The organism is Pseudomonas sp. MWU12-2037 (genome assembly GCF_023242345.1).
GTDB lineage: Bacteria > Pseudomonadota > Gammaproteobacteria > Pseudomonadales > Pseudomonadaceae > Aquipseudomonas > Aquipseudomonas gingeri_D.
On the sequence record NZ_JALLIZ010000031.1, the window covers coordinates 1 to 49,596 of the forward strand.

Below are 49,596 nucleotides of genomic sequence, written 5' to 3' on the forward strand. Positions count from 1 at the left end.
CGACCTGACCGCCGACATTTTTGTCGTTTGGTAAACCGCTATCGCCGGCAAGCCGGCTCCTACAATGACCGTGTGTTACTTGCCGCCCAGGGCGCCACCGGCTGCACCACCCAGGCCGGCACCGATGGCCGCTCCGGTCTTGCCGCCCAACTGGTTGCCCAGCAGCGAGCCACCGGCTGCACCGAGGCCGCCGCCAATGGCTGCCTTGGTTTTCTTGCCTTTCTTGGCTGCTACGGCACCACCGGCCGCGCCGCCCAGGCCCGCGCCGACTGCTGCGCCGGTGCTGCCGCCCATCTTCTGGCCCAATACGTTGCCCAGGGCGCCGCCCAGACCACCGCCGACCGCGGCCTGTGTGCCGCCCGCCGCCATGGCGCCTTGGGCAAACAGGGCGCTGAGGGCCAGGACGGTAAGTGCTTTACGCATGTTGCAAACCTCGAAAGAAAATGGAACGGCAATTGTCACCGCCTCCGGTTGGCGAAGCAAATACTGTTGTTGGTGATATCAAAGCATCCAACCGCTTCTTTCAGGAATAAAAAACCACTGTTTGTGCTCCATTATGGTTCATCTCAAGCCATGAAAAACATGTGGTTATTGAAGGGGTTATGTCAATAGGAAGCTGAAAAACATCTTGTTACAGATTGTCGCAGTGGGTTAATATTGCCCTGCGTTCACCTACCACGGTTTATGCATTTTTAAGCCCCAAGCGTCCATCAGCCGCTTGGGCTTTTTTTTGCCTGGAGTTTGTCTGTCGGTGTCGGCGGATATCAGTGAATTGTGGGGGCGTGAGTGCTCAGGGAGGGGGTTGGCCCGAATGGGCGCAGCTTGGTCGCGGCATGACCAAACCCGGCAGAATTTGATTTATCCATGACAAGGAGAGCAGGGTGCGGGTTATTGGCTGGTTGAAATTCATATTGATGGCTATCGGATTCATTGCGGTCTTGAAGTACGGTTTCATGGCCTTGATACCCTTTGGCGGCGACTCTGGCGATGATACGTCCATCCAGGTTTATCCTTCTCCTAACGGGCGGTACAGCGTTGCCCATGTCTGGCATACGGGAGGGGGGGCTCTGGCGCCATTTTGTTGGGACAGTCTCTTTGTTTTCGATAATTTGCTGGATGTTGCCGAGGTTGTTAAAAAACCTGACTACGAAGTTTACTCCTCCGAATGCGATACGTTTTCTGATCATGAGATATCGCCCAAAGTGCAATGGGCGTCCAATCATGATCTTCAGATCGATTTCGCGATTGTTACGACGCGCATGTACAGCCGCCAGGTGAGCCTGCGAGGCCTTGACGCGTCGGGAGCCATACAGATCAAGTTTTCTGCTTATCGCTGACAGTGGATCTGGCAGCGCCTTCTTGTCGGCCTGTGCCCGTGGCTGGGGATGACCCCGGCCATGGCGTGTGTTCGTCCATGATCGGGGCCATGACTAAACCTCATGCCCCCATGACTTTTAATGGTTACAGCCCCCTCCAGCCCCAGTGATAAAAAAGCGCAAACACCAGCTCACTCATAAAAACAAAGAGCGTTTGCACCATGACCCAGCCCCACTGCCGCGTCCTCGCCAGCTTTCTGCTGCGCTCTGCGTTTCCCGACTTTGACCGTTCGTGCCCCAGGGCGCGTGCGCGTTTCTGATCACCCTCAATTCCCTGCGTCCGCGAGATAAAACCCATGAAAGAACAAGACCTGTACATCGGCGAAGGCTTCGAAGGCCCCGGCGTGAACGCCGCCCATATCAATATTCTGATCGGTCCGCGCAACGGCCCTGCCGGCCAGGCCTTTGCCAACAGCCTGGCGTCGCCAAGCCAGGGTCATTGCCCATTTATGGTGATCGCCCAGCCGAATATCCCGGTCAAGCCGATGACCCTCTACGTCAACAAGGCCGCCATCGGCAGCGACTTCCACGGCAATGCCACCTGGGGCGCGTCCCAGGCCGGGATCGCCAAGGCCGTGCTCGAAGCCTTGCTCGACGGCACCCTGCCGGCCGAGGCCGAGGACGAGTGGGCCATCGTCACCGCCAACTGGGTCAATCCTTCCTGCGATGACCTCGACGCCGTCTACCTGAACAACTACAACGCCTGCCGCACCGCGATCCGCGCCGCCCTGACCGGCCTGCCGGTACGTGCCCAGCTCGCCGATGTGGTCAACCACATCGCCAACCCTTTCTACACCCCGAAAGCCTGAGGTCCGCGCCATGCAATACATTCGTCTGGGCAATTCCGGCCTGCAGGTTTCCAAGCTGTGCCTCGGTACCATGAACATGGGTACGCCGGATTGGAAGCCGTGGATCTTCGATGAGAAGAAAAGCGAACCGATCGTCAAGCACGCGCTGGACAACGGGGTGAACTTCATCGACCTGGCGGACTTCTATTCCGCCGGCGTCGGCGAGGAAGTGGTGGGGCGCATTCTCAAGCGCCTGACCCGTCGCGAAGACATTGTGGTGACCACCAAGGTCGGCTACGGCACCCGCAGCGGGATCAACGCCAGCGGCCATTCGCGCAAGCACATCATGGACAGCATCGACGCGTCCCTGAAACGCCTGGATATGGACTACGTCGATGTCTTCATGCTGCATTACTTCGACGTGAACACGCCGGTCGAGGAAACCATGAGCGCCATGAACGACATCGTGCGTTCCGGCAAGGCTCGTTATATCGGGGTCTCGACCATGCTCACCGGGCAGTTGGCGAAGATCCTCATGGCCTGCGAGCGCAATGGCTGGGTCAAGCCGATCAATATGCAGCTGCAACTGAACTGCGCCTACCGCGAAGAAGAGCGTGAGATGCTGCCGTTCTGCCGTGATCAGGGCCTCGGGGTCTCGGTGTTCAGCCCGCTGGCGCGCGGCCTGCTGACCGGCGACGTGCAGTCGACCCGCAACCAGACCGACTTCTTCACCCAACAGATGTACAGCGATGAAGCGTCTTTCGAAATCGCCCATTCGGTGCAGCGTGTCGCCCGCCGTCGCGGTGTCTCCAATGCGCAGATCGCCCAGGCCTGGGTGGTCAATCACCCGGGCGTGGATTGCATGCTGGTGGGCGCCGACACCACCGAACAGTTCGACAGTGCCCTGGCGGCCCTGGAGACCCGCCTCGACGCCGACGAGCTGTACGAGCTGGAACGCAACTACACCCCGTGCGATGTGATCAACGATTACACCGCCGGCAAACGTATCCTGCGCTCGGCCCGTCCGGCCGAGGCAGCTTTCACCTTGACCGAGGCCGTGGCATGAGCGAGTTGATCCGTACCGGTAACTACATCGATGGCCAATGGTCCAGCGGCGGGCCGACTTACCCGGTGCTGAACCCGGCCAATGGTGAGTTGATCGTTGATGTCCAACGCGCCGGCGCTGAAGAAACCGTCCTGGCCATTGCCGCCGCCGAGCGCGCCTTGCCGGCCTGGCGCAAGCTGACCGCCAAGGATCGCAGCGTGCGCCTCAAACGTTGGAGCGAACTGATGCTGAGCAACCAGCGTGAGCTCGCCACCTTGCTCAGCCGCGAGCAGGGCAAACCGTTGGCCGAAGCCATGGGCGAGGTGGTCTATGCCGCCAGTTTCCTGGAATGGTTTGGTGAAGAGGCCAAACGCGCCTATGGCGATGTGATCCCGAGCCACAAGGCCGACGCACGGATCATCGTTACCAAGGAAGCCATCGGCGTGGTCGCGGCGATCACTCCGTGGAACTTCCCGCTGGCCATGGTCACCCGCAAAGTCGGCCCGGCCCTGGCCGCCGGTTGCACGATGATCCTCAAGCCTTCGGAAGAGACACCACTGTCGGCCTTTGCCCTGGCGGTACTGGCGGAGCAGGCGGGGATTCCGGCCGGTGTGTTCAACATCGTCTCCGGCGATGCGGTGGCCATCGGCGGCGCGCTGCAAGCGTCATCGGTGGTGCGCAAGCTGTCCTTCACCGGTTCGACCCGCACCGGCAAGCTGCTGATGCGCCAGGCTGCCGACACCTTGAAAAAGGTCTCGCTGGAGTTGGGTGGTAACGCTCCGTTTATCGTGTTCGATGACGCCGACCTGGACGCGGCCGTGAAGGGCGCGATGGCTTCGAAGTTCCGCAACACCGGGCAGACCTGTGTCTGCGTGAACCGCTTCTTCATCCAGGATGGTGTGTACGAGGCCTTTACCACCAAGCTGGCGGAGGCGGTCAAGGCGCTGCGGGTCGGCAATGCGCTGGACGGCGAAACCGAGCAGGGGCCGTTGATCAACAGCGCCGCCTTGAGCAAGGTCGAGCAGCATGTCGGCGATGCGCTGGAAAAGGGCGCCAAGATCTTGTGCGGCGGTCGTCGTCATGCCCTCGGCGGGACCTTTTTCGAACCGACCATCCTCACCGATGTGGGCGATGGCATGCTGATCGCCCAGGAAGAGACCTTCGGCCCGGTGGCGGCGTGCTTCCGCTTCAAGGACGAGGCCGAGGTGTTGCGTCGGGCCAATGACACGCCATTCGGTCTCTCGGCGTATTTCTACAGCCGCGATATCGGCCGTGTCTGGCGCATGGCCGAAGGCCTGGAAGCCGGGATGGTGGGGATCAACGAAGGGATCATCTCCACCGAAGTGGCGCCCTTTGGCGGCATCAAGGAATCGGGCCTGGGACGTGAAGGCTCGCATTACGGTCTGGACGACTACCTGGAAATCAAATACCTGTTGATGGGCGGCCTCTAAGGCACCGTCGCCCCCTCACACCCTGTAGGAGCGAGCTTGCTCGCGATGGACGCAAGGGCGCCGCTGGGTATCAGGCGCCCCGAGTTATCGTTCACGACCATCGCGAGCAAGCTCGCTCCTACAGGGGGGCGTGGGAAGGGCGCGGTAGCGGGTTTCAGTTCTTCTTTTTTGTGTTGCCTCGGAAAACGGCCGGGGATTGCATCGGGCCTTGAGTCAGGGATTGCTCACCAGGCTCAACCACTCGGTAAACAGCCGCACTTTCGACAACCCCTGCTTGTCGTTCGCCACATCCAGCCAATAGCCATACGGCCCGACCACCTCCACCGGGGTGATGGGCAACAGGCTGCCGTTGGCCAGTTCCTTGACGATCATCTGCCGGTCGATCACCGCCAGCCCACCACCGGCCAATGCGGTGTTGATCACCTGGTCCAGGGTGCTGAATTCCAGCCCTTGCCGGGCATCCACGTCTTCACGGCCCATGGCCGCCAGCCAGTTCTCCCAGACCTTGAGGCGCTTGCCGTCGTGCAGGATATGCAGCAGGGGAGAGTGGCGCAGGTCCGGCGCCTCGCCCTGTTCGAACAGCTCCGGGCTCGCCACGGCAATATGCCGCTCCATCACCAGCAACTGGCTGCTGCAATGCGGGTCCGCCTCCAGGCCGAAACGGATCTGGCAGTCGACCTCGGCCAGGCTGTCATGACTGGCCTGGTTGGTCACGCTGAGGCTGATATCCGGGTAGCGCTGGCAGAACGCTCGCAGATGCGCCGACAACCAGCGGGTGGCCCAGGTCGGTGGCGCGAGGATGCGCAGGCGCTGACGCAGGTTAGGCACCCGCACGGCTTGCAGGGCACGTTCGATATGGTCGAAGGCATCGCCCAGTTGCGGTGACAATGCCGTTCCTGATTCGGTCAGTGACAAGCCCCGCGGCGTGCGCACGAACAGCGCGACGCCAAGGTAATCTTCAAGCTGCTTGATCTGTCGGCTGACCGCGCCCTGGGTCACGTTCAGGGACGCGGCGGCCTGGCTGAAGCTGCGATGCCGGGCGACTTCCTCGAACACGCGGAGCATGTTCAGCGAGGGCAGTTGACGCATGAAATGGATACTCCGGACCGGCTGGCGCACACCTGCCGAATACCGCGTTGAAGCGCGGGGCAGACCCGTGTGGAGTCGGTTTATTGTTGTTCTTTTAAGTGTTTTTTCTGTAGGACGTATCTGACTATCACCGGCGGGCCGATGCAAGCGTTGCTTGGCGGGAGTGAGTAAAAAAAGCGGCGGGTATAAAAAAGGTGGGAGAGCCCAGGTGCTCTCCCACAAAAATGCGCAATGAAATGAGGAGCTGGTATGCAGGAGTCGGCAAACCGGCTCCTGCAGGCAGGTCAATCAGAAGTAGTAGCCGATGTTCACGTACAACTGGTTTTTCCAGAGATCGGTCCCGCCGGCCGCAAGACTCTGGGTATAGCTGCTGCCGCCGATGTAAGGATCGTTCTTGCCGATCAGCCATTCGGTGGCGACCCAGAATTTGCTCACCGAGAACGAGGTGCCGAGGATCAGGCGCTGGGAAGTCTTGAAGTCATCCGCCGATTTGTCGAAGGCGCTGTAGTTGGCGTACAGCTTGATCCCGCTGATCTGGTCAAGCAGGTACTTGCCGTCGACGTCGTAGCTCAGGTCGGCGACGTAGAGGTTGCCGCGGCTGGCGACGTTGAAGGTGCCGTCATAGCCGCCGAAGGTCACCACCTCGTTGCTGCCGGGATTGCGTGGCGACATCTGCTGGCGCGCCGCCTGCAATTGCAGGCCCCACGGACCGTCCTTGCCCAGGTAGTGGATGGCCACGGCATTGCGTCGACCGTCTTCGCGGGTGTCGCGGTTTTCCAGGGTCGAGGTCAGGCCCGAGATCCCCACCTCGGATTTCCAGTTACCCAGTTGCATGGCCTTGGCCAGGCGCACCACGGCGGTGTTGTGTTCCTGGTTGTTGCTGCCATCGGTCACATAGCTGTCGGCCCGGGAGACCACGGTGGAGTAGGTGTCGCCGTTGCTGGTGCCGCGCCCTTGCAGGGCCGGGCGCAGGTAGAAGCCGGCTTGCAGGTTCCAGTCGCCGCTCTGCTGGATGTATTTGGCGCCGACCTGTTCCACGTCTTCCAGGCCGACCACGTTGCCCAGGGTTTCATAGAAGGTGCTGCCGAAGTAGGGTTGCAGGCCGAACGGAATCTGGTTCAGGCCGACCTGCACCTGCTGGTCCGGGTTGAATTTGTAGCCGACCCAGGCGGTCTCGGCGAACTGCACCGCGCCGATGCGATCGGTGTACTGGTACGGATAGGAGCGCCCGTAGAAGCGGTACTTGGCGGCGGCGATCCAGGTGTCGGAGTTGTACTTGGCGGTGAGGAACGCGGTGTCGAAGTCGAACTTCTGGATATCGCGATCCGGGGCGTAGTCCCAGCGATAGCGGACAGCGCCGCCGATATCCAGGTTGTCGGTGACCTGGATCGCCATTGCGGGCGTGGAAAGGGCGCCCAACAGCGCCAGCGGGGTTAATGAGCGCAAGGCCCGGGTGGTGTTCAAGTTCATGGTCGCTCCGTCTCTTCTCTAGGTTTATTGTTGGCAACAGCCATCCCGGCCACGGCAAAAGCGTGGTCTGGATGAAAGGGGTAGGGCCCGCTACGACGGAGGCTGCGAACAACGTCCAGGTGGTAGCGGGCCGGGAGGATCAGCCGCCGGCGGCACTCAGGCCCGGTGCCGGTCCCGCCTGGGTTGGCGGTCGCACCGACGCCCCGGGCGCGGCGGCCAGCAGGGTCTGGGTATAGCCATGTCGAGGGTGCAGCAGTACCTGCTCGGCGGTGCCGTACTCGACCACTTCGCCCTGGCGCATCACCGCGATGTGATCGCTGATCTGCGCCGCCACGCGCAGGTCGTGGGTGATGAACAGGATGCTCAGGTTCAGCCGTTGCTGGAGTTCGGCCAGCAATTCCAGCACCTGTTTCTGCACCGAGACATCCAGGGCCGAGACGCTTTCATCGGCAATCAGGACCTGCGGGCGCATGGCCAGGGCGCGGGCAATGCCGATGCGCTGGCGCTGGCCGCCGGAGAACTGCCGGGGCTTGCGTTTCAGGGCGTCGCGCTTGAGGCCGACCTGTTCCAGCAGGTCGCCGGCTTCGATCCAGGCGTCCTTGGCCGACAGTCCCCGCAATTGCGCGGCGCGGGCGATGATGTCGCCGACCCGATGGCGCGGATTGAGCGAGCCGTAGGGGTCCTGGAAAATCATCTGGATCTGCCGCCGGCCCCGGGTCAGTGCCTCGCCCTTGAGGGCGAGGAAGTCGCTGTCGCCGAGCCAGACATGCCCGCTGTCGCTGTCCACCAGGCGGATCGCCGCCTTGACCAGGGTGCTCTTGCCCGAGCCGGACTCGCCGACAATCGCCAGGGTCTTGCCCCTCGGCAGTTGCAGCGAGACATCCTTGAGCGCACAGACTTGACGCCCTTCGACGTGGTAGGTCTTGTTCAGGTGTTCGATCCGCAGGGCGATCTCACCGTCGGCGCAGGGCGCGTGCAGCTCCGGATTCAACGCCGGGACCGCGGCGATCAGCTTGCGTGTGTAGGCGTGGCGTGGCGCCTGCAAGACCTGGTCGCGCTCGCCGATTTCCACCAGCCGACCGCCTTCCATCACCGCGATGCGGTCGGCGATTTCCGCTACCACGCCGAAGTCATGGGTGATGAACAGGATGCCGTGCTGGCCGCGCCCACGCAGTTCGCGGATCAGCTTGAGGACCTGGGCCTGGGTGGTGACATCCAGGGCGGTGGTCGGTTCGTCGGCGATCAGCAGGTCCGGGTTCATTGCCAGGGCCATGGCGATCACCACCCGCTGGCATTGGCCGCCGGAGAGTTGATGGGGAAAGCTGTTGGCGATCCGTGGCGGCTCCGGCAACTGGGTCGACTCCAGCAACGCGAGCATGCGTTCGCGCCGCTCGGCCACGCCCATCTGCGGGGCGTGGATCTCGAAGATCTCCTCCACCTGCCGGCCGATACGGATCGCCGGATTGAGGGCCGCCATGGGCTCCTGGAAGATCATCGCGATGCGGTTGCCGCGCAGGCCGCGTAACTGTGCTTCGGGCATGCTGCAGATGTCCTCGCCGAGGAAATCGATACGCCCTTCGCTGTGACGCAGGCCCTTGGCGTAGTCGCCCATAATGGCCCCGGAGAGCACCGATTTGCCCGAGCCGGACTCGCCGATCACACAGAGGATTTCGCCCTTGCGCACATCCAGGTCGATCTTCTGTACCGCATGGCTGCGGTCCGCGCCCGGCGGCAGTTCGATGGACAACCCCTCGACGCGCAATACTTGTTGGCTGCTCATACTCAACTCCTTGTGCCTTTCTGGGCGTGTTCGTCCAGGCCGTCCGCCAGCAGGCTGAGGCCAAGCATCAGGGTGGAAATGGCAATGCACGGGAAGATCACCAGGTGGGGAAACGCGATGGCCATGCTGCGGCCTTCGTTGATCATGCCGCCCCAGTCCGGGGTCGGCGGTGGCAGGCCGAGGCCGAGGAAGCCGAGGGCACCGATCATGATCGCGGTGTAGCCGATGCGCAGGCAGAAATCGACGATCAGCGGGCCACCGCAGTTGGGCAGGATTTCCACGGTCATGATCCGCAGGGCGCCTTCGCCCTGGGTGATGGCGCTGAGCACATAGTCCCGCGAACGCAGGTCCATGGTCAGGGCGCGCATGATCCGGAAGATCGCCGGGGCGCTGGTGAAGGTCACCGCGATCAGGATGTTCAACGCCGAGGCGCCGAGGGCGATGATGATCACGATGTACAGCACCAGCACCGGGAACGACAGCACGGTATCGGCGATATAGGACAATACCGAGTCGACCCAGCCATTGAAGTAGCCGGCGCACAGGCCCATGGCAATGCCGAAGGCAAACGCGGTGAGGGTCGCCAGGGTCGACCAGAGCAGCACCGTGCGGGTGCCCCAGATCAGTCGCGAGAGAATATCGCGGCCCAGCACATCGGTGCCCAGCAGGAAGGTCTGGCCGCTGCCGTCGTCGCTGAACGGCGTCAACAGCGGGGTGAAGCTTTCCAGCGGGTCATGGGGTGCGAGCCAGGGGGCGAAGATCCCGAGGATCACCCAACCGCCCACCAGGCACAGGCCCAGGGCCGCCAACGGGTTCTTGAATGCATGCAGAAGATTCATCGGGCGCTCCCGCCAAGGCTGCGCAAGGTGATGCGCGGATTGAGCCAGGTATAGGCCAGGTCGGAGAAGATCTTGGTCGCGCCCACCACCAGCGCACTGATCATGGCGCAGGCCTCGATCAGGTAGACGTCATGGTTCAGCGAGGCGGTGTAGAGCAGCGAGCCGAAGCCCTTGTAGGCGAAGAACACCTCGACCACGATGACGTTGGACAGCAGCCACGGGATGTACAGCATGATCACCGTGATCGGTGCGATCAGCACATTGCGCAGCGCATGGCGCAGCACGATGCGTGAGGTCGAGGCCCCCTTGAGACGGGCGGTACGGATGTACGGCGCCTGCATCACTTCGACCATCGAAGCCCGGGTGATCCGCGCCAGGTAGCCGACGCCGAACAGGCACAGCACCATCAGCGGCATCGCCAGTTGCAGCGCACTGAAACCGTCGCTCATGCTGCTGACGCCCGGCAGCCAGTTGAGCCAGAAGACGAAGATTGCCGAGACGAACACCGCGCTGGCGAAGTCCGGGATAGAGGTGGTGACGATGGACAGGAACGACACCAGGCGGTCCAGCAGCGAACCCTGGCGAATCCCGGCCAGTACGCCGAGGGTCAGGGCCACGGGGACCATGATCAACAGCGCCAGACCCGCCAGCATCAGGGTCTGTCCCAGGTTGGGCAGCAGCAGGTCCATCACCGGTTCGCGAAAGTGCACCGAGGTGCCCCAGTGGCCGCTGACGAAGTCCTTCAGCCAGATCAGGTAACGCCACAGGAAGGGTTGGTCGTAGCCGTGCTCGGTGAGCCAGGCGGCGCGTTGGTCGGCGGCGGAGTAGGGACCCAGGACGTTGATCGCGACGTCCTCGATATTCAGCTCCAGGGCGAAAAAAACGATCAGTGACACCGACAATAACGTCGCTGCCAGGGCCAGTAGCTTGCGCCACAGAAAATCAGCCATGTTTGCATGCTCCGGCTATACAGTTGCCGGCTCGCCGCACCGGGGTGGGCGAGCTCATTGTTTCAAAGGTCGGATCAGGCGCTGAGCCAGGTTTCGTTCATCGGGTAGAAGTCCGATGGGTGGACCTGGAAGCCCTGGACCTTCTGCGACGTGGCGGTGAACTTGTCGGCCCAGAACGGTTGGATGATGACGCAGGCGTCCTGGAGGATCTGCTCCACGCTTTGCATCGCCAGGGAGCGCTGTTTCGGATCGACGATGCCCATGGCCTTGTCCAGGGCGGCGTCGAAGGCCGGGTCCTTGTAGTGGCTTTCGTTCCAGGCACCGCCGCCGCGATAGGCCAGTTCCAGGGACATCACCCCGAGCGGGCGATGGGCCCAGTAGGTGAGGCTGAAGGCGGCCTTGTCCCAGATCGGCCAGTACTGGGTGGCGGGGATCACCTTGAGGTTGATGCGGATGCCGGCTTCCAGGCAGTTCTGCTGGAGGATCTGCGCGGTGTCCTGCTCATAGCGACCCTGGGTGTTGCCGACGATCAGGTCGATATCGATGCCCTTGGGATGTCCGGCTTCGGCCAGCAATGCCTTGGCCTGGGCCACGTCACGAGCGCGCTTGGGCAGCGGGAAGTATTCCGGGTGCGACGGCGCCACATGGTGGTCCTCGCCCAGGGTGCCCATGCCGCGATAGGCGATCTTGAGCATTTGCGCGTTGTCGGCGCAGAGCGCCACGGCCTTGCGGATGCGCAGGTCGTCGAACGGCTTCTGGTCCACGGCCATGCGCATTACCACGGTCTGCGCCGATTTGCAGGTCAGCAGCTTGGCGTTGGGCAGGCGCTTGGCCAGGTCCAGTTCGGCCACGGTGACGCGGTACAGCACGTCGACCTGCCCGGCTTGCAGGGCGGCCAGTTGGGTGGACACATCGGTACCCATGTCGACATACCGTAGCTCGTCCAGATAGGCTGGCTTGCCCCAGTAATCGGCACGCTTGGCGAAGGTGGCTTCCTTGTTCACGGCGAACGAGGTGAGCTTGAAAGGACCGGTGCCGAGCGGGTTTTTCGACCAGTCATCACCGGCTTTGAAGCTGCGATGGACGATGGCGCAGGTGAAGGCGTTGAGCATTTCCGGAATCGCCAGGATCGGCCGCTTGAGCACCAGCTTGAACTGGTAAGGCCCAAGTTTTTCGAAGGAGGCGATGTCCTGGAAGGCAGTGCGGTTGACCGACTTGGACTCGGCGCCGGTCCAGCGTTGGAAGTTGTGCTCGACGTCGTCGGCGGTGAAGGCGTCGCCGTTGCTCCACTTGACATCCTGGCGCAGGTTGAAGACCCACTCCTTGAGGTCATCCGAGGGCTTCCAGCTTTCGGCGAGGTACGGGTGGGTGATGTTCTGGGCATCGACCCAGGTCAGGTATTCCAGGCTGTTGCGCATCAGGTTCGAGGCTTCGATCCAGGTGATGAGCATCGGGTCCTGGATTTCCTGGATGGCACAGGCAAAGCGCAGGCTGCCGCCATTGCGTGGGGTGCCGGTCTCAGCCGCCTGGACCGAATCGCTGAACAGCGCCGGGCCGAGGAAACTCCCGGCGCTGGCGGCGGTGATACCGAGCAGGGTGGCGGTGTGGAGGAATTGCCGGCGGCTGATCTGGCCGCGCTTGGCTTGGGTGCACAGGTCATCCACGGCTGGATGCGGCGCGGAGCCGTCCAGGGTAGTCAGGTCTTTCATGAGCCTCTCCGATACTGGGGCGTAAATGCGTCTTTTGGGTGCCACTGCGAACAGAGGGTTGGCAGCTAGCGCTGGCGATCCAGGGCGGACCCGTGATCGGTCAGGAAAAACGTCAACGGCAGATCAAAGCGCGGAGCATTCAGGAGGCGGGACGTGGGATAGGACATGGTGCGGCTCTCGTGTTGTTTTTATTTGAGATGCTCGCAGTTTTGTCATCTGGCTCCGGATGAACAAACGATAAATTCAGCGTAGGAAAATTCCTAAAACGCACATTACTGATTGCCCTCCCGCGCCAGACACGCTCCTGATGGCCCTACCTCGCGGGCTGAGTGCCGGCGCGGGGTAGGGCGGCAAGACTTAAACGGGCAGCAGGCGCGGGTCGAACGGATAGTCCGAGAGCAGCTCGATACCATTTTCGTGGATGTAGATCTGCTCTTCGAGCTTGACCCCTTCGCCGCCTTCGTCGTGGCCGATGTAGCTTTCCACGCAGATGGTCATGCCCGCCTCGAACACTCCGTCATAGCCCAGTGCATCGATGTCCTCGCGGTGCACCACGTAGGGGTATTCACCGGTCATGCCAACCCCGTGGGCCAGGGCGAAATAACGGTTGGCCTTGTAGTGGTCGGGGATCTTCCAGGCCAGCTCCGCATACTCCTTGAAGCTGCGCCCGGCCTTGAGCATTTCCATATTGGTCTGCACCTGTTCATAGGCCAGCTTGTACAGCTCCTGCTGCTTGCGGGTGGCGGCCTGTTCGCCGCAGAGAAAGGTCCGCGAGAAGTCCGCGTAGTAGCCGAAACGACCGACCACATCGGTGTCCAGCGCCACCAGGTCGCCGGCTTCGATGGGCCGGGTGCTGCACTCCTGGAACCAGGGGTTGGTGCGCGGTCCGGAGGACAGCAGGCGGGTTTCCACATAGTCGCCGTCGGTGGCGATCACGTGCTGGTGCAGGTGCGACCAGAGTTCGTTTTCGCTGATGCCGGGCTTGAGCTTGCTTTCCATCAGTTTCACGCCGGCCTCGGTGGCGCGCAGGCTGGCGCGGATCATCTTCAGCTCGTTCGGCACCTTGATGCAGCGCGCGCGTTCCAGTGGTTCCTGGGCATCGAAGACCTGGTAGCCGAGCTTCTGCAATTCGAAGGCCGCCGCCGAGGTGGCGCTCTCGATGGCGATGCGCTTGCCGCCCCCGCATTTGCGTACCAGGTCGTCGATTTCAGCGGCCCAGTCGGCGGTGACATTGCTCAGGAAGCTATCGCAGAAGTAATAGGAGATCGCCTTGGCCGGGCGAACTTCGTCGACGGTATTCAGCGATTCGGCCAGGTGCAGGCAGCCGCCGAATTCGAAGACCACCACCGGGCCTTCGGCGGGAATAAAGGCGTAACGCGCCGGGTTACGGGCCGAGTACACCTGCATGTTGCGCGAGCCGGTGGCGTAGCGCATATGGGTCGGGTCGAACAGCACGCAGGCGGCGTAGTCGCGCTTTTTCAGTTCGTTGCGCACCCGTTGCAGGCGGTCCAGCTGGATCTGCTGGATCTCGGCGTGGGTGGGTTCGCAGTCGGCGGGGTTGCGGTTGGGGCCGGAAAGACTCATGGGGTGTTCCTCGCTAATACCGGTCGGTGATGGAAATACGTTCTTATAAAGTCCGCGCTCCTACAGGAGAGGTCAGTCGAGCAGTTGGTCGCTGCGCACCCGGCTGCGCTCGGCTTGCAGATGGGCTTCGGAGAGGCGCCCGTAGAGCTGCTTGGTGCGCTCGGCGCGGCCAATGATTCCGGGCTTTTCCGAGTAGGCGAAGATCGCGGTATTGCGCTCGACCGCGCCTTCGACACGGGTCACCCGATGCACCGAAAAACGCCCCTTGAAGATCTGCAGGTCGCCGGGGTTGAGCTCCAGGTACTTCACCCGACTGCGATCCTCGCCCCGCACCACCTGGCCCACCGCGCCGAGGTTTTCCGCCGTGCGCGAGCGGATCATCGGCGCGTATTCGAACAGGCCGCCGGCCTCGGGCTTCTGGGTCATCATGCTGACGATGAATTCGTTGGTGTCGAAGTGCCAAGGCTGTTGGGTGCCCTCTGGCATCACGTTGATTACCAGGCCGGCAAAGGGATCGGCATATTCGAAAATCTCAGGTTCCCCCAGGCAGGCACTGATGAAACGTTTCATCATCGGCGAGACGTAGAGCCGGTGAATGATCGCGTCCGGGGCGATCATGTCGCGGGTCACAAAGCCGCTGGTGCGCTCCATGAAGGTGCGGCGCGGGTCTTCGGCCGGCAGCGAGGGATCGTCTTCGGTGAAGTAGGCGTTGACCTTGCGCACCGAATAAAACGTCTTGTCCGAGAGTGCCTGACCTTCGAGACGAGCCTGCTCCAGCACTTCGGGGCGCAGGAAGTTCTTCAGCAGGCAGCAACCGTCGGCGGCCAGTTCGGCACGGGCGTGATCGATCAGCGCCTGTAATTGAACATGGCCCGAATCATGAATGGGATAACGTTCGGTGTTGACGATATCGCTGATATCACCCACTTCGGCATCGGCAAGTTGAAGGCTCATTTCGGGCTCCTGAAGTTAACGATCATTAGTCGCCAGTGCAAGGTTCGAAGTTGTCTCGGCGTTGAATCGATAGTTGCTTAAAAACAGGAATAATAGAAATGATGAGTTACGATCGAATCCATCGGCAGGAGCGATAGTTATGTCAGGTCATCTGGACGGAACATTGCTCAAGGTGTTTGTGGCGATTATTGAATGCCAGGGTTTTTCGGCGGCCGCCGAGCGCCTGCATAAAACCCAGTCGACCGTCAGCCAGAGTCTGCAACGGCTGGAGGAGGTGGTTGGCACGCCGCTGATCCATCGCACCAGCCGCAGCATCAGCCTGACCCCCAGCGGCGAGACCTTTCTGATCTATGCGCGGCGCATCCTCAAGCTGCATAACGAGGCGATCAACGCTGCCCATCTGCCCAATGACCTCGCCTGCATCCATGTCGGGATGCCCGAGGACTATGCGCAATACTGCCTGGCCGGAGTCCTGCGGGATTTTCGCGAACACTTTCCCAAGGTCCGCCCGGACGTCTGCTGTGAAGCCTCGGTGGCCCTGGTCGGGCGCCTGCAGCGTGGCGAGCTGGACCTGGTGCTCGGCGTGCAGCATGCCAACCTGCAGCAGGGCGAGTTTCTCTGCGACGAGCCGTTGGTCTGGGTGACCGCCGACGAGCGTGCCTGGGCGGATGACCAGTCGGTGCCGCTGGCGGTCTATGCCGAGGGTTGTGCCTTTCGCGCCAATGCCATCGACGCCCTTGCCGAGGCCGGTCGGGCCTGGCACGTGGTTTACACCAGCCAGAGCCCGCGGGGGATCGGCGTGGCCATCGAGGGCGGCGACACGGTGGGGGTGACTGCCCGCCGGCTGGTGCCGGAGGGCTGGCGGATTCTCGATGAACGAGACGGTTTCCCGGCTATCGAGCCGGCCCGGCTGATGCTCTGGCGTTCGTCGGCCTGCCAGGAACCGGGGCTCGAGGCGATGGTGGAGATGCTCGGGCGCCAGCTACTGCGTTCAGACCGGCTCCTGGAGCAGCGGCCGACGGCGCTGGTGGCGGGCCATGACTTGCAGTAAAAGCAGACTGGCAAGGACCCAGCCGGCGATCCAGGCATGGATGATGGCGAACGAGCCACTGGCTTGCAGCAACAGACCGTTGACCCAGTTCGCGCTGGCGCTGCCCAGGCCGTAGCCGACCATGCTCAGGCTCACCACTTGCAGGCTTTGCACGGGTGTCAGGCGAGCGCTGAGGTAGGCGGCCATCAGGCCCCAGACCGGAAAGTAGAACAGCGCGAACAACCCGGCGGCCAGCCAGGTCAGCAGCAATCCGGGGTGCAGCAGCAGGCCGAGCATGGCCAGGCCGAAGGCGCCGATGCTGATGGCCATCACCCGCAGCGCCCCCCAGCGGTCAGCCAGTGACCCCAGTGACATTCCACCCAGCGCGCCACAGGCGCCGATCAAGGTCCAGAGCGAGCCGGTGACCTGCAGGCCGGCGCCCAGGCGTTCGGTGACGAAGGCCGAGAGGAAGTTGAGGAACGGCCCGCTGATACTGCCGATAAAGCCGCTGAGCAGCAGGATATGCACGGCGATGGGCTGTTCCAGGCACAGGCGCAGCCAGCGCCGGAGTACCTGGCCCAGGGAGGCGGCCGTCGTCGGGCGAGTGTCCGGCTGGCGGCCGAGGGGCGCCAGGGCCCAGAGGGTCAGCAGGGTGACGATCAATGTGAGCCCGGCGCAGATCAGCCAGAAAGCGCTGAGGGAAATACCCTGGAGCAGGGCGATCAGGATGCCGTTCAGGCAGATGGCAAAGGCCGCCCCGGAAGACGCCAGGCCCAGCACCCGGCTGCGGTGGGACGCGGGAATCACTTCGCCGGCCAGGGCGGCAATCGCGTTCCAGTTGGACACCGCACAGGCCGAGACCAGCGCCAGGCACAAGGCAAAGGGCAGGACCCAGGGCGTGGCGACCGCCAGCGCCAGCAGCACCGGACTGAGCAGCATGGTCAGGCGCACCATGTTCAGGGGGCTGATCCAGGTGGCGGCGATCCCGCTGGCAATCGAAGCCCCCATATAGAAGAGTTGCAGCAAAGCGGCAATGGAGGCGGCCTGGCTATAACTCAGGGAGAAGTGCTGGCGGATCTCGGGTAACAGGGCGGAATAAAGAAAAATACTGAAGCCATGGGTGCTGGCATTGCAGCAGGTGAATATAAAAGCGAGCAGGCCGATAGTTCTGGTTGGGGTGTTTTTTTTGATTGCCATTGTGCGGCCCGAGAAGATAAGTTGTTGGGGGAGGTGCAACACAATGGGGCGAGAGTGGGGGTGGCGCCCAATGTAAGTGCGTGGAAACTTTCCGTTTAAAGTTATAGGGCAGGGTAGCGTTTATAAGTTGAAAAGAACCAGTGCTGAATACTCATGAGGGCTGTGCGAAATACTCGTGCTATTTATCTCGGGGCGACGGTTTTCTTGCAAAAGCGACCTTTGATCGCAACCTCCTTTATCGTTGATCTGGAACACGACACACATCCTGTAGGAGCAGGGCTTGCCCGCGAAGCTTTTAGCGATCTTGAGGACCTCTTCGCGGGCAAGCCCTGCTCCTACAGGTTCCGTTGTGTTCTCAAGATCTGAGTCGGCCTCACATTTTGAGGCGGCGGACAGGATTCTGATTTTTTGTAGGACGATAGACAAAAAGGAATGTTACCCACCCCCGGCCCCATGCGATGCTTGTGGCCGTCCGCCCCTTGGTGAGTGTCTTTTCTTGAAACGCAAAATGCCCGCGCTCAATGCGCTCAAAGCCTTCGAAGTGGCTGGCAGCACCGGCAGCTTTACCCGCGCCGCCGAGCTGCTGAACGTGACCCAGAGCGCCGTCAGCCGCCAGGTCCGTCAGCTTGAGGAGCAACTGGGCGAAAGCCTGCTGGAGCGCCGTCATCACCACCTCGAATTGACCAGTGCCGGGCGGGTGTTGCTGCGCGCGCTGCATCAGTCCTTCGACAAGATCGAGATGACCGTGCGCGGCATCCAGGAGAAGAACCACGCCAACCGCTTGCGCATCAATGCGCCGCCGACTTTTACCAGCCGCTGGCTGTTGCCGCGCCTGGGGCGCCTGCGCCAGCAGCATCCGGGGCTGGAACTGAGCATCACTACACGCCTGCAGGACAGCCTGGCCGAGACCAGTACCCTGGACTGCGCGATCCGTTTCGGCGATGGCGAATGGGATGGCCTGGACAGCTCGTTGCTGATGCACGAGCGGCATATCGCTGTCTGCTCGCCAAGCCTCTATGCCCGCGAGTTGAGCGGGCAGGAAGAGATCGACCTGAACCGCCTGACCCTGCTGCATGTACTGGCCAAGGAAGATCAGCGCTACCTGACCTGGAAACACTGGCTGGACGCGGCGCGGATCAGTGGCGTCGATACCTTGAGCGGTTATGAGTTCGACCTGCTGGACCTGGCGATTCGCGCGGCCATCGACGGCTTGGGCATCACCATCGCCGACTGGCATATGGTGGCCAGCGAACTGGCCTGCGGACAGTTGACCCAGGTGCTCAACGTGCATGTCGACGGTCACCAGTCCTACTGGCTGGTGACCCGCCAGGAACAGACGCAGATCCCCCAGTTGCAGATTTTCAGCCAGTGGTTGCAGGAAGAACTGGAGCTGGCACGGCGGCAGTTGGAGCCGTCGATGGCCGCGCCGATGCCGGTTATCTGAAGGTTGGGCGGTAACCTGCATTTTTTGAATGTTTACCGCCTGAATTAATCGTTTGTTCATCCCGCGTCGGATGACAAGACTGCTGGCTTCTCAGATAAGAAAAGTACGAGAACCAGTACATGTCCACCCAGCGCAACTTTGTTAACGGTCAGTTCGTCGAGCCCGCCGGTACTGCCCGGATCGCGGTCTACAACCCTGCCACCGAAGCCTTGATCGACCACGTACCGGCTGCCACCTCCGTCGAGGCGGTCGAAGCCGTCGAGGCCGCCGCCGCCGCCCAGAAGCTCTGGGGCAAGCTCACCAGCATCGAACGCGCCGAGCATCTGCGCAGCTTTGCCGGCGCCCTTGAAGCCTGCGCCGAAGACATCGGCCAGGCCCTGGCGGCGGAGTCCGGCAAGAGCGTCGCCGACGCCAGCAACGAAGCCCGTTATGCCGCGCAGATCACCCGCTACCACGCCGAATGGGCGCGGCGCATCGAAGGCGAGATCATTCCCAGCGATACCCCGGACGAAAACCTGTTCCTGCAGCGCGAGCCCATCGGCGTCGTCGCTTGCCTGATTCCGTTCAACTACCCGGTCTACACCCTGCTGCGCAAGATCGCCCCCGCGCTGATCGCCGGCAATACCGTGGTAGTGCGCCCGAGCAACAACACGCCGATCTCGGCCTTTGAAATCGCCCGGGCCGTGCAGCAATCCAGCCTGCCTGCCGGGGTGGTGAATATCCTCACCATGGACCATGACACCGCCGCCAGTGTCTGCACCCACAAGGCCGTCGGCCTGATCACCCTGACCGGCAGCGTCAACGCCGGGCGCATCGTGCTCGACTACTGCAAGGCCAATATCGCCAAGCCGTCCCTGGAGCTGGGCGGCAAGACCCCGGCGATCATCGAGGCCGATGCCGACCTGGAACAGGCCGCCAGCGCCATCGTCGCCTCCAAGACCACCCATTGCGGCCAGTTGTGCACGGCGGTGGAGCGGGTCTATGTCCACGAAAGCGTGCACGACCGTTTCCTCGCGCTGCTGAAAGAGAAAATCAGCGCGGTGCAGTTTGGTGACCGCGCCGTGGATGCCAGCCTGATGGGACCGTTGGTCAATGCCAGCTCGCGGCGCAATATCCACGCCATGGTCGAGCGTGCCGTGGCCGACGGCGCGGTGCTGGAAACCGGTGGCGCGATCCCCGAAGGCGCCGGGCATTTCTACCCGCCGACCCTGCTCAGCGGTTGCCGCCAGGACATGGAAATCGTCCAGGAAGAAATCTTCGGCCCGGTCCTGCCGGTGCTCAAGTACCGTGATATCGACGAGGCGCTGGCCCTGGCCAACGATCACCAGTTCGGCCTGTCGTCGGTGCTCTATACCGAGAACTACCGCACGGCGATGAAAGTGGCGAATGCCATCGAGTCCGGCGAGCTCTACGTCAACCGCACCCCGGCCGATCCTTACCAGGGGTTCCACGCCGGCTGGAAGCGCTCCGGCCTGGGGGGCGATGACGGCAAGCACGGCATGCTCGAGTTCACCCAGACCCGACTGGTGGTCATGAAGTACTGAGACAAGCTTTACGCGACACGCTATTCCAATAACAACAATCGATAGAGAAGGGCGACCGTGCACTGCCGGATCGCCCGAGGTTCCAGTCCATGTCCAAGCCTGCTGCTGTTCAGGTTCACGCTGCCGCCACGTCCGCCCAGAGCGACAAGGGCAGCCGTTATTTCCAACTGATGTTGCTGGTGCTGGCCGCCGGGGCGATCTACCCGATCCTCTACCTGCGCCAGGTCTACCAGACCACCATGCTCGAAGTGTTCCATATCAATCACAGCGAGCTGGGTTACCTGTACTCGATGCTCGGCACCCTCTTCCTGCTCAGCTACCTGCCCAGCGGCTGGCTGGCGGATCGCCTGGCACCGCGCTTCCTGATCTTCTTCTCGCTGGTCGCCACCGGCCTGCTGGGGATCTGGTATTCCACCGCACCGTCGATGACCGGCCTGATGATCATCTTCGGTTGCTGGGGTTTGACCACCGGCCTGACCTTCTGGGCCTCGGTGCTCAAGCGGGTCAAGATGATCGCCGAGGCCTCCGAGCAGGGGCGCTTCTTCGGCATCCTCGACGGCGGTCGCGGCCTGGTGGAAGCGATGCTCGCCACCGTGGCCCTGGGGCTGTTCGCCTACGCCACCGAGACCCGTAGCGAGTCGGCGGCCGAAGGCTTCAAGCATGTGGTCTACCTCTACTCCTTTACCTGTATCGCCATCGGTTGCGTGCTGGTCTCGCTCAAGGACCCCAAGTCCGTGGCGGCCGTTGAAACCCAGGAAGAAAAGGCCTCGCACACTCTGCTCAGCGACCTGGCCTTCCTGGTAAAGATCCCCGAGTTGTGGCTGGTGACCGCCATCGTGTTCTGCGGTTACCACATCTTCTGGGCCACCTACAGTTTCTCCGACTACCTGCAAGGCAGCGGCATGACCGCGGTCATGGCCGGCACCATCACCACTATCAAGTTGTGGATGCGCCCCATCGGTGGTCTCGGCGGCGGCTACCTGGGTGACAAATTCTCGAATATCTCGGTGTTGATCCTTGCGCTGCTGCTGGCAACCCTCGGCATTCTCGGGCTGATCGTCTTCCCGGCGCTGGGCAGCATCGGCGTACTGGTGGCCACGGTGATCTTTATCGGCCTGATGACCTACGCCATTCGCGGGCTGTACTGGGCGATCCTCGACACCTGCAAGATCCCGCTGCGGATCACCGGCCTGGCCATCGGCATTGTCTCGGTGGTCGGCTACCTGCCGGACACCTTTATCCCGTTGATCAACGGCTATCTCACGGAAAACTTCCCTGGCGCCCTCGGTTACAAGCTCTATTTCGGCTACATCGCCTTTATCGGCGGGCTTGGAACCCTGGCGGCCCTGGCGCTGCGTGCGCTGGTCAATAAAAAGGCAGGTGCCTGATATGAAAATCGTCTCCCTGGAAACCCATATCGTCGCCGTACCTCCGCCGCACATCGGTGGCATGTACTGGCTGTTCGTCAAGCTCAAGACCGACTGCGGTATTGAAGGCGTCGGCGAGATCTACGCCGCCACCTTCGGCCCCAAGGCCATGGTGCCGATCATCGAGGACGTGTTCGAGCGTTACCTGCAGGACCAGGACCCGCACCATATCGAGCGCTTCTTCCGCCAGGCCTATTCCAGCGGTTTCACCCAGCGTCCGGACCTGACCATGATGGGCGTGGTCAGCGGCCTGGAGATGGCCTGCTGGGACATCATCGGCAAGGCGGCGAACAAGCCGGTCTATGAGCTGCTGGGCGGCAAGGTCAACGAGCGCCTGCGCTCCTACACCTACCTGTACCCGGTCAACAGCCGTGGCGAGTACGACTACGACGACCCGGACCTGGCCGCCGAATGCGCGATAGAGAATATGAAGCTGGGCTTCACCGCCGTGAAGTTCGACCCGGCCGGGCCTTACACCGCCTATTCCGGCCACCAGATTTCCCTGGAAGTGCTGGAGCGCTGCGAAACCTTCTGCCGCAAGATCCGTGAAGCGGTGGGCGACAAGTGCGACCTGCTGTTCGGCACCCACGGGCAGATGGTGCCGTCGTCGGCGATTCGCCTGGCCAAGCGCCTGGAGAAGTACGACCCACTTTGGTTTGAAGAGCCGGTACCGCCCGGCCAGGAAGACGCCATGGCGCAAGTGGCGGCCAAGACCACCATCCCGATTGCCACCGGCGAGCGGCTGACCACCAAGTATGAGTTCTTCAAGCTGCTGCAGGCCGGCGGCGCGTCGATCCTGCAGATGAACGTGGCGCGCTGCGGCGGCCTGCTGGAAGCCAAGAAGATCGCCAGCATGGCCGAGGCCTATTACGCGCAGATCGCCCCGCACCTCTACAACGGTCCGATCGGTGCCGCGGCCAGCTTCCAGCTGGCGACCTGCACGCCAAACTTCCTGATCCAGGAAAGCATCATGACCTGGGGCGGTTTCCACGCCGAAGTGCTGACCAAGCCGCTGCAATGGGAAGACGGCTACATCATCCCGTCGACCGAACCGGGTCTTGGCGTCGAGTTGAACATGGACGTGGTGCGCAAGCACACGCCCTACACCGGCCAGCGGCTGCACCTGCAAATGGCGCCGACGCCCGCCGATGTGAAAGACACCTCGCCGGCCAGGGGCTGAGCCATCATGCCGCCCTGGGACAGGGCGGCGTTTTCAACGAATCAGCGGTAACCTGCATGACATACGACTACATCATCGCCGGCGCGGGCGCCGCCGGTTGCATCCTCGCCAACCGCTTGTCGGCTTCGGGGAAATACTCGGTCCTGTTGCTGGAAGCGGGCGGCAAGGACGCTTCGTTCTGGTTCAAGATCCCGGTCGGTTTCGCCAAGATGTATTACAACCCGACCTTCAACTGGATGTACTACAGCCAGCCGCAGAAGCAACTGCACAACCGGGAAATCTATGCGCCCCGGGGCAAGGTCCAGGGCGGTTCGGGTTCGATCAACGCCATGGTCTACGTGCGTGGCCAGGCCCATGACTTCGATGATTGGGCGGCCAACGGCAATGACGGCTGGGCGTTCAAGGACGTGCTGCCGTACTTCCGCAAACTGGAAAATCACCCGTTGGGCGATACCGAATATCACGGCGGCAGCGGGCCGATCAGCATCACGCCGATGCAGGGGCATACGCACCCGATCTGCGATGTATTTCTCGAAGGCTGCCAGCAGTTGGGTTATCAGCGCAGCGACGACTTCAATGGACCGAAGTTCGAAGGGGCGGGGGTCTATGACGTCAACACCCGCAATGGCCAGCGCAGCTCCAGCAGCTTCGCCCACCTGCACCCGGCCCTGAGCCGGCCGAACCTCACGGTCGAACACCATGCCTTGGTGGACCGGGTGTTGTTCGACAACGACCTGCGGGCCATCGGCATTTCCATCAGCCAGCACGGCGTGGCGCGCTCGTTCAAGGCCAACAAGGAAGTGATCCTGTGTGCCGGGGCGGTGGATACGCCGAAGATCCTGCAACTGTCCGGGGTCGGCGACCAGACACTGTTGAGCGAACATCGGGTGCCGGTGGTCAAGCATCTGCCGGCGGTGGGGCAGAACCTGCAGGATCACCTGTGCGTGAGCTACTACTACAAGGCCAATATCCCGACCTTGAACGATGAGCTGAGCTCGTTGTTCGGCCAGCTCAAGCTGGGCCTGCAATACCTGCTGACCCGCAAGGGCGCGCTTGCCATGAGCGTCAACCAGGCCGGCGGGTTCTTCCGCGGCAATGAAGAGCAGGCGCATCCGAACCTGCAGATGTACTTCAACCCCTTGTCGTACCAGATTCCGAAGAACAACAAGGCCAGCCTCAAGCCGGAGCCGTATTCGGGCTTCCTGCTGTGCTTCAACCCGTGCCGGCCGACCAGTCGCGGCAGCGTGCGGATCGCCTCGAAGAACCCGGCGGATGCGGCGCTGATCGACCCGAACTACCTGAGTACCGAGAAGGATATCGACGAGGTGTTGCAGGGCAGCCGGCTGATTCGCAAGATCATGCAGGCGCCGGCCTTGCGGGCGATTACCGTCGATGAAGTGTTGCCGGGCAAGGCGGTGAATGACGACGCGGCGATGCTGGAGTATTTCCGCGAGAACAGCGGGTCGATCTATCACCTGTGCGGTTCGTGTGCGATGGGTTCGGATCCGCAGGTGTCGGTGGTCGACAAGCGCCTGAAGGTGCATGGGATGAAGGGGCTGCGGATTGTCGATGCGTCGATTTTCCCCAACGTGACGTCGGGCAATACCCACGCGGCGGTGCTGATGGTGGCGGAGAAGGGCGCGGACCTGATTCTCGAGGATGCCTGAACGGGCGAGTGAGGCGTTCTTGGGGAGGGTGTAAGGCTCTGGGGCCTCTTCGCGGGCAAGCCCTGCTCCTACAGTGATGTGTCGTACACAATATGGGGGGGCGGCACGACACTGTAGGAGCAGGGCTTGCCCGCGAAGGCGTCGATTCAGGCGACGCAAGGCTCAAGGATTCAGGCTCCGGAACGGGTTACTTCTGCGGATGCTCCAGTAGGAAATTCCCCAATGCCTCGAACGCCGGCAAGGTCACCGGGTCGTTCGCCGAATTGCTTGCCACCGGGTGGGAGGCATAACGCACGATCACCATCTCGGCCTTGGGATCGATATAGATCCGCTGGCCATGGACGCCCCGGGCCATATAGGCCCCGTGGTTGTTATGGGTCACCCACCACATGTCGCGATAGCTCCAGCCCTTGAGCAGCGAGTATCCGGCTTTGGCGAATGCGGCCTTGTCAGCCCCACGTCGAATATCCTCGACCACCTTAGCCGGTACGATCTGCTGGCCGTTGGCGCGGCCGTCGTTACGGAGCATTTCGCCGAAGCGTGCCAGGTCCCGCAGGCCGGTGTTCAGACCACCGCCAGCGAACGGCGTCCCAATCGAATCAACGGTGAAATAGGCATCCTGCTCGGCGCCCATCCGGCTCCATATCCGCTCCGACAGCACCTGCGCCACGTTATGTCCGGTGGCCCGGGCGATCACCCAGCCGAGCACGTCGGTGTTGACGGTCTTGTAGGAGAAGGCATTGCCGTTCTCACCTTGCGGTTGCACGGTCTGGAGAAATTCGTAGTAGGTGCGCGGACCCTGGTAGTCGGCGGGCTTGGGCAAGGGGTTGCCGGCCTGGGCGTGGGCCCAGACACCGGCATTCGGGTCGCTGTAGTCTTCGCTGTAGTCCAGCGCCGTGGTCATGTCCAGTACCTGGCGCACGCTGGCACTGCCGAAGGCCGACTTCGCCAGCTCCGGCACATAGTCCTTGATCTCCTTGTTCACATCGATCAGCCCTTCGGCCACCAGCGTCGCGCCCAGGGTACCGATCACCGACTTGGTCACCGACATCGCGGCGTGCTGGCCCTGGGGAGTGAGCGAGCCGAAGTAGCGCTCGTACACCACCTTGCCACGGTGCAATACCACGATGCCGTCGGTGTAGGTCGCCGCCAGGGATTGTTCCCAGGTCATCGGCGTTTTCGTGTCGAGGGTGGTGAAGCTCAGGCGATCAATGTCATTGCGCAAGGCCGATGGCAACGCAACCGGCCCTTCAAGGCCCCGGGACACATTGGTGGTGGGCATCAACTGGCGAAAGTGCGAGACGCTCCAGCGCAGGGCCGGGAAACGGAAATAGCTGCCGTCCTCGAAGCGCAGGATGCGATCGGCCGGCGGCGGGGCGCCGATCATCCAGCCGAGTTTCGTCGGGTCGCTGGCGGTGGCATCCGGGAAGGGGGCCGGCGCTGTTTCGGCGAGGGCCGTGGAGCAAGCCAGTGCGCTGAACAGCAGGCACAGGCCCGGTCGTGCCCTGTTGAAATACGTCTTGAACATATGAGCCATCCTTGAATCAGTGGACAGAGCTTGGACAACCGGGCACGTTTGTGCAACCCGCTGCGACGTCGCAGGCGAGCGGACCGGGGGCGGGGAGAGTGGCTTTTGACAGCGTGAGGCCTTTTGCGCGGTAGTGATTCGTATTGAGTCGCCACAATGCTAAAGTCGCTTCTTTTTTTCGGCAGGGAATGGTCATGCGGATGTTAATCGGGGCGTTGGCGGCAGTGGCGTTGGCGGGCTGCATGGGGCCTGCGATGAACCAGACCCGTACCACCGGGCCGACCAAGAGCTTCACGTCGAGCAAGGCCGAGGATGTCGTGGCCCAGTGCATTCAGTTTGCCTGGCAGGAAGAGGCGGTGTTCGGTGTCGATGCGGCGGCTTATCTGCAACCCGGCTACAAGAGCGGCTCGACCGTTTATACCCGGGGCTCGGAGTTTTTTGCCGACGTGCGCCGCGAAGGCGCGGACACGCGGGTCGACTACTACGCGACCGCCAGCAAGCCGATTGGTGTGAGAAGGCTGGCCGCGCTAGCAACCTGCCTGTAACCCCTGGCTCCTACAAGGGCGGTTTGCTCAGCGCGCCCTTGACCGCCCCCAGCGCGATATTGTGCATCAACGCCCGATAGGTCGCCGCATCCAGTCCGGCTTCCTCGGTCCAGGCCGGCAGGTTGTTCAGCAGGCAGAGAAAGGTCCGCACGGTGGTCAGGGCCAGGGTGGCGTCGGTCGACAAGCCCAACGGCCCGAGCAACTTGATCAAATGAGTCTCATAGCGCCTGCGCAAGACCAGGATCGCCGCCTGGTGCGCCGCTTCCAGGCAATGGAACTCATGCTCGGCGACCCGGAAGAAATCACCCTTGGCGCGATGCAGGTCCAGGTGCGCGGCAATCAGCTCGTTCAGACGCTTTTCCGCCGAGCGCGCGCTGCGCACCGGTTGTGTGACAATCCCCAACAGCTCCAGGTGCAGACTCTCGATCAGTTCGAAGAGCAAGGCCTGCTTGCTCTCGATATGGTTGTAGATCGAGCCCGCCTGGATGCCCAGGTGCCCGGCCAGTTCACGCAAGCCCACCTGGGCGAACCCGCGCCGGGCAAACAGCGCCACGGCTTTTTCGCGGGTTTGCAGATGGCGCGAGGCCCGTGCCTGAAGCTCGGCTTCCGGCACGGCGGCGAGGGCTGCACGGGGCATGACGATCAGCGCTCGTAGCTATAGAAGCCGCGACCGCTTTTACGGCCCAGATAACCGGCGGCCACCATTTCCTTGAGCAACTGCGCCGGACGGTACTTGGGTTCGTCGAAGCCCGAGTGCAGGCTTTCCATGATCGCCAGCAGGGTGTCCAGGCCGATCAGGTCCGCCAGGGCCAGCGGGCCGATCGGCTGGTTGCAGCCCAACTGCATGCCGGCGTCGATATCTTCGGCGCTGGCCAGGTCTTCCTGGAGCACGAAGATGGCTTCGTTGATCATCGGGCAAAGGATGCGGTTGACCACGAAACCCGGACGGTTGCGGGCGGTGACCGCGGTCTTGCCGATCTGGCTGGCCAGGGCCATGGCCTGGGCATGGGTGGCGTCGCTGGTCTGTAGGCCACGGATGACTTCCAGCAGGCCCATCATCGGTACCGGATTGAAGAAGTGCAGGCCGATAAAACGCCCGGGCTGGTCGATGGCGGCCGCCAGTTCGGTGATCGACAGCGACGAGGTGTTGGTGGCGATAATGCATTCGGCGCTGGCCACTTCGGCCACCTGCCGCAGAATGCGTTTTTTCAGCTCGAGGTTTTCCGTGGCCGCCTCGATCACCAGTTCGGCCCGGGCCAGCACCGCGTAGTCGCTGCTCAGGCTGATGCGGCCGAGGGCGGCTTGCTTGTCCTCGGGGGTGATCACGGCCTTGCGCACTTGCCGGTCGAGGTTGCCGGTCAGGGTCGCCAGGCCTTTATCCAGGGCCTGCTGCGAGACGTCGATCAGCGACACTTCAAGACCCGCCACCGCGCAGACCTGGGCAATCCCGTTGCCCATGATGCCGGCGCCGATCACGGCGATACGTTGAATACTCATGTTCTGTTGTCCTTAAACCCGTTCGAAGATAACGGCGATACCTTGGCCGCCGCCGATGCACATGGTGGCCAGGCCGTAGCGGCCGCCGGTGCGATGCAGTTCATGAATCAGTTTGGTGGCGATGATCGCGCCGGTGGCGCCCACCGGATGGCCCAGGGCAATCCCGGAACCGTTGGGATTGACCTTGGCCGGGTCGAAGTCCAGCTCCTGGCTGACGGCGCAGGCCTGGGCGGCGAAGGCGACGTTGGCTTCGATCACATCCAGGTCGGCCACCGTCAGGCCGGCGCGCTTGAGGGCCAGGCGCGTGGCGGGGATCGGGCCCAGGCCCATCAGTTCCGGTTCGAGCCCGGCATGGGCGTAGGCCACCAGGCGCGCCAGGGGTTTCAGGCCGTCGCTCTGCAGCGCGGCGCCGGTGGCCAGCAACAGGGCGGCGGCGCCGTCATTCAGGCCCGAGGCGTTGCCGGCGGTGACGGTGCCGTCTTTCTTGAAGGCGGTTTTCATCTGTGCCAACTGTTCCAGCGAAGTCGCTCGCGGGTGCTCGTCGACACTGAACCATTGAGTGCCCTTGCGGCTGCGCACTTCCACCGGGACGATCTGCGAGGCGAAACGACCCTCTTCGATGGCACGGCTGGCGCGCAGCTGTTCTTCCAGGGCCAGGTCGTCCTGCATCTGCCGGGTGATGCCATTGCGCTCGGCAATGTTCTCGGCGGTGATGCCCATATGGATGCCGTGGAACGGGTCATGGAGAATGCCCAGCATGTAGTCGATGGCCTGGACATTGCCCATGCGCGCGCCCCAACGGGCCGAGGGCAGCAGGTAAGGGCCGCGGCTCATGGATTCGGCGCCGGCACCGATGGCGATATCGGCGTCGCCGAGCAACAGGGTCTGTGCCGCCGAGACAATCGCCTGCAAGCCCGAGCCGCAGAGGCGGTTGACGTTGTAGGCCGGGGTTTCCTTGGGAATGCCGGCGTTGATCGCGGCGACCCGGGACAGGTAGGCGTCCAGGGTGTCGGTGGGGATCACGTTGCCCATCACCACATGGCCGACCCGCGCCGGAGCGACGTCGCTGCGTTGCAGGGCGGCCTTGACGGCGGTGGTGGCCAGTTCGCTCAAGGGAACGTCTTTCAGCGAGCCGCCGAAGGTACCTATGGCGGTACGGGCGGCGCTGACGATATACACTTCGGGCTTTGACATGGGGGCAGTCCTGATTATTGTGGGGATCAGCTTGCATGATCCTGGTTGGAGTGGAGGCAGTTCATCCAGTGCGGCCAGTCTAGGACCGTCGGCCCACTCGGCCTATGCCGAAACTGCTCAGTAAACCTGTGACTTTTTGCCATACGCAGCTTGGGATTCATGAAAGAAAAACATTCGGTGTCGTCCTACTTCATTAAAGCCCTGCTGGTGCGTTTTCTCGACCGCCCGCAGCGCATTTCCGAGCTGCTGCAGGCCGCGGGCTTTGCCGAGCGTTCCCTGGACGAACTGGGGGAGCGGGTTGCACCGAAGCTGCTGGCACAACTCTGGCTGACGGTGATCCGCGAACTGGGCGACGAGTTCTTCGGCTTCGATTCCCACGGCATGCCCATCGGCAGCTTTGCCCTGATCTGCCGGGGGCTGATCCAGGCGCCGACCGTGGGCAAGGCCCTGGGTCTGTCGCTGGAGTATTTCGCCCTGTTCCTGCGGGATATTGATGCCCAGGTGCAGATCCGTGGCAAGCGGGTGGTCGTGGTGATGCGCACCGAGACCCAGGACCCTTACCTGCAAGCGGTGATCACCGAAACCTTCCTGATCCTGATCGTCGGCCTGATGTGCTGGCTGGCCGGACGGCGCATTCCCATCAGCCGCGCCCGTTTCGCCCATGCTTGTCCGCCCCATGGCGACGAGCACCTGTTGTGGGGCGCCTACGTGGAGTTTGACGCGGCGGTGACCGAGATCGAATTCGAGCGTGAATACCTGCGTTTGCCGGTGCTGCAGGATCGCAAGTCGCTCTACACTTTTTTGCGCGATGCGCCGCAGTCGGTGTTTATCCGTTTCCGCAATCGCGAGGGTTTCAGCGCCCGGGTCCACCAGCGCTTGCGGGCCTGTGGTTATGACCATTGGCCGACCCTGGAGCAACTGGCGCTGGAGTTCGATATCCACCTGGCCAGCCTGCGCCGGGCGTTGCAGCGCGAGGGCTTTTCCTATCAGGAAATCAAGGACGAAGTGCGTCGGGCGATCGCTTTCGAGCGGCTGCGCAGCAGCACCATGAGCATTGCCGATATCGCCCAGGAAGTGGGTTTTCGCGAGCCCAGTGCCTTCCACCGCGCGTTCAAGCAGTGGACGGGGGAGAGCCCCGGGAGTTTTCGTTTACGCGGATCGCAAGGATCAGCACAGCCCTGACGGATTCAGCTATAACCTTCGTTTCATCCATCGCTGTCCACTCACCGAGGAACCGTTCATGCCGTCCCAGCATCTGACCGAATACGAAGACGCCAATCCGGAAGTTCGCGCCGTCTACGACGACATCATGCATACCCGCAAGGTCGACCAGGTCAATAACTTCTGGAAGTGCCTGGCCGCGCACCCGCCGACCTTGCGCCGGACCTGGGAGAGCCTCAAGGAGATCATGGCCCCCGGCGCGCTGGACCCGCTGACCAAGGAACTGATCTACGTCGCGGTCAGCGTCACCAATAACTGTCCGTATTGCATCGCTTCTCACACCGCTGCCGCGCGCAAGGCCGGGATGAGCGACGAGATGTTCGGCGAGTTGCAGGCGGTGGTCGGCATGGCCAACGAAACCAATCGCCTGGCCAACGGTTATCGCATTCCGCTGGATGAGGCATTCAAGCTGGATTGAGGCGACACTTCGCTGCCGCAGAGACCCAAGGAAGGTTTGTCATGTTCAGTCATATCCAGCTCGGTGCCCGTGATCTGCCGTTGATGATCGCTTTCTATGGGGCGGTACTGGCCGAGCTTGGCCTGGTGCGCATGGCCGACGACCAGGACAGCGGTCCGCCCGGTGCCGGCTGGCAGATGCCGGGGTGGGATTGGCCGCAGTTCTTTGTGCAGAAACCGTTCAACGGTCTGCCCGCGACCTGGGGCAATGGTGTGCAGGTGAGTTTTGCCGCCGGGTCCCAGGCCCAGGTTCGCGCAGCCTGGACCAAGGCGCTGGAGCTGGGGGCCCGCGACGAAGGCGCGCCCGGTTTGCGGCCTGACTATGCCGCCGATTATTACGGTGCCTATTGCCGTGATCCGGAGGGCAACAAGCTGTGTTTCGTGCACACGGCTCAGCTGGCGCAACTCAACGCCCGATAATCGTGTTTCGCGATCGGACAGCGCTACACGATCTCCTACAGGGATCGCAGCCAACCCGCCAGCGCAAGGGCCTAGACCTTTGTCGTTGTGCCGCGCTCGAGAAACCGATAGATCCGCTCATCCTCCGAGTGCGCCACGTTGAAGCGTAACCAGGGGACCACTCGCGCATCGGGCATGAACAGTTGGCCCGGTGCGAGCAGGATGCGCTCTTCACGGGCCTGCATCGCCAGTGTCGTGGAGTCCTCCAGCGCCGGATGTCGCGCCCAGAGAAACAGGCCGGCGCGGGGTTCGGTAAACAGCTCCATGCCGACGCCTTCCAACCGCCGGGCCACCGACTCGTGGGCCTGGGCCAACTGCTCCTGCAATTGCTTGACGTGCTTGCGATGCCGGCCCTGCAACAATACGTCCAGCACCAGTTCTTCAGCGAGCTGTGAGGAGGTCAGGCCGCTGACCAGCTTGAGCGGCACCAGCTCTTCAATCAGCTCGGCATGGGCGGCGATAAAACCGACCCGCAGTGCCGGCGCGACGGTCTTGGAAAAACTGCCGATATAGACCACCCGCGACAGCTGGTCCATGCCCGCGAGGGCCTGCTGGCCGCTGGGGTCGAGGTCGGCGTAGATATCGTTTTCGACGATCAGGAAGTCGTGTTTTTCCGCCAGTTGCAACAAGCGATGGGCTACTGCCAGGGACAGGCTGGTGCCGGTCGGGCATTGCAGGCGGGTATTGGTGAAGAACACCTTGGGCTTGTGCAGTTGCAGCAGAGCCTCCAGGGCCAACAGGTCGATGCCGTCGCGGGTCCGTGGCACACCGATCAGCCGCGCGCCCTGCAAGCGCAGGTTGAGAAACAGGTTGTGATAACCCGGTTCGTCCACCAGCACCGTGTCGCCGCGTTGCACCAGGTAGCGCACCATCAGGTCCAGGGCGTGACTGCCGCCGCTGGTGAGCAGGATCTGTTCCGGGTGGGCGGCGATCCGCGTGTCGGCGAGTTTTTCCGCGAGACGGGCGCGCAGTTTCGGATTGCCCTTGGCGTTGCCGTAGCCGCAGAAACTGTCCGGTTCACTACGGGCCAAGGCGCGCAGGCTGCGTTGCACGCCATCGCGGTCGGACCAGGATTCGGGCAGCAGGCCGATGCCCGGACGCAGGTCCATGTCCATGCCCTGGAAGACCTTCTGCAACAGCAGGTAGGCGTCGAAATCGAACTCGTTGTCGTCGTCGGCCTGCGGTGGTTGGGGCTCGCTGCTGACCGCGCCGCCCAGGTCGCGGACATAGAAACCGGCATTGCGCACCGGCGTCAGGTAGCCCAGGGCGACCAGCCGGTCATAGGCCTCGACGGCGGTGAAGTGACTGACCTTGTGGGTCTGCGAGAACTTGCGGATCGACGGCAGCTTGCTGCCGGGGCGCAGGCGCTGGTCCTTGATCGCCTGGCTGATGCCGGTGACGATCTGGCTGACCAGCGGGGCCTGCGATCCGGGGTCGAGGAACATCATGGGAGCGTTCATCCAGGCAGGGGGTGAGCGGCAGGTGTACTGGTAAAAAGACCATCACAGTGATGCGTGCACGTCGCCTGTTCTGTTCATGGTCGCCGGTAGACCGGTGCTGCAAGATCGGTTCATCGCCGATCACTGTTGTTGGCCAAAACATACCACGAACCAGGATGCCCCATGCACGACACCCACTTGCCGATTGATCGCACGCGCATTTCCAACCAGGAGTGGGAGGCCCGTTGCGAGCTGGCCGCGCTCTACCGACTGATCGCGTACTTTCGTATGACCGATCTGATTGACACCCATATCTCGGCGCGGGTCCCCGGCGAAGAGGGGCACTTCCTGATCAACCGTTATGGCGTGCTGTTCCATGAGATGTGCGCTTCGGACCTGGTCAAGATCGATCATGACGGCGCGGTGGTGGATGCGCGGCCAGGGGAGCACCACGTCAACCGGGCCGGTTTTATCATCCACTCGGCGATCCACGCTGCCCGCACCGATGTCGCCTGTGTGGTGCACACCCACACTTCGGCGGGTATCGCCGTCGCCGCCCAGGAAGAAGGGCTGTTGCCCATCAGCCAGCATGCGCTGAAGTTCTATCGACGCCTGGGTTATCACGACTATGAAGGTATTGCCCTGAACCCCGACGAGCGTGCGCGGCTGGTCAGTGACCTGGGTTATCACAACGCGATGATCCTCCGGAACCACGGGCTGCTGGCGGTGGGACGTTCGGTGGCGGAGGCCTTCAACCAGATCTATTTCCTCGAGCGGGCCTGCCAGGCCCAGGTCCAGGCCATGGCGGGTGGACGGCAACTGCGCTTCCCCTCACCGGCGGTCTGCGAGCTGACCGCGCAACAGTCCGACAACGAGCTGGACGAGGATTACCCGAAGCTGGCCTGGCAATCGGCCTTGCGTCTGATTGCCGGGGACCTGCGCGACCACCGCCGCTGAAGCCGGGGCGTTCCACCGTGCAACTGGCCCCAGAAGCTAGGCCAAAGGGGTAGGTCCCCATCGCACACCCATGCAAGGCATGCTTCAACGCTACGAAAACCCACTCTGCCAAAACCAATAATCCTAGAGGTAGACATGAAGAACACAGCAATCGGCGCACTGGCCCTGACCCTGATGGCATCGACGGCCATGGCCGGCGAGATCACCGTGATTTCCTTTGGCGGCGTGAGCAAGGATGTGCAGACGCAAGCGTTCTACCAACCCTTCGAGAAGGCCACCGGCAGCAAGGTGGTGGCAGGGGAATACAACGGCGAAATGGGTCGGATCAAGGCCATGGTCGATACCCATAGCGTCAACTGGGATGTGGTGCAGGTCGAGGGGCCGGAGCTGATTCGTGGTTGTGAGGAGGGGCTGTTCGAGCACCTGGACATGAGTGCCATCGGCAAGCCGGCGGACTTTGTTCCGGGGACCTTGTCCGAGTGTGGTGCGGGGTTGCTGGTCTGGTCGATGGCCATGGCCTACAACGCTGACAAGTTGAGTGTCGCGCCGACCGGCTGGGGAGATTTCTGGGACGTGAAGAAGTACCCGGGCAAACGCAGCCTGCGCAAGGGCGCCAAGTACACCCTGGAAATCGCCCTGATGGCGGACGGTGTGCCGCTGGCGGATGTCTACAAGGTCCTGTCCACTCCAGCGGGTGTGGACCGGGCATTCCGCAAGCTGGACCAGATCAAGGGCAGCATCCAGTGGTGGGAGGCGGGTGCCCAGCCGATGCAGTTCCTGGCCAGCGGCGATGTGGTGATGAGTACGGCGTTCAATGGTCGGGTGTTTTCGGCCCAGGAGTCCGGGGCGAATGTGAAGGTGGTGTGGAACGGCAGCATCTATGCCATCGATGCCTGGGCGATTCCCAAGGGCAGCCCGAACAAGGCGCTGGCGGAACAGTTCATCGGCTTTTCCCTGCGGCCGGAGAACCAGAAAATGCATACGGAGAAGCTCGGCTATGGTTCGACCAACCTGAAGATCCAGCCGTTGTTGGCGCCGGCATTGGCGGCCCGGTTGAACACCGCGCCGGATAACCTGGCCCAGGCGATGCCGATGGACAACGGTTTCTGGGTTGATCATGGCGAAGAGCTGGAACAGCGCTTCAATGCCTGGGTGGCGAAGACCCACTGAGACCGGATAGACACCACCGACCTGTAGGAGCATGGCTTGCCAGCGAAGCTTTTGGCGATCTTGAGGGCCTCTTCGCTTCGGTCTGGCATCCCGGTAAGCCTGGCTCCTAGGCGGCCTGTGCGGGTCTTAGCATTTTGACCCACTCGGCGGACAGGCGATGGCAATCCCCTGGCCAGCGCGCGGTCAGCAGGTTGCCGTCGCGGACCACGAAGCCACGGCCCGGTTTGGCCGCGGAATCGCGCAGCAGAGCTGGCGGGCCCTGGGAAAAGTCTTTTGGCGTGGCCAGCGCCGCCTTGATCTCGGACTCGACGGTTTGTGGATAGGTCCGGTAGTAGCGGCCGAGCCACGGCGCAGTGATCAGCCAGGCAGCCAGTTCCATGGTGGTGGACAACAACGCGGTGACCTTGCGCCCGTGGAGCACCGAGCGCCCGCTGTCGGGGTCGAGGGTGCGGGCTAGCAACAATGGGCCGTGGCACACCGAGGCGACGGGTTTACCGGTTTTGAAGAAATGCAGGACGATGCGCTTGGCTTCGTCCGACTCCAGCAGGCTGCGCATGCCCTCGGCATGTCCGCCTGGCACGAACAGCCCTTCGAACTGCGTGGGGTCGACATCGGCGTAGGCCAGCGGTTGGCGGAAGTACTCGTCGGTGATCATCGTGTTGTAGCTTTGCAGATCGCTGTCGCGGGTCATCAGCATGGGGTTCAGCAGGCCGAAGCCATGCTCCACCAGGCGTGGGTCGGCGTAGGCCGGGGCGCCCAGCGGGGTGGCGAAGCGCACCTCGATTCCGGCCCGGCGCATGGCTTGCCAGGGCACACTGCTTTCGGTGGGGTCGTAGTCGGAGTGGGGGAGCAGGATAAGGATCATGCAGGTGGGCTCGATTTCTACGGGGTAGAGATCGAGGATAGCAGCAGGATCGTTATCGGGCCGTGCCGGATAACGCTATGAAACCTGTAGGCGATAGCGCAACAACAGCGTACGCCGACCTGTAGGAGCCGGCTTGCTGGCGATGGCGGCCGGACAGTCTATGCAAGACTTGCTGGCCTCATCGCTGGCAAGCCAGCTCCTACAGAATCGGGGCCTGTCGCAGGGCGGGTGTTGTTCGCCCTGTCGAGGCCCGTCGGCAGCTAGCGCTCGATCGCCAGCGCCACGCCTTGCCCACCGCCGATGCACAAGGTCGCCAGACCTTTTTTCGCATCGCGCTTGAGCATTTCATGCAACAGCGTTACCAGTACCCGGCAGCCCGATGCGCCGATCGGGTGACCCAAGGCAATCGCACCGCCATTGACGTTGACCTTGGCCGCATCCCAACCCAGTTCCTTGCCCACCGACAACGCCTGGGCGGCAAAGGCTTCGTTGGCCTCGATCAGGTCCAACTGGTCGAGGGACCAGCCGGCCTTGTCCAGGCAACGACGGGTCGCGCTGACCGGGCCGATACCCATGATCGCCGGGTCGACGCCCGCGTTGGCATAGGCGGCGATCTTCGCCAGCACCGGTAGGCCGAGGGCCTTGGCCTTGGCGGCGCTCATCAGGATCACGGCGGCGGCCCCGTCGTTCAGCGACGAGGCGTTGCCGGCGGTGACCGTGCCGTCCTTCTTGAACGCCGGCTTGAGCTTGCCCAGCGACTCGGCGGTGGTCCCGGCGCGTGGTTGTTCATCGGTAGCGAAGGCCACCGGATCGCCCTTGCGCTGGGGAATCAGGATCGGGGTGATTTCGTCGACGAAACGCCCGGCTTCAATGGCGGCAACGGCTTTCTGCTGGGACGCGGCGGCAAACTCATCCTGGGCTTCACGACTGATATCGTACTTGGCCACCAGGTTCTCGGCGGTGATGCCCATGTGGTAATCGTTGAACGCATCCCACAGGCCGTCGCTGATCATGGTGTCGACGATCTGCGCGTGCCCCATGCGCAGGCCGGTGCGGGCACCGGGCATCACGTAGTTGGACAGGCTCATGTTCTCCTGGCCACCGGCGATGATCACCTCGGCATCGCCGCAGCGAATCGCCTGGGTCGCCAGGTGCAGGGCCTTGAGGCCCGAGCCGCAGACCTTGTTCAGGGTCATGGCCGGCACCGCGTGGGGCAGGCCGGCCTTGATCGCGGCCTGGCGCGCGGGGTTCTGCCCGGCACCGGCGGTGAGCACCTGGCCCATGATCACTTCATCGACCAGCGCACCGTCCAGGCCGGTCTGTGCCAGCAACTGGCGGATCACCGCGGCGCCCAGGTCCACGGCGGAGATATTCGCCAGCGAACCCTGGAAACTGCCCACCGCCGTGCGGGTGGCGGCCACTATCACTACATCTTGCATCGCTTCATTCCTCATCAGGAAAACTGCATTTCAGGCACGTGGTCGGGAACGATCAGTTTACCCGCGGTCTTGCTGACAATCTCTTCGACACTGACGCCCGGCGCGCGCTCCTTGAGAATGAACGCGCCGTTTTCGATTTCCAGGTAGGCCAGGTCGGTCAACACACGCTTGATGCAGCGCGCACCGGTCAGCGGCAGGCTGCAACGCGACAGCAGTTTCGACTCACCGTCCTTGGACGCATGGGTCATGGTGACGATGATGTTGTCCGCGCCGGCCACCAGGTCCATGGCACCGCCCATGCCCTTGACCAGCTTGCCGGGGATCATCCAGGAGGCGATGTTGCCCTCGACGTCGACTTCAAAGGCGCCGAGCACCGTCAGGTCGATATGGCCGCCGCGAATCATCGCGAAGGACTCGGCGGAAGAAAAGATCGACGCGCCGATACGGGCGGTGACGGTTTGTTTGCCGGCGTTGATCATGTCGGCATCGACTTCGTCGTCGGTCGGAAAGGCGCCCATGCCGAGCAGGCCGTTTTCCGATTGCAGCATGACTTCCATGCCGGCGGGGATGTAGTTGGCGACCAGGGTCGGAATGCCGATGCCCAGGTTCACGTAGTAGCCGTCCTGCATTTCGCGGGCAACGCGCTGGGCCATTTGTTCGCGGGAAAGTGCCATGTTCTTGTTCTCCGTTAGTCGAGGGAAGGGCCTGGGTTCACTTGCGCACGGTGCGCTGTTCGATGCGCTTTTCGAACGTGCCGCAGATGACCCGGTCGACGTAGATTCCTGGGGTATGGATCTGCGCCGGGTCCAGCTCGCCGGGTTCGACGATTTCCTCGACTTCGACCACGGTGATCTTGCCGGCGGTCGCGGCCAGCGGGTTGAAGTTCTGGGCGGTGTGGCGATAGATGACATTGCCGAAATGGTCGGCTTTCCAGCCTTTGACAATGGCGAAATCACCGGTGATGGACTCTTCCATCAGGTACGGACGGCCGTTGAACTCACGGGTTTCCTTGCCGTCGGCGACCGGGGTGCCGACCCCGGTGGCGGTGAAGAAAGCCGGGATACCGGCACCGCCGGCGCGCATTTTTTCGGCCAGGGTGCCTTGGGGGGTCAGCACCACTTCGATTTCACCGCTGAGCAGCTGTTTTTCGAAGAGGGCGTTTTCGCCGACATAGGAGGCGACCACCTTGCGGATCTGCCGGTCTTCCAGCAGCACGCCGAGGCCGAAGCCGTCGACGCCGCAGTTGTTGGAGACCACGGTCAGGTCGCGGGTGCCCTTGCGCTTGATCTCGGCGATCAGGTTCTCGGGGATACCGCACAGGCCGAAGCCGCCACTCAGGACCGTCATGCCATCCTCGAGCCCGGCCAGGGCTTCTTCATAGGAAGACACGCGTTTATCGAAACCTGCCATATGCACCATCCTCTTGTTGTTTGTCGGACTCGCCGTTGGAGGTGAGTGTTGCTCCGGAAGATATATTTGTTAAGTTGATTTTTAGGGTCGATTGATTGATAAAGATCAAGAATGCCCTTTTCTCCAGTAGAGACCTCGTTCATGACCGTTAAACAGCTTAGGGCCTTTCTGGCCGTTGCCCAGAGCCTGAGTTTCGCCGTGGCGGGCGAGCGTCTCTATTTGTCGCAATCGGCCCTGAGCCTGACCATCAAGGCCCTCGAAGAAGGCCTGGGCGGGCGGCTGTTCAGCCGCAATACCCGCAATGTCGCCCTGACCCCGGAAGGCGAGGTCCTGGTGCCCCTGGCCCGGCGCCTGATCGCCGACTGGGACAATGCCGAGGACGAACTGCGCCAGCGTTTCACCTTGCAGCGCGGTCGCGTGACCCTGGCCGCCATGCCGTCATTCGCCGGTAACCTGCTACCACCGATCCTCAAGACTTTCCGAGCACGCTATCCCCAGGTCAATGTCACGGTCAACGACGTGATCAACGAGCAGGTCCTTGAAATGGTCCGTGATGGCCAGGTGGAACTGGGGGTGGCCTTCGAACCGCAGCAGGGCTCGTCGCTGGCGTTCACGCCGCTGTATGTCGACCGTTTTGTCGCGGTGGTGCCGGCGGATTCGCCCTGGGTCGACCAGGCTGAGATCGATTGGCCCACCTTGCTGACGCAGTCCTTCATTACCTTGCAGCGCCCCTCCACGGTGCGGGTGATGCTGGAAGAACATCTGCGGGCGCGGGACATGAGCTTGCCGGTGGAGTTCGAGAGCCATCAACTGGCTACAGTGGGGCGCATGGTCGCCAGCGGGTTGGGGGTGAGTGCGGTGCCGGCGTTGTGTGTCGGACAGATGCGCGAGCTGGGCGCGCGTTGCATCACCTTGTGTGATCCGGTGGTCGAACGGGCCATCGGTGTGCTGACCAAACCCGCTCATGAGCTGTCGGCGGCGGCCCAGGCATTGTTCGATGTGTTACAGGAGGAAAAATTAAGTTACTTGAATTTCGAAAAATAACTGCTTTGCGTGTGGACCTTTTCCGGCGATGCGCAATCATTACCCCATGAATATCCGAAGGAGGTGTGTATGTTCATCCGGTCTTTGACCCTCGCTGTACTGTCCATCGTTGCTACAAGTCCCGTCTGGGCGGCCGATGAGCCGTCTCCGCTGGCCCAGGATCTGGGGAAAAACCGTCCGTTGATCGTGATTGCGCCGAGTACGGTGGATCCCACATTGGTCAGTCTGAAGAAGGCGATCGAGGATCCGGCCAACAAGAAGGACATCGACGATCGTCAACTGGTGCTCTACGAAGTGGCCCAGACCGTCGGCAAGCGCGCGGGCAAATGGATGGAGCAGCCGGCCACCATGGCGCTGATTCGCGGGCTCAAGCTGGGGGTCACGCCGGAGGACAAGTCCACGGTGATCCTGGTGGGCAAGGACGGCGAGCAGAAGGTCCTCGAACACGATGGGCCGATTGCATTCAAGGATGTGCTCAGTGCGGTCGATGCGTTGCCGGCCTCGGAGAAAGCCACTGTCGCGCCTGCGCCACCGGCGCCGCCGGAAGCCAAGCCGGCCAAGGGGGCGAAAGGTGCCAAGGCCGAGAAGGCCGGTAAGGCGGCAACACCGCCCAAGGATCTGGAAGACTGATGTCGGGCAGCATTGATCGGGATTGGTCCATAAGAGGCGATGGCCATGTCGGGCGTTCACAAAGCAGCACAACTCGGTTTCAGCGCTGAAGCCAAAACCTATGCCCACGGGCGCCCTGACTATCCGGCCGAGATGTTGTCGTGGCTGCGCGATACCCTGGGTATTGCGCCGGGCGGGCAGGTGATCGACCTCGGTGCCGGCACCGGCAAGTTCACTCGCTTGCTTGAGGCGACCGGAGCCACGATAACGGCCATCGAGCCGGTCGAGGCGATGCGTGCCGAGTTGGTCGCGCGCCTGCCGGCGGTCCGGGCGCTGTCGGGGACTGCCGATGCTATACCGCTGGAGTCCGGGGTTGGCGACGCGCTGCTGTGTGCCCAGGCGTTTCACTGGTTTGCCCATGAAGCGGCGCTTGCCGAGATTCACCGGGTACTCAAGCCGGGCGGGCGACTCGGACTGGTGTGGAATGTGCGTGACGAGTCGGTTGACTGGGTGGCGGCCATTACCCGGATCATTACGCCTTACGAGGGCGATACTCCGCGTTTTCACACGGGGGCTTGGCGTAAACCGTTCAACGGCCGCTACTTCTCGGCGCCGGAACTGAGCTGTTTTGGGTACAGTCATGTGGGGACGCCCGAGGAAGTCATCATCGACCGCTTTCTGTCGGTCAGTTTTATTGCGGCATTGCCCGCGGCGGAAAAGGCACAGGTCACCGAGCAGCTTCAGACCCTGATTCAAACCCATCCGGCCTTGCGCGGCCAAGAGACCATCGCCTTTCCTTATCGGACCGAGGCGTATCGCTGCATTCGCCTGGACTGATACCGGCTGGTCAGCTTGACGCCCGCTGGTTAGGATCGTGCCTTGTCGTGGTTCATGGTCAAGGAGCGGGTATGAAGGGCAGCTGTGCTTGCGGGGCCGTCGAATATGAAATCGACGCTATCGATATGCCGATCGGGCATTGTCATTGCCACACCTGTCGCAAGACCCACGCGGCGGCGTTTGTGAGCACTGCCGGGGTCAAACGTGAGCATTTTCGCTGGCTCAAGGGTCAGGAAACCCTGACCGCCTATGAATCCTCGCCGGGCAAGCTACGCTATTTCTGCTCGCGGTGCGGTTCGCATCTGATGGCCGAAAGGCCGCATCTGCCCGTAGTGATTGTGCGTGTCGCGACCCTGGATGACGATCCGGGCCTGCTGGCCGAGCATCACATCTGGGTATCCCATGATGTGCCATGGCTGCGTTATGAAGGCGTGGTCGAGCATTCGGAGTGGCAGCCGGGACGCTGACTGAAGGCCTGCGCGCCAATCTGCATGCGTGATCCACACCGTCCGCATGGCACGATGGTTATAACGTTAGATTATATTTATATAAAGAGTCATAACGTTAGCCGCTATGCTGCCCGCCAGATTTTTATGTCGTCTCGCTAGATTCTCCAGGGCTTGCTAATGGATGTCGGTAATTTCGGTTTTGTCGTTGCAGGCTTGGTGGTCGGTTTTATTGTCGGGATGACCGGCGTCGGTGGCGGCTCGTTGATGACGCCGATCCTGCTGTGGTTCGGCATCAACCCGGCCACCGCCGTGGGCACGGACCTGCTCTACGCCGCGATCACCAAGTCCGGCGGCGTTCTGGTTCATCGGAAAAATGACAATATCGACTGGAAAATTACCGGCTGGCTGACCCTGGGCAGCGTACCGGCGGTGTTGTTGACCTTGTGGTTTCTGAGCAGCCTGCACACCGCGCCGGAAGCCTTGAACAGCATCATCAAGCAATCGTTGGGTTTTGTGCTGTTGCTGACGGCACTGGCGGTGCTGTTCAAGAACAAGTTGCTGGCGTTTGCCCATCGGCGTGGTGTCGATCACTCGAAGATCAGTGACTCGAAGTTGAACGGGCTGACGGTATTGACCGGCCTGATCCTCGGCACCATGGTCGCCTTGACCTCCATCGGTGCCGGCGCCCTGGGTACGGTGGCCTTGTTTATCCTCTATCCGTTCCTGCCGACCCGGCGTCTGGTGGGCACGGAAATCGCCCACGCGGTGCCGCTGACCCTGGTTGCAGGCCTGGGGCACGCGAGCATGGGCAATATGAACTGGGAACTGCTGGGCTTCCTGCTGATGGGCTCGCTGCCGGGGATCTACATCGGCAGCCATCTGGCGGGACGGGTGTCGGATAACCTCTTGCGGCCGTTCCTGGCGGTCATGCTGTTTTCCATCGGTTACAAGCTGGTGTTCTGATCGCTATCGGTTGAATCCGGACAGCAAGGCGTCCAGCAGACTGCGCACGGCGGGCACCATGCCCCGCCGGGAAGGGTAGATCGCGTGCAGGCTGCCGCTGGGCGATGGGCAGTCGGGCAGTATCTGCACCAGACGGCCCTGCATCAGATCGTTCTGAACCAGGCTTGTCGGCAGTTGCGCTATACCGATTCCCCTCAAGGTTGCTTGCAGCAGTGTCTCCAGGTCATCGGTGGCCAACCTTGGCTGGTGGGTCAACACGACGGGGTGTGGCGCCTGGAAATGCCATTGATATTTATCGTTGGTGTTGGCCATGGCCAGGGTTGGCATACGCGCCAGGTGGTCCAGTTGAGTGAGCGGTGCATGCTGTGCCAACAAGGCCGGACTTGCGACCAGAATGCGCTGGGAGGTCAGCAGCGGCAGCAGCGTCAACTCGGAGTCATCCAATGGCAGCAGGCGTACGCGCAGGGCGATATCCAGGCCCTCCTCGATGACATCGACACGCCGGTTGGTTGCATCGAGCATGATCCGCACCGCCGGATTGTCCACCAGGTATTGCGCCAGAATGGCCCTGGCTCCCATCTGCAAGACCCCCAATGGGCAACTGATTCGGACCACGCCCTGTGGCGAAGCGCGGGTTTGATCGATGGCTGTCTTTGCCGCCCGGGCTTCCTCCACCAGGGCCACGCAGTGCTGGTGAAACAGGCGGCCGGCGTCGGTCAGGGAGACCCGTCGCGAATTGCGATTGAGCAGGCGTACGCCCAATTCCGTTTCGAGTGCACTGACACGGCGGCTGAGCTTCGAGGTTTGCAGTCCCATCGCCTTCGCCGCCGCTGTAAACCCGCCGTGATCCACCACCTTGGCGAACAGGTACATATTGTTCAAATCCGTCAGAGGGTCCATTGCCGGTCTCGTGCTGGTTTATCGTTCTATTTTCTACAAGGTAGCGTTGCTTTTACAGCAGTTCTTCTTGGTTGGTTTCAAATTTATGCTCTTTAACGCGGCAATCAGCCGCTTTTTCAGGAGCTGAAATGTTAGAGCATCGATTCAAGTCCGACCTCGGCGGCGGCGACTATGGCTGGCTCAAGGCCCGCCATCATTTCAACGTAACGGCCGATGGCAATCCCGCGCACCGCCCGCTGGGGGCGCTGGTGGTCTGGAATGACGACGAGATTGCACCAGGCACCGGTTTCCCGATGCATGGCCACGAAAGCATGGAGATCGTTTCCTACGTGCTGGAAGGTGCGGTGAGCCATCAAGACAGTGTCGGCGGACAAGGCCGTACCGAGGCCGGTGACGTGCAGGTGATGAGTGCCGGGACCGGTATTCGACATCAAGAGCGCAATGAGGGTGACGTTCCGTTAAGACTGTTCCAGATCTGGTTGCGGCCGCGGGAAAACGGTGGACTGCCCAACTGGGGGATGCGGCCTTTTCCCAAGTCTGATCGGGCCGGCCAATGGGTCGTGTTGGCCAGTGGAATGCCTGACGATGAAAGCGCTCTGCCGATCCGCGCCAACGCTCGTGTGCTGGGGGCGACTCTTAAGGCCGGCCAGAGCCTGGGCCAATGTTGTTCGACTACTCGCCAGGGTTATCTGGTGCCGGTGTTCGGCGCGGTGAAGGTCAATGGCGAAAGGGTCGAAGCGGGGGACGGGATTGCCATGAGCGAGGAGTCGATGCTTGTTGTCGAGGCTATCGAGGATACCGAAGTCGTATTGGTCGAGGTGTTTTGAGCATGAAGACGATCATCATGACCGGCGGGACTTTCGGTCTGGGGGAGGCGACAGCAAAGCAACTGAGCGCCACCCCTGACACCCAGTTGATCCTTGGCGGGCGAGAAACCCGTTTGCCGCTGGAGCTGGCGAGCTTGAGCAGTGTCAGGCAATTCGCCAGGCAGGTGCTTGAGACGCTGGGCAAGACGAAGATCAACGCCCTGGTGCTCAATGCCGGACTCAGCTTTCCCAAGGCGGCGCGCACGGTGGACGGCTACGAGACCACCTTTGCGGTCAATCATCTGGGCCACTATCTGTTGTTGCGTCTGCTGGCGCCGGCGTTGGCGCGAGAGGCCATTGTGGTGATCACCACCAGTAACACCCATGACCCGATGTTCAGTCCGGTTGCGCCGTTTCCCTTTGTCGATGCGCAACAGCTGGCGCAGTTGGACCTCGGGAAAGGCGCGCAGGGTGGTGTGGCGTTCGAGCCCGGGTTTCGCGCCTACGCCACCTCGAAGTTGTGCAATCTGCTGACGGCCCGTGCCTTCGCGGCTTCAGCCGAGGTCAAGGCACGCCGTTTGCGGGTTATCGCTTACAACCCGGGTTATATCCCCGGCACAGGGCTGGGGCGTAATTTGCCTGTTGGGGCGTTGCCTGCGCCGGCCATGGCATTGAGTCCCTATTTTGCCGATGTCATGCGCATACAAGCCGGGGAGTTCCTGGCCGATCTGGCGTTGGGGCGGATTGTCCCGCCGAGAGGGCGGTTGTATGCGTCACTGGTGAGAGGTGAGTTGACTTGGCCGCAGCCGTCCGAATTGGCTGGTCGTGATGATGTGGCGCAGCAACTGTGGAATGACAGTGCAGTGTTGGTGGGGATGGACAGCCCGGCGCCTGCACTTGTCATGTGAAATTTGCGAACGTAACCGCTTGATGTTTGCAGCCATTGGTTGTTCTAAGAGTGTGCGTGGGTGATCCGTCTGGTGAAGAAATCAACGGCATGTTGCCGAGTACCTACCGCCTGCAGTGTCGCTGCCGGGTCAAGTCCGAAGCGTTTTGCGGAACCTGTGACCAGGCTTTTTTGAAGATCGTTGAGCGCCGCCGTCGGCGATGGCTGCGCGAAGGCAGTCGCAGCCGGCGCCGATATAGGGGGTAGATCAACACGAGGTGTATTCAGGGTGAGCAACTGATTGAGCGTCGGCGCATTCGCAATCCGCTTGCTGGTGAGCATGTCCTGCGCCGGGATGCCGATCCAGTCGCGCAAGGTGGCCAGAATACTGGTGTGATCGTACGGTGCATTCGGGGTGTCCGATCTGAACACCGTACCGGCCTGGATGTAGGGTGAGACCACCACTGTTGGCACGCGTACGCCAAAACGCGTGAAGTCGAAGCCGTTACCATCAAGCGGACGGGCTTGGTCAGGTGGAGTTGCATTGAATGGCGGGGTGACATGGTCGAAACAACCACCGTGCTCGTCGTAGGTGATGACAAGCAAGGTCTGGTTCCAGCCCTTCGATGTACTGACGGCGTTCCAGATTGAATACAGAAAGGCTTCGCCCGCTTGAACATCATGAGGGGGATGCTGGTCGTTAGGGTCGACCAGAAAGCTGGGCTCGATAAACGAATAGCGTGGCAGCGAGTTGGTCTGGCATGCATCCAGAAACGCGGAAAAACCTCTGAAGTGGGGACTCAACATGGGGTCCCATAATTTCGGGAACATCGTCCGGGTCAGCGAGGGGGTGAGGATGGTATTGCTGTAGACGCCCCAACTGCATCCGATCGATCCCAGGACGTTGAAGATGGTGGGGACATCCCAGGCGAATGGATCGGGAGGCGTGCCATTGTCCACATTGCCATTGGACGTCCCGGCGTGAGCAAAGGCGCGGTTAGGCCAGGTCTGGCTGGGCACGGAGGCGAACCAGGCATCGGAAACCGCATAGGCGCGGGCCAATTTGGCCAATACCGGCAGCTGCGCCGGGCTGTAGCATTGCATGATCTGATCGGGATTGGCGGTTTTCGTGGTGGTGTAATTGTCGACAAAGCCCATGGGCGGCGTATTGTCGGGGCTGACTGGACCGTCTCTGAACAGCTGGTAGGTGACGTTGGCAAAGGTTTCTTGCGGATCGGGGTCTGGAGCCTGGAAACCGCTGGCCTGCAGGGTCACTGCCACATGACGCGCAGGCGTGGAGTTCGAGCAGGGGTTGGACATGCCAGGTTGCAGGCCGTCAAATCGAGGGGCGCTGGTCGCCGGCAGGACCTGCGACGGTGGGCTGTCATTTGGATAGAGCCAGCCAAGCATCGTATCCAGTGAGCGGTTTTCCAGCATGACAACGACGACATGTTCAATTTGATTCATGGCTTTCACCGTCAGTGATCAATTGTATGTCTTGCGAAGTGCTATCTCACGCCTCCTACGGCCCGGTATGCGGCCGCTGCATACGCCACCGCCAGGGCGCCACCTATCAAGTTCGCCACTGCCTGGATAAACCACAGGCCTATGATATTGACCAACAATAGCACTCCTGCAAGCAGTAGGGCCCGTCCCCGTGATCTAGAGTGCGACGCTTTGAAAAGGTCAATCTTGGTCCTTTGACCGTTAGATGCTGCCATGAACCGTTGCTTTGCCAGGTTCGTCATCATCAATTTTATGAGATGGGCAGGCGCAACCTGGGCCGTAAGTGCGTTCAATATTCCTTCGTGATTTGCGCCTGAAGTGTCGTGATCGCACTGAATTTTCCTACCTGTGTGAATATTGTGCTCCGTGAAGCATCAGTTCACGCTGTAGTCATGATCAAGACTTTCCAACACAGGTGTGGACGTCGAGTTGGTTGATTACCTCGACTATCACTGAAAGGAGGCCACCGATGGCCATGCACAATCCTCCACATCCTGGTGTCATGATTCAGGAGATGTTGCCGGAACTGAGTATCAAGATTGCCGAGATGGCCCGACGCCTGCACTTCTCGCGGGAAATGCTTTCACGGGTGATCAATGGCCGGGCGCCCATAAGCCCTGATCTGGCAGTGCGCCTGGAGCGTTCCGGCTTGAGCACCGCCCGTTTCTGGCTGGGCCTGCAAATGAACTATGACTTGTGGCAAGCCGAGCACCGTGAGCAGCCGGTCGTGGATCGTCTGGTTGCTGCCTGAGCCCCTATTGGCAAATGATCCTACGCCGAAAATGCACCTCCGTGCTGATGGATTAGGCTTGTTATTCGACTCCGACACAATGAAAAAAGAGCATTGCCAAGACGTAAGTGGAGGCCGATGATGGATCGTATAACTCAACTGTTCATACGCGTTGCACCGCAATGCCTGGCGACCACCCGACAACCGGAGTCCGATCATGAATGAACAAACCTGCGCCTGCCCGCACTGTACCTGCAAGGTTGGTGAGCATGCGGTCGTGCGTCATGGTAAGCACTACTGCTGCCAGGCGTGCGCCGACCATCACCCAAATGGTGAACCTTGCACGGCTTCAAAATGCCACTGTGCAGACAAACCTAAGTAAAAGTTACATCTTTCTTGGTTGCGCAATACGCCTCAAGTTCTTTGCTACGTACGGCGATCAGATTCTCCTGTTCACTGCGTCGCTGACACGGCTTTTTTGGTGGGCTATAGCCAGGCACACCCTGAAGCTGCGCGGATAGCCAAGGAGCAGGGGATCGGCATTCGGCCAAGGTCAACTTAAAGGGCTTTTCGGTATTTACTGCAATGGCAGCATCATTGTGATCGGTGAGACGCCGGGGCAGGGGATGAAGCCTGCGTGCCGGGCATAAAAGTCTGCGAGCCGGTCATTCAGGGGATGGACCAGAACGGCTGTTGAGCCCACCGTTTCGGAGGCGCTGATACAGCGTTCGATTGCATCCTGTAGCAGATCGATAGCATAACCGTTGCCCTGAGCGACGAGACTGATGCCGATCCGACCGATGATGGTAACGGGATGCTGTCCCGGCGAATTACGTTGCCGACTCTTCGGTACCACGGACGCGCGCATGGCCGACCCGTTGGATAGGGTGTAGTAGCCGATGACCTTCTGGGTACCTTTGAGACAAATCACATAGACCACCGCGTGTTTAGCGGTCTGGGCTCTATGTGCTTTTTTGACGAGGTACTCATTGATCGAGCTTTCACCACAATCGAAATCGTTCAGATCGTGCTGCTCGTTTAGCTTTGCGGGAGCGCTCAGCTCCAGCGTTTTGGCCTTGCCAGGAGTTTTTGCAGGCACTGGTTCCCTCGCACCGGGTTGTCTTCCAAAGCTTTCTCGAATGAGTCAAACGCGTCCTCATCGAGTACGAACAACCGCTTGTCCAAGATGACCTCTTCAGCTTTCTGGCAGGCTGCTTCCAGAATGAAGCTGGTACGGTCACGGCCTGACAAGGCAGCAGCGATATCAATCAAATTTCGTTTCTTGATGTCTGCCCGCATGTTGATAGGTACGGGCTTTTCTTTCGTCGGTTCTGGCTGGCTGGTCTTCAGCATCATGAAACCCTCTATGGGGGCGCTCTCTGTCGTCGGCAGGTGGAGCAGACCTGCGGCACAATCGTAGCATTCCTGTGTATCAGATGTAAGTGTTGTGTATCTCATTGATATACGATCTCTGCTGTGAATTGTGTTCGAGCGTGGATGCCAGCCAAGCGTTGATGCGTGCTTAGATTGCACTCGGAGCTTGAGGGCGTCCACACATCGAAACCTGCTGAAACAAAGGCTTTACGCTGTGATCAGACACAAACAAAAAAGCCCTGAACAGGTTCAGGGCTTTCCGGTGTTTCAGTCTATTCACCCAAGGTGAACAGCCGCATCAATCCCAGCTCAACGCCCCGCCAGTCTGATACTCGATCACGCGGGTCTCGAAGAAGTTCTTCTCTTTCTTCAAGTCCATGATCTCGCTCATCCAGGGGAACGGGTTGGTGGTCCCCGGGTACTCTTCCTTCAAACCGATCTGGCTCAGGCGACGGTTGGCGATGAACTTGAGGTAGTCCTCCATCATCGCCGCGTTCATGCCCAGCACGCCGCGTGGCATGGTGTCGCGCGCGTATTCGATTTCCAGCTGGGTGCCCTGCAGGATCATCTGCGTGGCTTCTTCCTTCATCTCGGCATCCCACAGGTGCGGGTTCTCGATCTTGATCTGGTTGATCACGTCGATGCCGAAGTTCAGGTGCATGGACTCATCCCGCAGGATGTACTGGAACTGCTCGGCCACGCCGGTCATCTTGTTGCGACGACCCATGGACAAAATCTGGGTGAAGCCGCAGTAGAAGAAGATCCCTTCCAGCACGCAGTAGTAGGCA

49 protein-coding genes are annotated in these 49,596 nt (G+C 61.7%); 25 read left to right on the top strand and 24 right to left on the bottom strand.

Translation table 11 applies throughout. The features are described 5' to 3' along the window. Positions 1 to 75: 75 nt before the first annotated feature. Positions 76 to 423, bottom strand: a complete 348-nt coding sequence (locus M5B42_RS31000; protein ID WP_040069550.1) for a hypothetical protein — start codon at positions 421 to 423, stop codon at positions 76 to 78. A 458-nt stretch (positions 424 to 881) separates the two neighbouring features. On the opposite strand from M5B42_RS31000, the gene M5B42_RS31005 reads away from it, so the two are divergent. From M5B42_RS31005 to M5B42_RS31020, 4 genes are all read left to right on the top strand, one after another. Beyond that, positions 882 to 1,337 carry a hypothetical protein gene (locus M5B42_RS31005; protein ID WP_248747960.1) on the top strand — a complete coding sequence of 152 codons (456 nt, stop codon included), beginning with the start codon at positions 882 to 884 and terminating at the stop codon, positions 1,335 to 1,337. A gap of 335 nt (positions 1,338 to 1,672) precedes the next feature. After that, positions 1,673 to 2,185, top strand: a complete 513-nt coding sequence (gene fae, locus M5B42_RS31010; protein WP_100943543.1) for a formaldehyde-activating enzyme — start codon at positions 1,673 to 1,675, stop codon at positions 2,183 to 2,185. A gap of 10 nt (positions 2,186 to 2,195) precedes the next feature. Next, positions 2,196 to 3,230, top strand: coding sequence for an aldo/keto reductase (locus tag M5B42_RS31015; protein ID WP_177103368.1), 1,035 nt, complete (start codon positions 2,196 to 2,198; stop codon positions 3,228 to 3,230). Next, a complete protein-coding gene (locus M5B42_RS31020) occupies positions 3,227 to 4,660 on the top strand; it encodes an NAD-dependent succinate-semialdehyde dehydrogenase (RefSeq protein WP_103499370.1) in 1,434 nt (477 codons plus the stop codon). The genes M5B42_RS31015 and M5B42_RS31020 overlap by 4 nt, the downstream gene beginning before the upstream one ends. A gap of 213 nt (positions 4,661 to 4,873) precedes the next feature. Here M5B42_RS31020 and M5B42_RS31025 read toward each other — a convergent pair whose 3' ends face one another. From M5B42_RS31025 to M5B42_RS31060, 8 genes are all read right to left on the bottom strand, one after another. Then, positions 4,874 to 5,749 (bottom strand): LysR substrate-binding domain-containing protein, encoded by an 876-nt coding sequence (locus tag M5B42_RS31025; protein WP_100943539.1) that lies wholly within the window; start codon positions 5,747 to 5,749, stop codon positions 4,874 to 4,876. A 288-nt stretch (positions 5,750 to 6,037) separates the two neighbouring features. Continuing rightward, positions 6,038 to 7,219 (bottom strand): hypothetical protein, encoded by a 1,182-nt coding sequence (locus M5B42_RS31030; protein WP_248747961.1) that lies wholly within the window; start codon positions 7,217 to 7,219, stop codon positions 6,038 to 6,040. Positions 7,220 to 7,358: 139 nt separating this feature from the next. Next, entirely contained in the window at positions 7,359 to 8,999 is a 1,641-nt protein-coding gene (locus M5B42_RS31035; RefSeq protein ID WP_248747962.1) for an ABC transporter ATP-binding protein, read from the bottom strand. A gap of 2 nt (positions 9,000 to 9,001) precedes the next feature. After that, positions 9,002 to 9,838: an ABC transporter permease gene (locus M5B42_RS31040; RefSeq protein WP_152737538.1), complete on the bottom strand. Its 837-nt coding sequence runs from the start codon at positions 9,836 to 9,838 to the stop codon at positions 9,002 to 9,004. After that, the gene (locus M5B42_RS31045; protein WP_152737539.1) at positions 9,835 to 10,788 is read right to left on the bottom strand and encodes an ABC transporter permease; all 954 of its coding nucleotides are present in this window, start codon (positions 10,786 to 10,788) and stop codon (positions 9,835 to 9,837) included. Before M5B42_RS31045 ends, M5B42_RS31040 begins: the two co-directional genes overlap by 4 nt. 74 nt (positions 10,789 to 10,862) lie before the next feature. Further along, positions 10,863 to 12,497 carry an ABC transporter substrate-binding protein gene (locus tag M5B42_RS31050; RefSeq protein WP_248747963.1) on the bottom strand — a complete coding sequence of 545 codons (1,635 nt, stop codon included), beginning with the start codon at positions 12,495 to 12,497 and terminating at the stop codon, positions 10,863 to 10,865. A 357-nt stretch (positions 12,498 to 12,854) separates the two neighbouring features. After that, positions 12,855 to 14,081: a Xaa-Pro peptidase family protein gene (locus M5B42_RS31055; RefSeq protein WP_103499364.1), complete on the bottom strand. Its 1,227-nt coding sequence runs from the start codon at positions 14,079 to 14,081 to the stop codon at positions 12,855 to 12,857. A gap of 72 nt (positions 14,082 to 14,153) precedes the next feature. After that, positions 14,154 to 15,035 carry a hypothetical protein gene (locus M5B42_RS31060; protein ID WP_248747964.1) on the bottom strand — a complete coding sequence of 294 codons (882 nt, stop codon included), beginning with the start codon at positions 15,033 to 15,035 and terminating at the stop codon, positions 14,154 to 14,156. 139 nt (positions 15,036 to 15,174) lie between these two features. On the opposite strand from M5B42_RS31060, the gene M5B42_RS31065 reads away from it, so the two are divergent. Then, positions 15,175 to 16,086 carry a LysR substrate-binding domain-containing protein gene (locus M5B42_RS31065; RefSeq protein WP_177103357.1) on the top strand — a complete coding sequence of 304 codons (912 nt, stop codon included), beginning with the start codon at positions 15,175 to 15,177 and terminating at the stop codon, positions 16,084 to 16,086. Here M5B42_RS31065 and M5B42_RS31070 read toward each other — a convergent pair. Further along, positions 16,027 to 17,262: an MFS transporter gene (locus tag M5B42_RS31070; protein ID WP_248747965.1), complete on the bottom strand. Its 1,236-nt coding sequence runs from the start codon at positions 17,260 to 17,262 to the stop codon at positions 16,027 to 16,029. The genes M5B42_RS31065 and M5B42_RS31070 overlap by 60 nt on opposite strands. A 496-nt stretch (positions 17,263 to 17,758) precedes the next feature. Here M5B42_RS31070 and M5B42_RS31075 point away from each other — a divergent pair, with 496 nt between their 5' ends. The 5 genes from M5B42_RS31075 to M5B42_RS31095 all read left to right on the top strand — a co-directional run bounded on the left by M5B42_RS31075 (position 17,759) and on the right by M5B42_RS31095 (position 24,524). Further along, positions 17,759 to 18,706, top strand: coding sequence for a LysR substrate-binding domain-containing protein (locus M5B42_RS31075; protein ID WP_248747966.1), 948 nt, complete (start codon positions 17,759 to 17,761; stop codon positions 18,704 to 18,706). A gap of 119 nt (positions 18,707 to 18,825) precedes the next feature. Then, positions 18,826 to 20,250 (top strand): aldehyde dehydrogenase, encoded by a 1,425-nt coding sequence (gene aldA, locus M5B42_RS31080; protein WP_248747967.1) that lies wholly within the window; start codon positions 18,826 to 18,828, stop codon positions 20,248 to 20,250. 89 nt (positions 20,251 to 20,339) lie between these two features. Continuing rightward, positions 20,340 to 21,638 (top strand): MFS transporter, encoded by a 1,299-nt coding sequence (locus M5B42_RS31085; protein ID WP_248747968.1) that lies wholly within the window; start codon positions 20,340 to 20,342, stop codon positions 21,636 to 21,638. Position 21,639: 1 nt separating this feature from the next. Beyond that, positions 21,640 to 22,857 (top strand): mandelate racemase/muconate lactonizing enzyme family protein, encoded by a 1,218-nt coding sequence (locus M5B42_RS31090; RefSeq protein ID WP_103498457.1) that lies wholly within the window; start codon positions 21,640 to 21,642, stop codon positions 22,855 to 22,857. A gap of 56 nt (positions 22,858 to 22,913) precedes the next feature. Then, positions 22,914 to 24,524 (top strand): GMC family oxidoreductase N-terminal domain-containing protein, encoded by a 1,611-nt coding sequence (locus tag M5B42_RS31095; protein ID WP_100943524.1) that lies wholly within the window; start codon positions 22,914 to 22,916, stop codon positions 24,522 to 24,524. Between the two features lie 187 nt (positions 24,525 to 24,711). Here M5B42_RS31095 and M5B42_RS31100 read toward each other — a convergent pair whose 3' ends face one another. After that, positions 24,712 to 26,052 carry a serine hydrolase gene (locus M5B42_RS31100; protein WP_248747969.1) on the bottom strand — a complete coding sequence of 447 codons (1,341 nt, stop codon included), beginning with the start codon at positions 26,050 to 26,052 and terminating at the stop codon, positions 24,712 to 24,714. A gap of 194 nt (positions 26,053 to 26,246) precedes the next feature. On the opposite strand from M5B42_RS31100, the gene M5B42_RS31105 reads away from it, so the two are divergent. Beyond that, positions 26,247 to 26,597 carry a hypothetical protein gene (locus tag M5B42_RS31105; protein WP_248747970.1) on the top strand — a complete coding sequence of 117 codons (351 nt, stop codon included), beginning with the start codon at positions 26,247 to 26,249 and terminating at the stop codon, positions 26,595 to 26,597. A 10-nt stretch (positions 26,598 to 26,607) separates the two neighbouring features. Here the strand turns inward: M5B42_RS31105 and M5B42_RS31110 are convergent, their stop codons facing one another. Genes M5B42_RS31110 through M5B42_RS31120 form a run of 3 tightly spaced genes read right to left on the bottom strand, consistent with a single transcriptional unit; the run spans position 26,608 to position 29,288 of the window. Further along, a complete protein-coding gene (locus M5B42_RS31110; protein ID WP_103498465.1) occupies positions 26,608 to 27,234 on the bottom strand; it encodes a TetR/AcrR family transcriptional regulator in 627 nt (208 codons plus the stop codon). A 5-nt stretch (positions 27,235 to 27,239) separates the two neighbouring features. Then, a complete protein-coding gene (locus M5B42_RS31115; RefSeq protein WP_152737548.1) occupies positions 27,240 to 28,094 on the bottom strand; it encodes a 3-hydroxybutyryl-CoA dehydrogenase in 855 nt (284 codons plus the stop codon). Between the two features lie 12 nt (positions 28,095 to 28,106). After that, positions 28,107 to 29,288 carry an acetyl-CoA C-acyltransferase family protein gene (locus M5B42_RS31120; protein ID WP_248747971.1) on the bottom strand — a complete coding sequence of 394 codons (1,182 nt, stop codon included), beginning with the start codon at positions 29,286 to 29,288 and terminating at the stop codon, positions 28,107 to 28,109. Between the two features lie 159 nt (positions 29,289 to 29,447). Here M5B42_RS31120 and M5B42_RS31125 point away from each other — a divergent pair, with 159 nt between their 5' ends. The 3 genes from M5B42_RS31125 to M5B42_RS31135 are packed head-to-tail and all read left to right on the top strand — an operon-like array spanning position 29,448 to position 31,385. Then, positions 29,448 to 30,470, top strand: coding sequence for an AraC family transcriptional regulator (locus M5B42_RS31125; RefSeq protein ID WP_152737550.1), 1,023 nt, complete (start codon positions 29,448 to 29,450; stop codon positions 30,468 to 30,470). Positions 30,471 to 30,528: 58 nt separating this feature from the next. Continuing rightward, entirely contained in the window at positions 30,529 to 30,927 is a 399-nt protein-coding gene (locus M5B42_RS31130) for a carboxymuconolactone decarboxylase family protein (protein ID WP_152737551.1), read from the top strand. Positions 30,928 to 30,968: 41 nt separating this feature from the next. After that, entirely contained in the window at positions 30,969 to 31,385 is a 417-nt protein-coding gene (locus M5B42_RS31135; RefSeq protein ID WP_177103329.1) for a VOC family protein, read from the top strand. A gap of 71 nt (positions 31,386 to 31,456) precedes the next feature. Here the strand turns inward: M5B42_RS31135 and M5B42_RS31140 are convergent, their stop codons facing one another. Then, a complete protein-coding gene (locus M5B42_RS31140; protein WP_177103327.1) occupies positions 31,457 to 32,872 on the bottom strand; it encodes a PLP-dependent aminotransferase family protein in 1,416 nt (471 codons plus the stop codon). 174 nt (positions 32,873 to 33,046) lie between these two features. Between M5B42_RS31140 and M5B42_RS31145 the strand changes: the two genes are divergently transcribed. Continuing rightward, positions 33,047 to 33,820, top strand: coding sequence for a class II aldolase/adducin family protein (locus M5B42_RS31145; RefSeq protein WP_177103325.1), 774 nt, complete (start codon positions 33,047 to 33,049; stop codon positions 33,818 to 33,820). Between the two features lie 135 nt (positions 33,821 to 33,955). Beyond that, a complete protein-coding gene (locus M5B42_RS31150; protein WP_177103323.1) occupies positions 33,956 to 34,990 on the top strand; it encodes an ABC transporter substrate-binding protein in 1,035 nt (344 codons plus the stop codon). A 106-nt stretch (positions 34,991 to 35,096) separates the two neighbouring features. Here the strand turns inward: M5B42_RS31150 and M5B42_RS31155 are convergent, their stop codons facing one another. The 4 genes from M5B42_RS31155 to M5B42_RS31170 all read right to left on the bottom strand — a co-directional run bounded on the left by M5B42_RS31155 (position 35,097) and on the right by M5B42_RS31170 (position 38,704). Further along, positions 35,097 to 35,855 carry a DJ-1/PfpI family protein gene (locus M5B42_RS31155; RefSeq protein WP_248747972.1) on the bottom strand — a complete coding sequence of 253 codons (759 nt, stop codon included), beginning with the start codon at positions 35,853 to 35,855 and terminating at the stop codon, positions 35,097 to 35,099. A gap of 260 nt (positions 35,856 to 36,115) precedes the next feature. Then, positions 36,116 to 37,294 carry an acetyl-CoA C-acetyltransferase gene (locus tag M5B42_RS31160; RefSeq protein ID WP_103499278.1) on the bottom strand — a complete coding sequence of 393 codons (1,179 nt, stop codon included), beginning with the start codon at positions 37,292 to 37,294 and terminating at the stop codon, positions 36,116 to 36,118. A gap of 14 nt (positions 37,295 to 37,308) precedes the next feature. Then, positions 37,309 to 37,968, bottom strand: a complete 660-nt coding sequence (locus M5B42_RS31165; protein WP_100943506.1) for a CoA transferase subunit B — start codon at positions 37,966 to 37,968, stop codon at positions 37,309 to 37,311. Positions 37,969 to 38,005: 37 nt separating this feature from the next. Next, positions 38,006 to 38,704, bottom strand: a complete 699-nt coding sequence (locus M5B42_RS31170; protein WP_121139145.1) for a CoA transferase subunit A — start codon at positions 38,702 to 38,704, stop codon at positions 38,006 to 38,008. 141 nt (positions 38,705 to 38,845) lie between these two features. Here M5B42_RS31170 and M5B42_RS31175 point away from each other — a divergent pair, with 141 nt between their 5' ends. The 5 genes from M5B42_RS31175 to M5B42_RS31195 all read left to right on the top strand — a co-directional run bounded on the left by M5B42_RS31175 (position 38,846) and on the right by M5B42_RS31195 (position 42,606). After that, positions 38,846 to 39,748: a LysR family transcriptional regulator gene (locus M5B42_RS31175; protein ID WP_248747973.1), complete on the top strand. Its 903-nt coding sequence runs from the start codon at positions 38,846 to 38,848 to the stop codon at positions 39,746 to 39,748. 69 nt (positions 39,749 to 39,817) lie between these two features. Continuing rightward, the gene (locus M5B42_RS31180; RefSeq protein ID WP_248747974.1) at positions 39,818 to 40,378 is read left to right on the top strand and encodes a DUF4174 domain-containing protein; all 561 of its coding nucleotides are present in this window, start codon (positions 39,818 to 39,820) and stop codon (positions 40,376 to 40,378) included. A gap of 45 nt (positions 40,379 to 40,423) precedes the next feature. Beyond that, complete coding sequence (locus M5B42_RS31185) at positions 40,424 to 41,194, top strand: class I SAM-dependent methyltransferase (RefSeq protein WP_177103317.1); 771 nt, start codon at positions 40,424 to 40,426, stop codon at positions 41,192 to 41,194. Positions 41,195 to 41,265: 71 nt separating this feature from the next. After that, positions 41,266 to 41,661: a GFA family protein gene (locus M5B42_RS31190; protein WP_248747975.1), complete on the top strand. Its 396-nt coding sequence runs from the start codon at positions 41,266 to 41,268 to the stop codon at positions 41,659 to 41,661. Between the two features lie 159 nt (positions 41,662 to 41,820). Continuing rightward, positions 41,821 to 42,606, top strand: coding sequence for a sulfite exporter TauE/SafE family protein (locus M5B42_RS31195; protein ID WP_248747976.1), 786 nt, complete (start codon positions 41,821 to 41,823; stop codon positions 42,604 to 42,606). 3 nt (positions 42,607 to 42,609) lie between these two features. On the opposite strand, the gene M5B42_RS31200 is transcribed toward M5B42_RS31195, so the two are convergent. After that, a complete protein-coding gene (locus tag M5B42_RS31200; RefSeq protein ID WP_248747977.1) occupies positions 42,610 to 43,506 on the bottom strand; it encodes a LysR family transcriptional regulator in 897 nt (298 codons plus the stop codon). Between the two features lie 128 nt (positions 43,507 to 43,634). Here M5B42_RS31200 and M5B42_RS31205 point away from each other — a divergent pair, with 128 nt between their 5' ends. Continuing rightward, positions 43,635 to 44,333: a pirin family protein gene (locus M5B42_RS31205; RefSeq protein WP_248747978.1), complete on the top strand. Its 699-nt coding sequence runs from the start codon at positions 43,635 to 43,637 to the stop codon at positions 44,331 to 44,333. 2 nt (positions 44,334 to 44,335) lie between these two features. Continuing rightward, positions 44,336 to 45,220, top strand: a complete 885-nt coding sequence (locus M5B42_RS31210) for an SDR family NAD(P)-dependent oxidoreductase (RefSeq protein WP_248747979.1) — start codon at positions 44,336 to 44,338, stop codon at positions 45,218 to 45,220. 44 nt (positions 45,221 to 45,264) lie between these two features. On the opposite strand, the gene M5B42_RS31215 is transcribed toward M5B42_RS31210, so the two are convergent. Further along, positions 45,265 to 46,665 (bottom strand): alkaline phosphatase family protein, encoded by a 1,401-nt coding sequence (locus tag M5B42_RS31215; RefSeq protein ID WP_248747980.1) that lies wholly within the window; start codon positions 46,663 to 46,665, stop codon positions 45,265 to 45,267. 508 nt (positions 46,666 to 47,173) lie between these two features. On the opposite strand from M5B42_RS31215, the gene M5B42_RS31220 reads away from it, so the two are divergent. Together M5B42_RS31220 and M5B42_RS31225 are read left to right on the top strand one after the other, a co-directional pair. Then, the gene (locus M5B42_RS31220; protein ID WP_248747981.1) at positions 47,174 to 47,455 is read left to right on the top strand and encodes a HigA family addiction module antitoxin; all 282 of its coding nucleotides are present in this window, start codon (positions 47,174 to 47,176) and stop codon (positions 47,453 to 47,455) included. Positions 47,456 to 47,651: 196 nt separating this feature from the next. Then, positions 47,652 to 47,816: a metallothionein gene (locus M5B42_RS31225; RefSeq protein WP_100943706.1), complete on the top strand. Its 165-nt coding sequence runs from the start codon at positions 47,652 to 47,654 to the stop codon at positions 47,814 to 47,816. A 195-nt stretch (positions 47,817 to 48,011) separates the two neighbouring features. Here M5B42_RS31225 and M5B42_RS31230 read toward each other — a convergent pair whose 3' ends face one another. The 3 genes from M5B42_RS31230 to M5B42_RS31240 form a co-directional block, all read right to left on the bottom strand. After that, a complete protein-coding gene (locus M5B42_RS31230) occupies positions 48,012 to 48,533 on the bottom strand; it encodes a GNAT family N-acetyltransferase (RefSeq protein ID WP_248747982.1) in 522 nt (173 codons plus the stop codon). Continuing rightward, positions 48,491 to 48,790, bottom strand: a complete 300-nt coding sequence (locus tag M5B42_RS31235; RefSeq protein WP_247263498.1) for a DUF1778 domain-containing protein — start codon at positions 48,788 to 48,790, stop codon at positions 48,491 to 48,493. The genes M5B42_RS31230 and M5B42_RS31235 overlap by 43 nt, the downstream gene beginning before the upstream one ends. A 316-nt stretch (positions 48,791 to 49,106) precedes the next feature. After that, positions 49,107 to 49,596 (bottom strand): ribonucleotide-diphosphate reductase subunit beta (locus M5B42_RS31240; protein WP_187601521.1); only part of this gene is annotated, 490 nt, incomplete at its 5' end.

Bases quoted from the DNA above. Each gene is read 5' to 3' on its own strand.
- M5B42_RS31205 (WP_248747978.1), top strand. From the start codon at position 43,635: ATGTTAGAGCATCGATTCAAGTCCGACCTCGGCGGCGGCGACTATGGC.
- M5B42_RS31225 (WP_100943706.1), top strand. From the start codon at position 47,652: ATGAATGAACAAACCTGCGCCTGCCCGCACTGTACCTGCAAGGTTGGT.
- M5B42_RS31215 (WP_248747980.1), bottom strand. From the start codon at position 46,665: ATGAATCAAATTGAACATGTCGTCGTTGTCATGCTGGAAAACCGCTCA.
- M5B42_RS31180 (WP_248747974.1), top strand. From the start codon at position 39,818: ATGTTCATCCGGTCTTTGACCCTCGCTGTACTGTCCATCGTTGCTACA.
- M5B42_RS31135 (WP_177103329.1), top strand. From the start codon at position 30,969: ATGTTCAGTCATATCCAGCTCGGTGCCCGTGATCTGCCGTTGATGATC.
- M5B42_RS31145 (WP_177103325.1), top strand. From the start codon at position 33,047: ATGCACGACACCCACTTGCCGATTGATCGCACGCGCATTTCCAACCAG.
- M5B42_RS31000 (WP_040069550.1), bottom strand. From the start codon at position 423: ATGCGTAAAGCACTTACCGTCCTGGCCCTCAGCGCCCTGTTTGCCCAA.
- M5B42_RS31175 (WP_248747973.1), top strand. From the start codon at position 38,846: ATGACCGTTAAACAGCTTAGGGCCTTTCTGGCCGTTGCCCAGAGCCTG.
- M5B42_RS31220 (WP_248747981.1), top strand. From the start codon at position 47,174: ATGGCCATGCACAATCCTCCACATCCTGGTGTCATGATTCAGGAGATG.
- M5B42_RS31015 (WP_177103368.1), top strand. From the start codon at position 2,196: ATGCAATACATTCGTCTGGGCAATTCCGGCCTGCAGGTTTCCAAGCTG.
- M5B42_RS31045 (WP_152737539.1), bottom strand. From the start codon at position 10,788: ATGGCTGATTTTCTGTGGCGCAAGCTACTGGCCCTGGCAGCGACGTTA.
- M5B42_RS31110 (WP_103498465.1), bottom strand. From the start codon at position 27,234: ATGCCCCGTGCAGCCCTCGCCGCCGTGCCGGAAGCCGAGCTTCAGGCA.
- M5B42_RS31125 (WP_152737550.1), top strand. From the start codon at position 29,448: ATGAAAGAAAAACATTCGGTGTCGTCCTACTTCATTAAAGCCCTGCTG.
- M5B42_RS31195 (WP_248747976.1), top strand. From the start codon at position 41,821: ATGGATGTCGGTAATTTCGGTTTTGTCGTTGCAGGCTTGGTGGTCGGT.
- M5B42_RS31065 (WP_177103357.1), top strand. From the start codon at position 15,175: ATGTCAGGTCATCTGGACGGAACATTGCTCAAGGTGTTTGTGGCGATT.
- M5B42_RS31130 (WP_152737551.1), top strand. From the start codon at position 30,529: ATGCCGTCCCAGCATCTGACCGAATACGAAGACGCCAATCCGGAAGTT.
- M5B42_RS31210 (WP_248747979.1), top strand. From the start codon at position 44,336: ATGAAGACGATCATCATGACCGGCGGGACTTTCGGTCTGGGGGAGGCG.
- fae (WP_100943543.1), top strand. From the start codon at position 1,673: ATGAAAGAACAAGACCTGTACATCGGCGAAGGCTTCGAAGGCCCCGGC.
- M5B42_RS31085 (WP_248747968.1), top strand. From the start codon at position 20,340: ATGTCCAAGCCTGCTGCTGTTCAGGTTCACGCTGCCGCCACGTCCGCC.
- M5B42_RS31030 (WP_248747961.1), bottom strand. From the start codon at position 7,219: ATGAACTTGAACACCACCCGGGCCTTGCGCTCATTAACCCCGCTGGCG.
- M5B42_RS31185 (WP_177103317.1), top strand. From the start codon at position 40,424: ATGTCGGGCGTTCACAAAGCAGCACAACTCGGTTTCAGCGCTGAAGCC.
- M5B42_RS31115 (WP_152737548.1), bottom strand. From the start codon at position 28,094: ATGAGTATTCAACGTATCGCCGTGATCGGCGCCGGCATCATGGGCAAC.
- M5B42_RS31105 (WP_248747970.1), top strand. From the start codon at position 26,247: ATGCGGATGTTAATCGGGGCGTTGGCGGCAGTGGCGTTGGCGGGCTGC.
- M5B42_RS31140 (WP_177103327.1), bottom strand. From the start codon at position 32,872: ATGATGTTCCTCGACCCCGGATCGCAGGCCCCGCTGGTCAGCCAGATC.
- M5B42_RS31090 (WP_103498457.1), top strand. From the start codon at position 21,640: ATGAAAATCGTCTCCCTGGAAACCCATATCGTCGCCGTACCTCCGCCG.
- M5B42_RS31040 (WP_152737538.1), bottom strand. From the start codon at position 9,838: ATGAATCTTCTGCATGCATTCAAGAACCCGTTGGCGGCCCTGGGCCTG.
- aldA (WP_248747967.1), top strand. From the start codon at position 18,826: ATGTCCACCCAGCGCAACTTTGTTAACGGTCAGTTCGTCGAGCCCGCC.
- M5B42_RS31100 (WP_248747969.1), bottom strand. From the start codon at position 26,052: ATGTTCAAGACGTATTTCAACAGGGCACGACCGGGCCTGTGCCTGCTG.
- M5B42_RS31155 (WP_248747972.1), bottom strand. From the start codon at position 35,855: ATGATCCTTATCCTGCTCCCCCACTCCGACTACGACCCCACCGAAAGC.
- M5B42_RS31165 (WP_100943506.1), bottom strand. From the start codon at position 37,968: ATGGCACTTTCCCGCGAACAAATGGCCCAGCGCGTTGCCCGCGAAATG.
- M5B42_RS31095 (WP_100943524.1), top strand. From the start codon at position 22,914: ATGACATACGACTACATCATCGCCGGCGCGGGCGCCGCCGGTTGCATC.
- M5B42_RS31070 (WP_248747965.1), bottom strand. From the start codon at position 17,262: ATGGCAATCAAAAAAAACACCCCAACCAGAACTATCGGCCTGCTCGCT.
- M5B42_RS31170 (WP_121139145.1), bottom strand. From the start codon at position 38,704: ATGGCAGGTTTCGATAAACGCGTGTCTTCCTATGAAGAAGCCCTGGCC.
- M5B42_RS31235 (WP_247263498.1), bottom strand. From the start codon at position 48,790: ATGATGCTGAAGACCAGCCAGCCAGAACCGACGAAAGAAAAGCCCGTA.
- M5B42_RS31025 (WP_100943539.1), bottom strand. From the start codon at position 5,749: ATGCGTCAACTGCCCTCGCTGAACATGCTCCGCGTGTTCGAGGAAGTC.
- M5B42_RS31150 (WP_177103323.1), top strand. From the start codon at position 33,956: ATGAAGAACACAGCAATCGGCGCACTGGCCCTGACCCTGATGGCATCG.
- M5B42_RS31120 (WP_248747971.1), bottom strand. From the start codon at position 29,288: ATGTCAAAGCCCGAAGTGTATATCGTCAGCGCCGCCCGTACCGCCATA.
- M5B42_RS31020 (WP_103499370.1), top strand. From the start codon at position 3,227: ATGAGCGAGTTGATCCGTACCGGTAACTACATCGATGGCCAATGGTCC.
- M5B42_RS31190 (WP_248747975.1), top strand. From the start codon at position 41,266: ATGAAGGGCAGCTGTGCTTGCGGGGCCGTCGAATATGAAATCGACGCT.
- M5B42_RS31050 (WP_248747963.1), bottom strand. From the start codon at position 12,497: ATGAAAGACCTGACTACCCTGGACGGCTCCGCGCCGCATCCAGCCGTG.
- M5B42_RS31200 (WP_248747977.1), bottom strand. From the start codon at position 43,506: ATGGACCCTCTGACGGATTTGAACAATATGTACCTGTTCGCCAAGGTG.
- M5B42_RS31035 (WP_248747962.1), bottom strand. From the start codon at position 8,999: ATGAGCAGCCAACAAGTATTGCGCGTCGAGGGGTTGTCCATCGAACTG.
- M5B42_RS31160 (WP_103499278.1), bottom strand. From the start codon at position 37,294: ATGCAAGATGTAGTGATAGTGGCCGCCACCCGCACGGCGGTGGGCAGT.
- M5B42_RS31055 (WP_103499364.1), bottom strand. From the start codon at position 14,081: ATGAGTCTTTCCGGCCCCAACCGCAACCCCGCCGACTGCGAACCCACC.
- M5B42_RS31060 (WP_248747964.1), bottom strand. From the start codon at position 15,035: ATGAGCCTTCAACTTGCCGATGCCGAAGTGGGTGATATCAGCGATATC.